The sequence below is a fragment of the Nostoc sp. CmiVER01 genome, from assembly GCF_034531135.2.
GTDB lineage: Bacteria > Cyanobacteriota > Cyanobacteriia > Cyanobacteriales > Nostocaceae > Nostoc.
On record NZ_JAVRBU020000017.1, the window covers coordinates 173,015 to 224,825 of the forward strand.

Sequence of the window (51,811 nt, forward strand, 5' to 3'; positions counted from 1 at the left end):
CACTTGGATGGAGGTTTAACCCGAATCGGAGTTAAAAAATATATGCCAGTAGTTTCATTGGCTCAAATGATGGAGTCAGGGGTTCACTTTGGGCATCAGACCCGGCGTTGGAACCCAAAAATGTCTCCTTACATTTATACTTCCCGCAATGGTGTGCATATTATCGACTTGGTGCAAACTGCCCAGTTGATGGATAATGCCTACAACTACATGCGATCGCACGCAGAACAAGGGAAGAAATTTCTTTTTGTCGGCACCAAGCGCCAAGCAGCTGGAATTATTGCCCAAGAAGCTACCCGTTGTGGTTCCCACTATATTAACCAACGCTGGTTGGGTGGAATGCTGACCAATTGGGCAACCATCAAAACACGGGTAGACCGTCTAAAAGATTTAGAACGCCGTGAAGAAACTGGGGCACTAGATTTATTACCGAAAAAAGAAGCATCAATGCTACGTCGGGAAATGACGAAGCTCCAAAAATATTTGGGCGGCATTAAAACAATGCGGAAAGTACCCGATATCGTGGTGATTGTAGACCAACGTCGGGAATATAACGCAGTTCAAGAATGCCAAAAGCTGAATATTCCCATTGTGTCTATGCTGGATACAAACTGTGACCCAGATGTAGTAGATATCCCCATTCCGGCAAACGACGATGCTATCAGGTCAATTAAGCTGATAGTCGGAAAATTGGCGGATGCCATTTATGAAGGTCGTCACGGTCAGCTTGAGGCTGAAGATGATTACGAAGATTACGACGGCAGTGAGTATGACGATGACTACGAAGAAACCGAATATACTGACGCCGTAATTCCCGACGAAGAAACAGAAGAATAAGTAAAGCAGGGGTGAAGGAAGTATCCGAAGGAGGGTGGTAGCTGGCACAGTAGCAGTAAGCCGCCCTAGCCTGCGGCAAATCGTAGGTTAAGGTAAAGGCGAAAAAACTCATACCTTATAACTTCATTATTTTTTCTACCCCACCCCTGAGTAAGATAGAAATACTCAACACCCGTGAGCGATTACAACTCGAGGTCAAGTTAGGAATTGAGGCAACATGGCGGAAATATCTGCAAAACTCGTCCAAGAGCTACGCCAAAAAACTGGTGCCGGCATGATGGACTGCAAAAAGGCGCTGATAGAGACTAATGGCAACGTAGAAGAAGCCATAGACTGGCTACGGAAAAAAGGCATCTCTAAGGCAGGGGGAAAAAGCGATCGCGTTGCGGCAGAAGGGCTAGTAGACACTTACATTCAGCCCGGTGGTCGAGTGGGTGTACTCATAGAAGTGAACTGCCAAACCGACTTTGTTGCTCGTAACGAGGCTTTTAAAGCTTTAGTTAAGAATCTAGCAAAGCAAGCAGCGACTGCTGATAGTGTTGAGTCTTTGTTGGCTCAACCCTATATTGAGAATGAAAGTGGGACTGTAGAAGAATTCATCAAGCAAACCATTGCCACGCTCGGTGAAAATATCCAAGTGCGTCGCTTTGTCAATTTTGCCTTAGCAGAAGGCACGCAAGGTGTAGTAGACAGCTACATTCATACTGGCGGTCGAGTTGGTGTATTGGTAGAACTGGGTTCTCAAAGTGAGTCGGTGGCTACCAATCAAGAGTTCCAAAACTTGGCACGGAACACTGCAATGCAAGTTGCGGCTTGTCCAAATGTCGAGTATGTCAGCGTAGACCAAATCCCCGCCGAAGTTGCCCAAAAGGAAAAAGATATTGAAATGGGCAAGGATGATTTGGCGAACAAGCCAGATAACATCAAAGAAAAAATTGTTCAGGGACGGATTGAAAAACGCCTGAAAGAATTGACCTTGCTCGATCAACCTTACATTCGCGATCAAAGTATTTCCGTGGAAGACTTGGTGAAGCAAGTGAAGGCGCAATTAGGCGGAGAGATTCAAGTGACCCGCTTTGTCCGCTATATACTGGGCGAAGGCATTGAAAAGCAAGAAATTAGCTTTGCTGATGAAGTCGCCGCACAAATGGGTACTAAGTAATACTTAGTCATTGGTCATTAGTCATTAGTCTTTAGCAAAGACAAAGGACAAATGACTCTTTATTAAACAGGTCAAGCAAATAGCCTGACCTGTATTTTATTAGTAGAGACGCGAAATATCGCATTTAATTTAAAATATAAAATCCTCTGGAAAGTTATCCTAAAATAAATTTGTACATTTGTACTATGTAATAGTTCACATGGGCAAGAACAAAAAGATATGGCAAGAGCAATCGAGCGAATTGAACGGGATATTGCAGGAATAAAAGAAGCGATTCGAGCGATCGCAGTAGAATTACAAAACGCTTATGCTAGTTATTTAAACACCTTGGCGCTAGCTGTACGAAAACAGTTGATTCTGGCAAGTTACCACCTTTGTACTCAGGGGTATCCTGAAAACTTTCTGAATTTATCATTGAATCAGCGTCAGCAATTGCAACAAGCTATCCGCAACTTGGGGCAAGTGGCAGGGGATAAATTGCTTGCTTGTATTCAAAGTCAGGAAGTTGGGGAAGATGATGGGGATGAGGGAGATGAGAAAGTAACATCCTTTTTATCTTCTGGAATTCTGGATACATCTAATTCTCAGTCTTTCACTGCCGACACTTCTAATCCTATAGAACTAGTAAAATGGCAACAGAACTTAGAAGAGGTTACGCAAGAGATACTGAAAAAACTTTCGCATGATGCTAATGTTTTAATACAAAAATCTGGGGTATTACCTAAAAAATTACCAGAACCGATTTTAGCAGCAGCTGCTGCGGCTGCATCAGAAGCATCTGCCGAGGTAATGCCAGGGCCACCCAACTTATTAAACTTAGTAATTGAAATTGAAAATGAGCAGCAGTCAGAAGATTCTGGACTGACGCAAGTTATGGCTATTAACCTGCGAGTAGGAGAAATTGAATTTGCTGATGTGGCACTCTCATCTGAGCGCAGACAAATCCGCAGTATTTTAGTTCAGCTAAACAAGTTAGGACGAGAGTATCAAAAGAAACATCGAGAAAGAGCGATCGCTGAAGCTGAAGCTGCATGGCGTGCTAGTTGGTTTGAGGATTAGTCATTTGTCTTTTGTCCAGAGTCAAATGACTAATGACTAATGACTAATGACTAATGACTAATCACCAATGACTAATGAAAAACCAGATTGGATACGATTGCACAAAGCCTTAGCAATAGAAGCTGAACGCGGCTTTACAGACTTGATGGGCAGAGAATACCGCTTCAGTGAATTTCTTAGCTTGACTTTGGGCAAATTCCCAACAGGCTTGCCCCAAACTGAACGCCGCCGTTGGCAAGGACTAGCGGTGCAATTTGCTAGTTATCCACATCTAGCACTGGAAGAAAGACAACATTTAGTAGCAGAGACTCGTAGGTATCTCTCTCAATTACAGAAAGAAGAGCAGGGGAGCAAGGAATCAGGGGAGCAGGAAAGAATTAATAAATTCAAAATCCAAGTTGCGCTTCCAGCGCACCAAAGGCGCGACCCAAAATCCAAAATCGTTTCTGAGGTGAGTCGGAGGCTTGCACCGAACATTGAGCAAAAACTCAGCGATTTACCAGAAATAGGCTTCAAAAAAGCTGATAATTTAGCACGGCTTGGTTTACACACCGTCCGCGACTTGCTTTTCTACTATCCTCGTGACCATATTGATTATGCGCGTCAGGTGAATATCCGCGAGTTACAAGCGGGTGAGACGGTGACAATAGTGGCTACAGTAAAGCGTTGCAACTGCTTTACTAGCCCTAAAAATCAGAAATTATCAATTTTAGAACTGGTAGTAAAAGATAATAGTGGTCAAATCAAAATTGGTCGTTTTTACGCAGGTACACGTTTTAGCAGTCGCGCTTGGCAAGAAAGTTTAAAACGCCGTTATCCAGTAGGTAGCATTTTGGCGGCGTGTGGGTTGGTAAAAGAAAGTAAATACGGTTTAACACTGGATAATCCAGAACTAGAGGTTTTGGCAAATCCAGGAGATTCGATTGAGTCGTTGAATATTGGGCGAGTAGTACCAATTTATGGACTGACTGAAGGAGTGGTAGCGAATACAGTGCGACAGGCGGTAATAGCTGCTTTACCTGCTGCGGCTAACCTGAAAGACCCTTTGCCAAGTGGTTTGCGACAAAAGTATGGTTTGATGGAATTGAAAGATGCGATCGCTAACATTCATTTTCCTAGTGATAGCGCCGCTCTGCAAGTTGCCCGTCGCCGCCTAGTTTTTGATGAATTTTTCTATCTACAACTCGGCTTACTACAACGTCAACAGCAAGCAAGGGCGATTCAAACTAGCGCCATCCTTGTCCCACGCGGTCAACTTGTAGAGAAGTTCCACGAAATATTGCCTTTTCAACTCACTGGCGCACAGCAACGAGTCCTCAACGACATTCTCAACGATTTACAAAAACCTGTGCCAATGAATCGTTTGGTGCAAGGTGATGTCGGTTCCGGTAAAACGGTTGTCGCCGTATTAGCCATCCTTGCAGCAATTCAATCTGGGTATCAAGCGGCGCTGATGGCTCCCACAGAAGTTTTAGCAGAACAACATTATCGCAAGTTAGTTAGCTGGTTTAACCTCTTGCATTTACCAGTAGAATTATTGACAGGTTCTACTAAAACTGCTAAACGAAGACTAATACATTCTCAGTTAGGAACTGGTGAATTACCTCTGTTAGTGGGAACCCATGCCTTGATTCAAGACCCCGTAAACTTCCATCAACTAGGGTTAGTGGTGATTGATGAGCAACATCGCTTTGGGGTAGAACAACGGGCGCGTTTGCAGCAAAAAGGTAAGCAACCCCATGTGTTAACTATGACAGCTACGCCGATTCCTCGAACGTTGGCACTGACGATACACGGGGATTTGGATGTGAGCCAAATTGATGAGTTACCGCCAGGACGACAAAAGATTCAGACAACAGTGCTATCGGGTCAGCAACGCAACCATGCTTACGACCTCATGCGCCGAGAAATTGCCCAAGGTAGACAAGTTTATGTGGTTTTGCCCTTGGTAGAAGAATCAGAAAAACTGGATCTGCGATCGGCTGTAGATGAGCATCAAAAGTTACAAGAAAGCGTTTTTCCTGACTTTCAAGTAGGGCTGCTACACGGTCGCATGAGTTCAGCCGATAAGGATGAAGCAATTACCAAATTTCGTGATAACCAAACACAAATTTTGGTTTCTACTACCGTTGTTGAAGTTGGTGTAGACGTACCTAATGCCACAGTAATGCTCATTGAAAATGCGGAGCGATTTGGCTTATCGCAACTTCACCAATTGCGGGGGCGTGTTGGTCGTGGTGCAGCTCAGTCTTACTGTTTGTTGATGAGCAGTTCCAGAAGCCCTGATGCTCAACAACGGTTAAAGGTGTTGGAACAATCTCAGGATGGCTTTTTCATCTCTGAAATGGATATGCGTTTTCGTGGGCCTGGGCAAGTACTGGGAACTCGTCAATCAGGAGTGCCAGATTTTACATTGGCAAGTTTGGTTGAAGATGAAGAAGTTTTACTTTTAGCGCGACAAGCAGCAGAGAAAATAATAGAGATGGATGTTACTTTAGAGCGTTGGTATTTGATGAAAGAAGAGTTGAAGTATCGGTATGAGCGATTGATGGGTGGGGCAATTTTGACATAATATATAATAATTCTGAAGTAGAGGACTAACCCGCCTTAACCATCCTCTAACCCGCATAACTCTTTGATTCCCTGTAGCGATCGCTTTGGGGAATTGTGATTTAGTGAGGTTATCTCAGTAGAAAATCGCGTTATTCGTATCAGGTTTGTAGTGCTAGCGATAAAATAATTTAACTATCACGCCGCCCTAAAAACAATATTTATCGGTGTTTGAGGATATTGAATCAAAGGAGAAAGTAAAATTGTAGAAGTTCAACACAAGAAAAATGACTGATACACCCGAATATTTCCCTAACCGGATAGATCGTATTGAACAAATAATCTTGGGGTTGGCACAAAGACAAACTAGTACACAAGAACAATTAGATAATTTAACCATTAGACAAGCTAACACACAGGCACAACTGGATGAACTAAGCCAAGAAATGAGAGAGCTAACCAGTAACGTTGACCGTGTTTTGGGTCTTAGTGCGATTTTGGATGATGTGTTACTTGAATTACGTGATAGCCATGAACAACATCAACGTAATTTTGAAGAACATCAGCGCACCACAAACGCTGCATTACAAAGTCTTGAGTCAATATTGTTGCAGTTGATCAGAAATAATTCTTGAGATGCGATGGTAAGAGTTAACGACCGCAGGTAGCGTGTAAGAGTACCTACGGTCAAACTTAAGTTATTTAGTATCCTCTTTATCCTTAGATGTTTGCAGCAAATAACGTACACCCATAGGCGATACGCTTACAGCTACAGGAATAAAATCAGGGTGTAAAATCGCCCAGTAAGAGAGTTATAGCGGCTAGGACAGCAATAATATTCTTCAAAATATTCATAAAAATCTCTATAAACTTATTAGTACTTTGTCAAATCACTACAAGTATTTAGTAGGCACTATTTATAATTTCAGATTTTTATCTCTAATAAGGGCTGTACAGTCCAAAAGTAGACCAATAGCTCCCTGTCCCAAGAAATAGTTTCCCTAAATTGTGCGATCGCTTTTGAGTGAGCTATTAGACTGTACCTAATATTACTGTTAATAACTTATATAAAAATATACGACAAACCATGTAGCGCCCTTACAACCGATTCATCTGTTGCAAAGTTTTTTGGAAATGGTATTAGACCTAGCTCTGCACTCCTCACTATTCAATCACGATACTTGTTGCATTTCGGCATAAGCTTGATAAACACCTTTCACGTTGTACCAGTTGAGAAAAATTCGGGCAATTTCTAAAGCTAATTGCGGTTTACCTAAATTAATTAGCCATTGCAATAATGGAGCCATTGTGCGTTCATTAACTGCGCCATTGAGTGACAAAATTCCCCAAAGTAAGCGATGCAACCAAGTCATTTGAATCATCATTCGCACTTCCCATGTGGGATGCTTTTGATAAAACAAAACTCCCATACGTCCGCGTTGAATTTCTTGGTCAATCAATCGAGGAATTTGTTCTAATTTAAATGCTGGATGCCAGTGATATCCTACGGCTTCGGGACATTTAATTAGTGTCAAACCTAGTTTTTTCAGCCGTACACCTAATTCTAAATCTTCCCAGCCATAGAGTTGAAAGCTAGTGTCAAAAAGTCCGGCTTTCTCTAGCCAATATTTAGAAATTGCTACATTTCCCGTAGCAAAAAAAGCTGCTGAAAAATCTGTGACTTTGTAGGGTTCAGCAGTTGGGTTATTGAAATTACAAGTATTAATAACTGCACCGTAAGTGAAAAAGCGATCGCTCCCTAATTTCTCCTTTCCCTGCACTAGCGCCTTTGCATGAGCTTGCAAGAAATTTTCCAACACCACTAAATCGCTATCAATAAAGATAATTGTATCTCCCAGTGCCTGTTCTACACCCAGATTCCTCGCCGCAGCCGGGCCAGCATGATCTTGCTCAAACCAGCGCACATGGGGAAACTCCTCTTCGTGTGCTGTTAACCACTCCAATGTGCCATCAGTAGAACCATCATCCACTAAGACAATCTCGTAATCAGTAACCGAACTTAACTGGCTCAACTCCTGTACCTCCAAGGCGCGGAGGCACTTTTCTAAAATCGGTTGGCGATTATAAGTCGGTATCACAACGCTGAAAAACACAGTCTCACCCACAACACAATTTATCTATCTCCAGGATAGGACAGATGCGACGCTGTCACTGTTCCTTACATAATTCTGGTTACGGAATATAGTAAATCTGCCCATGATGCAATATTTGCTGAATACCTAAAATTAGGTATATAAATTTACCACATTTTAAACCTAAAATTATCCCTTTCTCTATGTATGTTAAAGATTATTTAACAGATATAAAGGTATTTATGCTTAATTGATATTATTTTTTTCCAGATTATTTTTCAGTAAATAATAACAGTTTATAAATTCTAATTAATCAGGATATAACCTGTTGTTAATTTTTATTGATTATATTTTAGGACAAGCTTATAAAAATTCATGTATTTAGGTAACTTAAACTGTAAAAAGGTTTTTTAAGTAATGGTTTCACTTCAATGGTGTGGATGTGCGGATGATTCTGTAAAAGTAATTAACAATTACCAAAAAGCAAAAATTTTGTGGATAACAGTAGGTTTACTTACTATTTTTTTTGTTGCTGAGTGGAGTGTAGGTTTATGGAGTCAAAGTTTATCCTTACAAGCAGATGCAGGACATATTCTATCGGATATTACAGCCTTAGCAATATCGCTATTTGCTAGTTTTTTAGCACAGCAACCAGCTAAGGAAAAAGCAACATTTGGACATCAGCGAATCGAAGTTTTAGCAGCATTTTTGAATGGATTAGGTTTACTTGCGATCGCTACTTTTATCATATTGGAAGCTATTCAACGCTGGCAACATCCAGCAGCAATTTTAGGCTTACCAATGTTAGCAATCGCAGTATTAGGTTTAATTGTCAATTTACTCAATATTAATTTGCTTCATCCTCACAGTCACGACGACTTAAACTTACGGGGAGCTTTACTTCATGTCATTGCCGATACTGTTAGTTCTGTTGGCGTAATTATAGCTGCTTTAGTAGTTCATCTTTGGGATTGGTGGTGGGCAGATGTTGCTATTAGTATAGTCGTTGCAATCTTTACGGGTTTGAGTGCTTTACCTTTAGTGCAAGAAAGTTTAAAGATTTTTTTGGAGTATGCACCGGAATCAATAGATCCTGTTGATGTGGAAATATCTCTCAAATCTTTTCCTGGTGTTGTTGAAGTAGAAAAACTCCATATTTGGGCAATTAGCTTAGATAAAGTAATACTTTGCGCCAATCTGACAGTTGAATGTGCAACTATTCAGGAACGCGATCGCTTACTTACTAAGTTGGAAACTCACATCCGAAAAACTTTTAATATTGCTGAGATAACTTTACAGCTAGCTAGCTCTCAAAAACCTTCAGCGTTACCAATTCATCCTTTATTTAACCAAGATTTAGTTTTCATGTTATCTGCAAGTAAAACTAATTTAAACCAAAATCATAGCTAAATTCATAGTTGTTCTAATTGCTACTATAAATTTCAAATAAATTGTGCTAATTTACTCTACCTATATTTAGTTTTTAAAGATTGTTTAAACATAATGCTTATTGGCATTTTTCTAACTGTCAAAGCATAACAATCACTGATTGTAACTCGGTTATTCATTAAGAGGTTTCCCAATCATGGCTCTCATTCAAAAATCCAAAATGATTTCATTACTGAAACAGTATAAACGCGCCTTAGCTTGGTTTATATCCGGTCTGGTTATGGCAGCTTTGTTGTTCTTGGGAACATCAAATCAACAACCAGCAACCGCCTTTGAGCAAAGTCAAGCCACAGCCTATACTCAGCCAAATGTGACTGCTACAGACTTAGACTTTGGTGCTACTCATCTAGAACCAAATTTTTATCAGTATTAACAGCTAAAACTTACTCAATTAACTTTAAGGCACACTGCAATGATTTCATTTTTGCAAAAGTACAAGCGATTTCTAGCCCTTACGATGGTTGGCTTGCTTTGTACCGTTCTATTGGTAGTTGGTAATTCTGTTTTTCAGCCCACTATGGCGGCTGGTAATGGAGTTAACGTCATTATCATGATTGGCGATGGTATGGGTTGGAATATGGCACGGGCCGCAGCCGTTGCCAAAGGCGCTCCTTTTTACACCAGTGGTAAAGGCTCAGGTCTGAGCTTCCAAAAGCTCAGTGGATATGGATTGGTGACTACTTACGGCACAACTATTCAGGGAAATACACCAGCCAATCCAACAGACCAGCCCCATCTAACAAGTAACTCTGCTCTGGATGGGTCTAATACAGTCACTGCTGCAAGTCCTCTTCGCTCCAACTTCTCATTCAAGCCTACTCCTTTTAACCCTGGCAATCGATCTGATGGCAATAGCCTAGAGGATGGTAATCTGGCGGGTTATGACATCAGCAAGGGCGGCCCTGTTCCTTGGGTTCCTTTGACCCCTGCTAATTCTGGTAGTTATGACAAAGATTACATCAAGTACAGTTATCCCGACTCTGCTAACACAGCTACAACTCTGTATACGGGAGTAAAGAGCTTCAACAACGCGATGGGGGTTGACATTTACGAGAAGAAGTTGAAAACCATCCTAGAAATTGCCAAAGAAAAAGGTAAGTCTACAGGCTTGGTAACTTCCGTACCTGTTAGTCATGCAACGCCTGGTGCTGCGGCTTCTTTCGTAAATCGTCGTAGTAAGTACGATAGTGTTTACGACCCCAGCAAAACCAACCAAGACAGCATTTTGCAACAGACATTGCTAAACTTTAAACCCAATATTTTGTTGGGTGGCGGTCATCCCAAAGATTTTGAAAATAAAGAAAGTACAAGTACAGCAGAAGGCGTCTTTAAGTACACGTACATTACCGAAGACACCTACCAGCATCTGAAGAATAATCCTACGTCCAATCGTTACGGCTATACCTTTTTGGAACGTGGCCCTAATGCAGCTAAGACACTGCTAAACACGGCTGCTAAAATCGACCCCAACAAGGGAGGCAGATTATTTGGTCTGTATGGTGCGCGTGGACAAAATGGCAACATTCCTGTTAGTTCCTCTAAGGGAGACTATAGTTTGACAGGTTTGGACAACTTCTCTCTGTATACCTCTGTTGTCAAGCCTGGAACGCCGGATACCTGTCCATCAGGTCAGATAATAACTGGTACTGCTGGGGATTGTGTTCCTGTTATTGATGCAGCTGGTAATCCCATCGCTCCTAATGCTCCTGCACCCGATACTGTTCGTCCTCTGGCTCCTGGTGAAACTGATGCCAGCTTTATCGCTAGAGAAATTAATGAAAATCCAACTTTAGCTGATTTGACCAAAGCAGCTTTAACCGTTTTAGGTAAAGACAAAGATGGCTTCTGGTTGATGGTTGAGGGAGGCGATATCGACTGGGCTGCTCATGACAACAACATGGATAACCTCATCGGAACCATGAATGATTTTGATAAAGCAGTCCAGCAAGTTATTAGTTGGGTAGAGAATCATGGTGGTTGGAGCAAGAACTTGCTATTGGTTACTGCTGACCATGACCATTACCTGACTCTGAATAATGACTTTGCTTCTAAATTGACTCCCAATCCTAACCCAAATCAGGCTAAAGGCTTGAAGTATAACGCCAAGGACATCACCTTCGTTAAGCATAATCCTACTGATGCTGGTCACTTCTGGGGGTCTGATCCAAATTACAAATATCTCTGGGGTAGCCATAGCCGTCGCGTTGTACCTGTTTACTACCAGGGTGCTTACGCATCAACTCTGACGCGATCGCTAGGACAAGGCTTCCAGATTACAGATAGCTCTGGTACTTACAATGTGCCTGGTGTTCGGGGCGTGGTTGACCAAAGTCATATCTTCCAAGCCATGAAAACTGCGATCGTAAGTCCGTAAATTGAATACGCTGCTTCAGTAAGATATTAACTGAAAAGCTTTCTTTTGCAGAGACGTGTATTACCACGTCTCTGTCTCAAAAAACTATTGCGGTATTATTGCACCTGTTCTTTTATCAAGGGAAAAAATGACTGATTCTATCTTCAAGAAGTTAGCAGCTGCAACAGTAGGAACTGCTTTGATTTTTTCGTTAGGGGAAACTATCCCTGCTCAAGCAGCCGTAACTTATAATTTTTTTAACGATGATAAAACTCTCACAGGCACTTTTTCATTCGACCAAGCAGCAGCAGGCGATCAAGAAGTAACGATCGCAGAAGGTTTAAAGATTTCTGCTAGCTATGGTGGTCAGTCATACACTGAAGCGGATGATCCTTTAGCGTCAGTTTTTACCGACAAAACGGGAAAAATTTTTAATAAAGCGGGAGTAGGGTTGTATTTTACACCTAGCGCTTTTAATGTCTACCGCGAAAATTTTATCAATCTGAACGATTCAACTAGCACGGGTGTTCAGACCGTCACTTATACCAGTGTTCCAGAGCCAAGTTTAATGCTTGGATTGTCTGTATTTGGGTTGAGTTTGTTCTTGAGTAAAAAGATAGCATCTTCTAAAACATCAAGCACAAAAGCTTAAATCAAATTATCAAGAATAATGGGGTAGGATTATCTACCCCGGAAATTTTTAAAATTTAGGACTTACGCACACTCTACGAATTCTCGGCGCTCTTGGCGTCTTGGCGGTTCGAGAAATTAAGCTTTTTAGCAATTTTTGTGTAAGTCCTAAAATTATAAAATCTCAAAGCTCAGATTCCCAATTTTTCTAAAAAGTTAGGGAATTTTGTTATTTACACAATAATTTAGAATTGCTACATCGTTTTATTAGCATCAGATAGAGTTAACGGTAATGTCTGGGTTTGCAGTTAATTAACCTATCAGTTCTTGCATGAATAAAATATACATCGATTGTTTAGATATAATAATGACTCATTGTTTGTTTTCCTAACTGGAGAAATTAATGGGTCGCGCCAAAAAGGTTGTCCTGGCATATTCTGGTGGAGTAGATACCTCCGTTTGTATCCCTTACCTCAAACAGGAGTGGGGTGTAGAAGAGGTGATTACCTTAGCAGCAGATTTAGGTCAGGGAGATGAATTAGAGCCAGTTCGAGAAAAAGCTCTGAAATCGGGTGCAAGTGAATCCCTCGTGGCGGATGTCAAAGACAGCTTCGTTAAAGATTACGCCTTTGGAGCGATTCAAGCCAACGCCCTTTATGAAAGCCGTTATCCTCTCGGAACTGCCCTTGCTCGTCCACTGATTGCCAAGGTATTAGTAGAAACGGCTGAAAAATATGGTGCTGATGCGATCGCTCACGGTTGCACTGGCAAAGGTAACGATCAGGTTCGCTTTGATGTCTCAGTTACTGCCTTAAACCCCAACCTAAAAATCCTCGCACCAGCCAGAGAATGGGGCATGAGCCGTGAGGAAACCATCGCTTATGGTGAAAAGTTTGGTATCCCCTCACCAGTCAAAAAATCCTCTCCCTACAGCATTGATAAAAATTTGCTCGGTCGTAGTATTGAAGCTGGTTTACTCGAAGATCCGTCATTTGAGCCACCAGAAGAAATTTATGAAATGACCAAAGCGATCGTGGATACTCCCAACGAGCCAGAGTACATCGAAATTGGCTTCCACAGTGGTATTCCGACAACCCTCAACGCTATAGCCAAAAAGCCAGTTGAACTAATTGAAGAACTCAATCAGGCGGTAGGAAATCACGGTATCGGACGGATCGACATGATCGAAAACCGTCTGGTAGGGATTAAATCGCGGGAAATCTACGAATCACCCGCAATGTTAGTGCTAATTCAGGCGCATAGAGATTTAGAAAGCTTAACTTTGACGGCAGATGTCACCCATTACAAGCGTGGGATTGAAGAAACTTACAGCCAAATTGTTTACAACGGTTTGTGGTACAGTCCACTCAAAGTTGCCCTAGATGCCTTTATTAAAAAGACACAAGAGCAAGTCTCTGGAACTGTTCGAGTGAAGCTGTTTAAAGGCAACTCTACGATAGTTGGGCGTTCGAGTGATAATTCTCTCTATACTCCCGATTTAGCAACCTACGGAGCCGAAGACCAATTTGATCATAAAGCTGCTGAAGGCTTTATCTACGTTTGGGGGCTACCTACTCGCATTTGGTCACAGAAAATTAAAGGTTAAAAGTAGAGACGCGATTAATCGCGTCTCTACAGGAATTAGGAGCGATTAATCGCGTCTGTACAGAAATTAGGAGTAGGGGCGCGATTAATTGCGTCTGTTAAAAAATCAAAATCCAAAAGTAAAAATTAAAAAAATAACTTTTTACTTTACTCCTAATTCCTAACTCCTAACTCTCACTTTTCACTACTCGCTTCTTTAACTTGGCGAGCCTCTAACCACAGAGGCACAATAATTAAGGCAGCGAGAATCAGTAAGGCTGCGATCGCAAATTGACCTACCCAAGCAACCAATTGCTCTAAGGAAACAATTCTGCCAGCAAAAAAAGCTAATGTCACCATCAAACTAGCCCAAGCAACTGCTCCTAAAAAGTTGTATAAAAAGAATTTCCCAAAGGGCATTTCAGCTATCCCAGCTAGTGGTGCAGCAAAAACTCGTAACAATGCCAAAAAACGTCCAAAAAATACTGCTTTAGCAGAATTTTGACTAAATTGCTCTTTAATGGTTAGCAGCCGCACTTCAGAAATCCGAAGTATGCTAGCAACTTTTACCAGAAAAGGCCAACCGCTAGCTCTACCAATCCAGTAGCCACAAGTGCCGCCAATTACAGCACCCATAATTGCATTACCGAGAACCAGCCAGAAATTTAGTTCATCGCTGCCAGCTAGAAACCCGCCTACTAAAGTCACGGTTTCGCCAGGAAGGGGAATGCCTAAATTTTCTAGCAAAATTCCCAAAAAAACTGCCCAATACCCGTAAGTGTGGGCGACTCCTTGGATATTTTCTAGTGAAATCAGCTCTAAAGACATCCCGCACCACCGTCTTTACAAATTTTTACTTTTATTATATCTTTGCTTGTTTATGCGCGGGGTGTCAATTAAAACCCCAGATAGACCCATTGAGCCATTAGTTTAATTCTGAATAATCCATAACTTAAAATCTATAGCAACTATTAATTTTTTGCTATTAACTATGCATTTTTTAGAGGGTGATACCACAATTTCATAATTTATTACAAACAAATTAAAATATTTATAAAAAATTTATAAATATCCAGTGAAATGATAAAAATCTTGTAAAAGATACGGTTGATACCGAAATTGTTAGGCGTTTATGCCTATATTGATAAAAGTTATCACAAATTATACGGCATGAATACTGAAATAATCTTTCTCAACTGCACGACTGTTATTTGCCCAAATACCACGGTAAAACAGTAATTTTGCTGGTGAAAGAGAAAAGGTATTAATGTCTTTTTTCAATTTTTTTCAAGTGTTCCAACTACCCTGTTAAATTCATGATTCTCACACAAGAACTTCAAGTTATTTTGTTTAAACCCCAAGCAAGCATAGATTTGGAAGGCGGTAAGACTTTGAGTGAACAAATGGCTAGAGTAGTACCCCAAGCTCATCAACTCTGGGTTATCGACTTAGCAGAAGTTAATTTCATGGACAGTTCTGGATTAGTGCCTTTAGTAAAAGGGTTGAAAGCTGCACGTCAGAGTGGTTGTCGCTTGGTTCTGTGCAACGTGCAAGCTCCTGTACGGTTAATTTTGGAACTTACCCAACTAGATTCAGTGTTTGAAATTTTTCCCACTTACGAAGACATTTTTACCACCGTTAAAGATAAAAGTCTGGTGCTAGCAGCCTAAGTAATAAATCTACCTATAGATGGATGATGGAGTCAAGCAATATTTGCATTTTTTTATATTCTTAAAGAGAACAGTCTGGTGCTAGCAGACTAATTTTCTTTTTTTCTAGAGAAGAATGTTGAGCGAAACTCATGGCTTTGACGTAGGTAATATTAATAAGCAGATGAATAAACCTGCTTGTTGGAAGCCATCTATTAAATTGATGGATAGGCAAGTTTGTAGTGAGTTAACGTGGTCATCTCTTAAAAAGAGAGCATAGGGCCTTCTCTGCGAGAGGCTTTCGCAAACGCGAAGCGTCTTGTAGAGAAGTGGTTTCCCCCATAAGCGACTAACTTTCCCGTTAAGTTAAGAAAGGTTATCTTATCAGCTTTTGTGTTATTTATAACTCCATAGTTCTTATTTATTGTAAATCAAAGGGTTTAAGAACCCTACATTTACATATAGCATCCGCTTCAGTCAGGGTTTAAATCTCCGTCTGAAATGTCTTTAATTTTGAATTTTGAATTGTTAATGCCTTGGTGTACTAATTGGATATATCCAAGATAGTTTTTCCTGGCAATTTTTTACCTGTTCGCTTCCAGTATGATGATAAATTTAGGCGTTTTGGGGAGTTGAAATGTTGGTTTCTTCGGATACTGGACGGGGAAAATTTGGCAAATCAATGCCACTGTGACTAGCATTGCGAGTTTTGAGTGCTAAACGGTAACTCACACTTTGCAATTCTGCTTGTAGTTGGCGGTTTTCCCGTTGTAGCATTGCTACCTTTTCTCTCACTGGCGTCATTCGTTCTTCAAACTTCCGCCGATAAATTTGAGGTAACTCTTGCACTACCTGCTCCAACATCCGAGTGCGATCGGTGAGTTCTTGAACTGACTGTCGCAATTGGTAAATTTCGGAGTCACGAGTTGTAATTTGCTCTTGGTAGAACGCCACCTGCTGCTCTACAGCTTGGAGTTGTTCTTGCAAAGCCTGTAATTGGGTCGTATCGCGCTCAAGATCCGGCTGCTGGGGCATAAAACTAGTGTTACCCTTTACCAGCCGGAAGAGTTCTTGAGATAGTTGTTGTACTAAGGAATCACGAAGTTGCAACTCTTGGCGTAGTTGCGATACTTCCGTAGAGAGAACTTGAATATTGGGTGTATCAGATTGGCTCACAGTAGCTTACAGCTCCCATTCAGAATCTTGTCCACTCTTAGGTATAACTGCGGGAGTACTACCTTTGGCAAGTATTTGTTAATGTAGCATTCCCAAGCAAGCATGAAAAAAGAAAAAACAAAATTTTATTGAATGGGATTGGGCATTGGGCATGGGGCATGGAGGATTAATTATTTCTTCCTCGTATCCCTATCCCCTATTCCCTATTCCCTATCCTTTACACTGTTGCAGGCGCAGCTACTTTAGTGGGTCTTTCTTTTTCCTCTTTAGGAGGTTTTTCCTCTTCGGCTTCCTGCTTGACTGTCAAATAGCGAATCACTTCTTCACTTAAACGCATGGCGCGTTCAAAGGGGGCGATCGCAGTTGCAGGTGCAGTGTAATTTAACTGGATGTAGATGCCATCGCGGTGTTTTTTGATTTCATAAGCAAGACGACGCTTACCACGATTTTGAATTTGGATATCCTCGGCGCCTTGGTCGCGAAGCAAGTTCTGATATTTAGTCACTGCTTGCTCTACCTGTTCGTCTCCCAGGTCAGGGCGGAGAATGTACATTGTTTCGTAACTAGTAGTCATATTTTTCAGTCTCCTTATGGACAGAAAGGGCTGCTGGTGCTAATTTATACCTATTCTAATTCAAAATGTCGGTATTAATCAACATCTGAAGCAACAAGGAACTATAATCTTACCAGTTTTAAATTTGAATCATTAGCCAAATCGCCGAAATTTAAATTTTTTGGATGTCCTTAATGAAAAATAGGTCGCTTCCCGACCCCCAGATTTCTTTAGCTTATTCCAAAATAATCTCTCACTTAACCGCAACGTATTGGGACATATCTTATAGCGAGCGATCGCTTTCAGGCTCAAAGCTCAATCGGTTCGCCAAAAAGCTAACTGATGATTGCTACCCGCTCACAGCAACAAAAAAGCAGATAAAAGGATATTCATTAAGGTTATGGCGCAACGCTATGTGCGAATTCAAAATCAAGAAGGACAGGTTTACTATGGGTTACTACAAGTATCCCTGAATGTGCAGGTGCTAGATGCTCCGCCTTGGTTACAAGGACAACCCACTGATTTAACTTTGACACCAGAAAATTACGAAATTTTGGCTCCCTGCGCTCCCTCAAAAATTGTGGCAGTGGGTAAAAATTATGCAGATCATGCAGCAGAAATGGGAACTCCAGTCCCTTCTGAGCCACTAATTTTTCTCAAGCCACCCACGTCGATTATTCCATCTGAGAAAGAAATTAAGTATCCTCGCCAGTCACAAAGAGTTGACTACGAAGGAGAGTTAGCATTAGTAATTGGCGATTACGCCTTTGAATGTACACCAGAGGTAGCCCAAACGAAAATTTGGGGCTATACCATCGCCAATGACGTAACAGCGCGAGATTTACAAAAACGGGATGGTCAATGGACGCGAGCCAAAGGTTTTGATACTTTCTGTCCCTTGGGGCCTTGGATCGTGCGGGAATTAAATCCAGGAGCGAGATTGCAGACTTTTGTGAATGACAACGCCAATCCAGTCCAATCTGTCTGTATCGATCAGATGGTGTTTTCTCCCGATGTTCTAGTTTCTTATATCAGTCAGGTTATGACGCTACTACCTGGTGATTTGGTGCTTACAGGTACGCCGGAGGGTGTAAGTCCATTGCATCCAGGCGATCGCGTCCGCGTCGAAATTGAAGGTATTGGTCGCCTGGAAAACACCGTAGCGCCCCGTTAATTTCTAACGCACCTGCATATATACTGCATCAGAAATCGCCGGAATTTCTGCATAACGTCCCAGTAGAGACTGGACGGCAGAATATGCAACTGCTGCTACAACGCCTAGAAAGATGGTGTTAGCTACTGTTTCTATTGCAAAGCTAGTACCAGGAACCTCTGCTAAAACTCGCACCAGTATAGAACACAAAAATATAACTATGTCCAAAAGAATCGCCTGCATTGTGTTGAAACGAATGAAGTGATTGATTTTTTCGTTTCTCACCACTAATAGAAACAAGGCAAAGAACACAATTATTTGTCCAATTTGTCCTAAACTACCGTAAATTATTAAAACTGGTTGCAGTGGTAAAAGCAGAACTTGTAGTGCTGGAAACTGTTTAAATAAAAACCTGCCAAAGACTAAACCATCAACTAGGGGCAGCAAATAAGGCAAGCAAGCAAAAATTCGATCTGAAACTGTTGTAGACCCGCGCCAAGACATTATGCGTTCTCCTATGGTTAAATTTTAATAGTTACTTGAGTTTAGGATAACGCAGTTGCTTCGTCTTGCTGGCAAATTCATATTATTCTATATGGGCAATGCGAAAACCCATGACACACTCATACTGGTCTGGCTGCTGTTGAGTGAGTTTGCCAATTGCTTGACCACAACGCAGTTGACCCCCACGCCAACGGGGTTGACCGCTCCTGTCAGCGAGTAAACAAGACTGGCAAACTTGCTCAGGGGCAAGGATTTGCTCGTCCATTAAAATGACTAGCATCGAATCCCTCCTGTAAATCCTCATTGTCACCCACATTCTACTCAGGTGAGGATGCGCTTTGTAGAGGTTCAAAGAAACGCTGCTTTGTAGGTTAGGCGCGTGCTGCGCGGTTAAGTGTTGTGATTTGCGATCGCCCTTTGCGCTCACGGTAGGCGATCGCAGAGGACACTTAAAAGCCACATCCTAACTCTTTGTTGCAAAATGTGGGGAATCACAATTTAATAAAAATTGTCAAGTGAATCTTACTTTTATTGTATGTTGCGTCTATGGTAAATGGACATTTTGGTAAAAAATCATACAAAAAAAGTTGGCACTAAGTTGAAAATATACAGCCAACGATTTTATTGCATCTCTGTTAACTTAGCACTGGAGAGTGTCAAAATTAATATTGAGGAAACAACAAAAGCTTTACGCACAAACAATATGGCAATCCATTGAAATTCCCTTGATGCGACTAGTTAAAGTGCCAGAAGGCAAGTAAGTAAAACTGAGTTAACTAGATAGCGATTTAAGAGATGCATTTACAAAATACTGGGGTAAACTTGCAAGCAAGTTAATACACAATATAATTGAGCGGCTCGTCGGTCTGGGCATCACTCACAATGGAACATTGGCAATTTCTGATACAGAAACAAGGCGATCGCTCGTGGCATATCCTAGAATCGCCAAATTTGGAAATTTTGGAAGGGGAGTATAGAGTTTTGGCTCGTTCTAACCTTCCTAATACAGATGTTGAAGTGCGGGTAACTCATTCTTCAACCCAGGAAGTTCTACCAAAGCGGCGAATTTTCAAGCGATCGCGTCGCACTAATTCAGAAGGCTTAATGGCGCTAATTCCCTTTACCTACTTTGAACCAGGAGTTTGGGAGTTACGCTGTATGGGCGACTTGATGTCGGAACTCCTCGGTAAATCTTGGCAATACAGTATCCAACTTCAAGTATTGTGCCAAGGAGTAAAGGGGGAGCAGAGGAGGCAGAGGAGCCAGGGAGAGCAAGGGGAAAATGTAGAATTAAATTCATCCAATCACCCAGATGCTGTTTCTGAAAACTGGGAATTCACTTTTCCAACACAACCCGCAATTGCGCTAGATAAAGCGATCACTACAGAATCGGCAATTACTACAGACGACAACCCCGTTAGTATTGTTGTACCAGATAAAGAGAACTTAGAATACACTCCCCCAGAAGAACCCGAAATTAACTTAGATCAAGCGATCGCAGTCTTTGTAGAACTGCTAACTGCTACAGATGACAAGCCCGTTAGTATTGTTGTCCCAGATGAAGAGAACTTAGAATATACCCCCCCAGAAGAACCCGAAATTAATTTAGATCAAGCGATCGCTATAGACGAAAACCCCGTTAATATTGTTGTGCCAGATGAAGAGAACTTAGGATACATTGACCCAGAAGAACCCGAAATTAACTTAGATCAAGCGATCGCTACAGAACAGACGGTTACTACAGACAGCAACCCTAATACTACTGTTCTGCTAGATGAAACGAAAAAAGATATTGATGAGTCTGTGAATTCTGTGTGGCTCAAAGGTGAGACGGCAGAGCAGATTTTACAAAATTTAATAGATTTAGCTTTACCCAATTCTGAAGCCTTGCTCGATGATGAAAAGGTTACAGATTCTCCAGCAACACAGCCACCGCCTCCATTACTGCTAACTTTAGCTCAGGATACTTACATTACTCGTTGGGGACAACCTCTTACAATCAATGGGCGCGTAGAACTCAAAGAAAAGATAAATCTAGATCAGGCTGAAACATTATTCTCAAAAAGCTTGCAGGCGCTTGAACTAGAAATTGAACTGCGATCGCCCAAAAACTCAAAAATTTTGACTCAGGTACGGCAACCCTTACCAGATCAGGAGTTGCCCTTCACCATCAATACATCAATTGATATTCCTGCTGACTTTGAATCGAAGTTAATTTTGGCAGATATCACTTTGTATGGTCGATTCTCCGATGTTGGTGAAGTCATCAGGTTAGCCAGCCAGTCCTTCACTATTACAGCAGATGTAACAGAATTACTGGCAATCACAGCCGCAGCAACACCTAGTACATCTTTAAATGACCCCATAGCACCATCGGACTCGTCTGCTGCTGTCATGGAGCCAGAGGCCGCTGTGAGGATAGATTTAAAACTATTCAATCTGGTCAAGATTCCAAAAATAGACCAGTCTCAGATATTCAATCCATCCCCAAATACAACTTTACCACCGCAAATTAACTTACAAGTTCTGCGAGAAGCCATCCAGCGAACATCTAACTTAAACAATTCAGGCACTTCGCCTCAATTGCCGAAACTGCCCCCTATTCAAACCCATGCCAACACTCCCACAGATTTCGTTGCAGAACCCTCTACAGAAGAGGAACTTCTGAAAAAGGATACTACTATGGTTGCCATTAACTTGGAGCAGTTGATTATCAAGCAACGTCGAATGCCAATACTCGATACTACTTTGCCGTACTTGAAACGGCTACAAACTTTGCCAGATGATACAGAAGAAGTAAAAAATGTTCCAGCAGATGAAGACTTACCGCAGTTGGATACAACTGTAGCTGAGGAAAATACACCGGAATTAGTAGTAGATAATGCCCAATTTCAAGAAGAATCTGTTGCTGAAACAGAAGCCCAGCCAAATGAACAATTTCAAGAAGAGTCTGTTGCTGAGGTAGAAGAAGCCCAGCCAAATGCACAATTCATTACAACAGGCAACCTTTACTCATCTCCCCTGCTCAGAAAGTGGATGCACAGCCAAGGACACTCTTTGCCTGAATCCATCGATGAACTGGAACCTGAAGATCGCGATCGCTATGTTCTAACCCAGCAGACCCAGCTTTCTCTTAATGCTGAAACTCCCAATGTTGATGTCAACTTGCCGTTAAACGTGGATGCTGACACAGAGACATCGGAAGAAGTTCAAGAGTCGGTTTATGAACTTGCGAGCTTGGGGGAGGACGCAGACACAGTAAAGGAAGCTGATATAAAAACAGGGGAAGATACGCTAGTAGAAGTATCCGAACCAACAGTCTCAATGGTGGTAACACAACTACCGCCTCCCCCTCCTCCAATAAAAATGAATATAGCGTCAGCTTGGTTGGCGCAAGAAATCGTTGTCGATGATACATATAGTGAACATAATGAACTGGAAGCCAATGGGACGAAGAATGAATTTTTTGAAGAAGAGAAGCAACCATTATTAGGTTTATCCTCTTCCTCACCCATAACTGCGGCAGCCATTGAGCCTTTGCCAATTCCAGAACTGCATGTACCAGATGGCGAACTAATCGCTGGCAAATTTATCATAGTGCGCGTAGTCCTGCCTGAAGTACGTCCCCAAGTTGTTGTCAAGTTATGGCTTGAAGATTATCAAACTCGCTGGTTACTAGAGGGGCCCCATTTACTGACAAATTTGCTACCTAACGCCTTGGGAGGATTGGAAGTGATAACGCAATTAAATATTCCCTTTGGGTGTTTGGAAATTCGCTTAGAAGCGATCGCACTCAATCTGACAACTCAACAGGAGAGTCACAAAGTCACAATAGTGCGAACTGTAATTCCTCCAGACTTGCCAAACTTGCAGCTAGATGAACTCCTAGATATGTAACTCAGGGAATTGAGAATTGGGCATTGGGCGTTACGAGTGCTGAGTTAGGAGTTTTGTTTATCTCCTTGTCCCCTTGTCTCCCTCATCTCCCAATATCCCCTGTGTTAAAAATATGAAAGAATTTCAAAAATTTGGCAGAATTTGCAGTAAGCTCATTTTGAATTGTAGTGTGATTTCATAGGAACTTTTACTATGGCAGCTTCTTTTTTGCCTTCTATCTTGGCTAGTACTTCGTACTTGTCTTCTATCTTCGTTCCCATAATTGGTTGGGTTTTGCCAAGTGTAGTCTTCGCGTCTCTGCTTTTATACATTGAAAGCGACGATATCAGTGATATTAACTGATACTGTTGTAGTCATTAATCATTTGTTTTGTACAAATGACTAGTGACCAAAATTAATACCGCCTATCTCATGGAGACAGGCGGTTTTTTAACGTTGATTTCTCAACAAATGCTAGAAAATTCTAACTTATAGTGTTCGGTTCAAACTAACTGATGTTAAATCGAAGAACCGAGTCCGGCGTAGGCACCATAAAAGAAAATGCCCAAGACTGTAATTATACCTAAACCTGCGATCGTAGCGACGACCCACAGGGGAATTCTCCCACTTCCAGACACAGCTTCTCTCCTCCCTTAACAACTAATCAACACAGGTTAAATAAACAAAGATTAACAACAGGACTTCTACTTAGTTGAAGAAGTAACTGGAAAACAGAATCCCCAGAACGAAAACTAGTAGTAGTCCCAGGTATAGCGAAGTCCGGTTTAGTTCAACCGGTTGATTATTGGGATTGGGCGATCTTTCTACCATGATTGCTCCTAACGTTGAATAAATTGCATTGCGGCGATCGCGCCTAAAAAGAATACAGTTGGTACACCTAAGGTGTGTACTGCCAGCCATCTAACGGTAAAAATTGGATAGGTAACTGGTTGATTGATGTTGTTTCCGCTAGTCATGTCAAACTACTTTCCAATAAATTCTTCAACTTGTTTTTTAGCTTCAAAACGGTTTTTCACAATGGGCACTTCCTGCCGTGCTGGTGTGAAATACTCGTTGGGGCGGGGTGTACCAAAGGCATCATAAGCCAGCCCGGTGCTGACAAATAGCCAACCAGCAATAAATAATGCCGGAATGGTGATGCTGTGAATTACCCAGTAACGAACGCTAGTAATAATGTCCGAAAACGGACGCTCTCCAGTGGTACCTGACATTTAGATCCCTATCCTATACATAGAGTGTTATTGAGTTTATTATCCTACAAAGTTAAGAAAGAGTTACAAGTTGCAAAGTTCTTCTCAGAAATTGTACGTTGGGCCTGGGGCATGGGGAAGAGGCAGAGGGGCAGGGAGAAGGGTGCAGAGGAGAGAGGAATTTTCCCTCCTTTCCCACTAAGCAGCTTCTGGGGAAGTTGTTTCAGGATTTGGCAGATATTTGAGCAAAACGCCGCGATCGCCAATTATAAATCCCCGTTCTGGCTCTAAGAACACAATTTTATACAAATTAGCAGCAACTTCTTCTACTGCACGGTCTTTTTCCCACGTTTTGCCACCATCGGGACTCCGTAGCAAATTACCGCTACCGCCACCTATCCAAATTTCATCGGGTGTGCGATATGCCAAATCCAGTAAACCCCAACTGGTGGATAACTCTGGATACTTTGCCTCTTGCCATGCTTCAGGTTTAGTTGGGTCACTAAATTGAATTTGACCTCCCCTAGCTAGTAACCACAATTGCCCATTATCAGCAAAACCCATGTTTTCTACCCGCCGAGAACTATTGCGATTATGGGGTACCCAAGCATCTTGTCCAGGTTCCCAAGTTGAGTAGAAACTACCTTTGGCGGAAACGGCAACATATTTGCCATCAGGAGAACGTTCTAAGTTACGCACCACACCGACTGCTGATTCAACTTGGGCTTTCCAGTTTTTGCCGCCGTCTGTGGTTTTATATATGGCTCCAACATCGGTAGCCATTTCAGCTGTATTGTCTGCTAGTGCCTTAACTGCGATCGGGCTACCTGGTAGCTTTTCACTCAGGGGAATACGCGACCAAGAAGCACCTTCATCAGTAGTGTGCAGCAACAGTCCAGGCTCTCCGGCAATCCAGCCTTCTTTTCCTGCAAAACTTACTGAGTCAAAACGATACTTCTGCTCATCCAGTTGCAGTGTTATTGGTTTCCAGGTATCACCACCGTCATTGGTTTCCAATAGGGTGGCATTGCTACCTACTAAGTAGCCATGCTCAGGGTTATTAGTAAAAGCAATATCCAGGAGATTCGAGTCTGTTGGCACAGAAATGACTTTCCAAGGGTTGTAACTAACAGAAGGAACTCTGCTACAACCTATACACATGAGGACTACTATCAACAAGGTAGCTATTCGTTGCCAACCTTTCACAATTGAATGCATTAGTATTTCTTAACTTGTTTCTAAATTTCTGTAGCTGTTCTCTAAAAGGTTTACTGATACTTTTTTGCTAACATTTGCTAACAAATACATAAGTTGAGCAGATAAATCTCAACTAAGGTGTATCAATCGATGCATAGAATCAAGTTCTATGCACTCTTACTTGTTTGCTTCTAGCGTGATTCTTGCTTTGAGAAGCAACATATTTGCGATTACTTGCTGTAACACCTCAGAGGCAACTTATCAGTATAGAGGTTGCTTGACGTTACAGATTCTCACCTGAATCTCTGATATTTTATCAGAGAATACACTGCTAATCAATGTAAATAAAAGTGAGCATTTTTAGCTTAATTAAAGGCTCTAGGGAACAAGTAAAACAGTATAGTTGTGTGACTATAATCACACAACCAATAATGAAAATCTCTTCCCTACTCACTATTCTTTGTTTCTGAGATAACGGCTGTTATTGTAAGCCGTAGAGACTGATAAAAAACAAGAAGCCAAGAGCCAAAGCACCAAAAATTAGAATATTCTTTTGGGTTGGCGTTAGGTTGTTGACACCCAAACCGTAACCGAGATTTTCTTTGAAGCCGGATGCAGTACCCGCAGGGCCGATATTGGCAAAAGCGGTTTTTTTAGCAGCACAAACTGGACAGCGCCAATTTATGGGCAGTTCTGCAAAGGATGTCCCTGAAGGAATATCATCCTTGTCGTCTCCCTTCTCAGGTTCGTAAACATAACCGCAGGCGCGACACTCGTAGCGGTCTAACACCGTAGTCTCAACAGCTGGTTCGCTCATGGCTAGGGCCTCGCAGAGGAGAAATCTGAAATATACGTTACAAATTATGACATAATTGTTTGGCTTTTCTATCACTATCAAAAGCTAATTAAATACTTGAAGTGTATCTGTTTCCCAGATTTCAGAAAAACCAAACAGATATAATGTAAAAGAAAGTTACGCAATTCAAGGGATTGGGCATTGGGCATTGGGTATTGGGCATTGGGTATCGAGCATTGGTTAAAAATCAATAGTTATTCTCCCCCTGCTTCCCCTGCTCCCTATCTCCCTACTCCCCACTCCCCACTCCCTACTTTAAATACTCCATAAGCGGTAGATACTCATTGTGTTTGTCCTCAGCGGTTACGAGTACCTTCTAGGCTTCTTCATAGTCTGTAGCCTAGTTCCTGCCTTAGCGCTCTCAGCTTCCAAGCTCCTACGACCCAGTGGTTACAGTCCAGAACGGCACACCACTTATGAATCTGGTATGGAACCCATCGGGGGAGCCTGGATTCAGTTCAACATTCGCTACTACATGTTTGCTCTGGTCTTCGTCGTCTTTGATGTGGAGACTGTTTTCTTGTATCCTTGGGCAGTGGCTTTCCACCGTTTAGGGCTATTAGCTTTTATTGAAGCGCTAGTCTTTATTGCAATTCTTGTAGTCGCTTTAGTTTACGCATGGCGTAAAGGAGCTTTGGAATGGTCTTGAATTCTAACTTAACAACTCAGGGTAAAGAACGAATCATCAACCCCATTGAGCGTACCAATGTCACTCAAGACCTTTCAGAAAACGTCATTTTGACTACGGTTGATGATCTCTACGACTGGGCGCGGCTTTCTAGTTTGTGGCCGTTGTTATTTGGTACTGCTTGCTGCTTTATTGAATTTGCAGCTTTAATTGGTTCCCGATTTGACTTTGACCGTTTTGGGCTGATTCCCCGTTCTAGCCCCCGCCAAGCCGATTTAATTATTACGGCAGGGACTATTACGATGAAGATGGCTCCCCAACTGGTGCGTCTTTATGAACAAATGCCAGAGCCGAAGTATGTAATTGCGATGGGTGCTTGCACAATTACTGGCGGTATGTTCAGCGTTGATTCGCCCACAGCAGTGCGCGGAGTCGATAAACTAATTCCTGTAGATGTGTATTTGCCTGGTTGTCCTCCCCGTCCCGAAGCAATTATTGACGCAATCATTAAGCTACGGAAGAAAATCTCTAATGAATCGATGCAAGAGCGGGATAAAATTAAGCAAACTCACCGCTACTACAGCACGACTCATAACCTGAAGCCAGTAGAGGAAATCTTAACTGGTAAGTATTTGCAGTCAGCAACTCGCTCTGCACCACCGAAGGAATTGACGGAAGCGATTGGTATGCCAATACCACCTGCACTGCTGACAGAAAAGGCGCAAAAGGAGGAACAAACCCGTGGCTGAAGAAGAATCTAAACCAGTACCAGCAGCGAAAGAAGAGGCATTGGTACAAGCGGGTAAAATTTCCCAGTGGTTGACGGAAAATGGCTTTGACCATGAGTTTTTAGCACCGGATAAGAATGGTGTAGAGATAATTAAGGTGGCGGCAGATTTCTTGCTTCCTACAGCTACAGCCCTTTATGCTTATGGGTTTAATTATCTCCAGTTTCAAGGCGGTGTTGACCTTGGGCCAGGACAGGAATTGGTAAGTGTATATCACTTGATTAAAGTCGGTGATAATAGCGATCGCCCCGAAGAAGTTCGAGTTAAAGTGTTCTTACCACGGGAAAATCCAAGAGTGCCTTCTGTGTACTGGATTTGGAAGACCGCAGATTGGCAAGAGCGCGAGTCTTACGATATGTACGGCATTATCTACGAAGGACACCCAAATCTCAAGCGGATTTTGATGCCGGAAGATTGGGTAGGTTGGCCTTTGCGGAAGGATTACATCTCGCCTGATTTTTACGAGTTGCAGGACGCTTATTAGATATTGCTGGATAGAGACGCGATGAATCGCGTCTGTACAATGTAGTGCTGGGTTTCGGCAGTGATTAACCCCTTTCCGGTGGCGGAGAGGGGTTATGTTTTTGGTGTTTCATGTCAAGTTGGTTGATAAAACTTGCTGGAATTCATTAACTGTATTTACAGTTTTAATTGCCTGTTGAATTGTTTTTAGTTTCTGCAAATCTGTAATTTGAGAGATTATCGGCATCAATTCTAAACCTTGATTGCCAAACTTAATTTCTAATGCTAATTCAATCCCTGAATATAATTCTTCCTTTCTTCCTCGCAGTTCTCCGCGTGCTTCTCCTCGTTCTTCCCCTTTGCTAAAAATTTCTTGATACCAAGGCGACTGCTCTAAAAGTGCCATATCCCACCTCAGAATTTGTTGAACTATTGCACTATCTAATACAAAGCTAGCAAAAAATATTACCCCCCTTAATCCCCCCTTATAAAGGGGAGAAACCGGAAAATCTAGTTCCCTCCCCTTTATAAGGGGAGGGTTAGGGTAGGGTAAATATTAGAGAAAGCGATCGCACCCAATCTGAGATAATTTGAGACTATGCGATCGCTAAAATGCTCAGTAAGATTTCCTAGTAATCGGAATCGCTATCTCTACCGTTGTATTTGTATTTGTGGGACAATTTAATCTAAATATTTAAAATAATATGTCAGAAATACCCCAAAACGACGGCATTTGGATTGTGACGGATGAAGTGCCGCAAATATCGATTCCTGATGGTGCTAAAGGCGGGAGTAATAATACACGAAGTTGGGGAGAGGAAACTATCAGGGATAATACTGGTAGCAAAGGGGTAGGAGATGCCGTTAAGGTTAGCGCTCAAACATTAGAGCAAAATATGACTCACTTTCTCAAACTCGTGGGAAGTTTGTTTAGTCAAGCTGAACAACAAGCAAAAGTCAACTCCCGGATGCAGCTAGATGAAATTGAACTGTCGGTAGAAATTAGTGCAGATGGGGAAGTTAAATTAATTGGCAGTGGTGTCAAAGCTGGGAGTAAAGGAGCGATTAAGCTGAAGTTCAAGCGCCAAGAACCAGGGTGAGATGGCAAAAAATTGGGCGATCGCGATCGGAATTAACCAGTATGATTATCTGCAACCGCTAAACTATGCCAAGCGGGATGCACTGTTAATGCAAGAGTTTCTGGGTAATGAAGTCGGATTTGAAAAGATATTTTTCTTCTCCGATGACTCTCCTCCTGTTGATGGAAAATCAACTCGCCCAACTCGCACTAACTTGCTGCGAGTCTTGCGCCAGTTATTTGACAATCCCTTTATGGGAGCAGGGGATAATTTCTGGTTTTTCTTCAGTGGTCATGGGATAAGATACGCTGACCGTGATTATCTCATGCCTTGTGATGGCGATCCAGAGGATATTGAAAACACGGCAATACCAATTAACTTTGTGAGTGAACGTTTGCGTCGCTGCGGTGCTGATAATATTGTCTTGATTCTGGATGCTTGTCGCAATGAAGGCAAAAAAACAGGTGAAGGAATTGGGCGACAAACCGCAGAAGAAGCACGTCAACAAGGAGTTATCAGCATTTTTTCTTGTATTCCCCAGCAATATTCTTATGAAATTGAAGCTTTACAACAAGGTGCTTTTACTACTGCATTACTAGAAGGGTTAGGAATTCAAGGTCAATGCGCTACTGTTGAACGATTGGAGCAATATCTTAAGTTTCGCGTGCCTGAACTGGTTCGCCAGTATAAGAATACAAGGCAAACGCCTTATGTGATTGCCGAACCTGTGAATAAATCACACCTAATACTTGTGCCACGATACGCAACCCTAGCGGATATCGCCACGTTGAAAAATGATGCTTACCAAGTAGAAGTAAACAGGAATTTAGATTTAGCAGAGCAATTATGGATTCGGGTATTAGCTGCGGCTTCAGGGCAAGATATGGATGCGGTGAGAGGTTTACAAAGAATTGAGCGCTTGCGAAATAGTTCTGCAATTCCTGATTTACCTGAGCAAACAATTCCACAAGCATCTAAGTCAGTCACAAATACACCTATAAGTAAACCTCTTCAAACACCTCCCAAGGAAACCTCACCAATTACTAATATTCCGACTTCTGGTACGGGACAATTTGCAACATCTACAATTCCAACACCTCCAGCGCCATTAAAAAAACCAATATTATCTAACTGGTCACGGCGAAGGGTGATAACTGTTGGGTTTGCGGGTGCTGGGTTGGGTTTGGCAATTGTAATACCTCGCATTTGGCGGTCTGGAACAACTACACCAAAAGCTACAGGTGAACCAACAGATGCACCAGGAACTACACCAGCAGCTTCACCAGAAATAACAAGACCTCCTAATAACCCGAACCCGTCTGGCGTTTCCTCCAATTTAAAAACCTTTCGATTTGAAACGGTGACTGTCAATGCACAGGGAAGTATCACCAACCGCCGTAATGAGGAAGCAAAATATTTTGAAGAAGACTTAGGGAATGGTGTCACCTTGGAAATGATGCAGATACCAGGGGGAACCTTTATGATGGGTTCACCCGAAGAAGAAGCAGGGAGATATCCAAATGAAAGTCCACAGCATCAGGTAAAAGTGCCTGGGTTCTTCATGGGTAAATATGAAATCACCCAGGCACAGTATCAAGCAATTATGGGGAAAAAACCTTCTAATTTCATAGGTGAGAAACGACCTGTAGAACAAGTAAATTGGGATGAGGCGGTAGAGTTTTGTAAAAAATTGAGTCAGAAGAAGACAGAACACACCTACAGGCTACCCAGTGAAGCCGAATGGGAATATGCTTGTCGTGCTGGAACCAAGACCCCATTTTATTTTGGCGAAACAATTACCACAGATTTAGTTAACTACCACGGTAACTATCCTTACGGCTCTGCACCAAAGGGCGAATATCGTGAACAAACAATAGATGTAGGAAAATTTCCGCCTAATTCTTTTGGTTTATACGATATGCATGGTAATGTATGGGAATGGTGTCTAGATGTATATAATGACAATTACCAAGGTGCGCCGAAAGATGGTAGTGCGTGGCTTACTGGTAAAGATAATAACATTAGGCTGCTGCGTGGCGGGGGTTGTTACAAGCACGCCAGGTATTGCCGTTCTGCCGAGCGCGATAGGTTCGCACGCGCGATTCGTTACAGCAGTATTGGTTTTCGGGTGGTGGCGGTGGCTGTGGCGTGAGTACTCCCCAAAGTCAGAGTCGGTAAGTGGGAATTTATCGAGCGTACATCAGGGATTCCAGACCTGAACCAGCGAGGAAGGCGACAACCTCCGAATATAAAACCGAGTCGGATAGCTTGGTAGGTTGCAAAACCGAACAGTTGTTCGACTCAATTAATTTTGCGACATTTAAAAGAAACTTCTAAAATTTAGCTCATTTTTAATTGTTCTAATTTTTGTCTAATCAAAATTTCAACTTCTTCAATCTCAGCATTCGATTTTGGGATGTCAAAAGTCTCTGGAGATGCTTCAAATGTAAAGCGGTCAACAAAAGCACGAAACGCTACTTTGTTGTCGGGGTGAGCAATGACGAAGGCTCTTAACTTGGTTTTGCTCATGCTGCTAAAGTTTGGCTCAATCACAAGAACCTCCAAAGACCATTGTTATAGATTTTTATCTCTATGTTATCTCCTGCCAAAATGAAACACTTACCTGTTTGTTCATCGAGGCGGATAATGTAAATAGGAGTGAATGTATTGGTCAAAGATTGACTTAGTATTACACACCTGATGCCTTGTTCAGCAGTTGGCAAGATTTGTATACCTCATAACCCCATAGCTTGGAATCAGAATAGCAGGTAAAAAGAAAATATCAAACCATCTATAGCAATCCTAAATGAGTTGTGAAAATCGAGAGACTCAGATCCCCGACTTCTCAAAGAAGTCGGGGATCTTATTGTTCACGACTGATTTAGGACTGTTTGCTTTACTACTGGGCGTGGTTTCTTGCGGTCTGACCTGCGCGTTCCACCAGCCATTCCATATTCATCACTATTTTTGCCATAGCGAGATGCAACATTCAATAGCATTTGCTCAGAATAAGTATTCAACTCACGTTCTGCTTCTAATAATGCATTGTGTGTCTTCTCTACTATTATTTGTGCTTGATTATAAGCGGCTAACTTTTCTCGTAGCTCAATTACTTTAGTGTTGTAAGTAACAATTGAAAACCCATTACTAAAGTCTAATTTAGGGTTAATTGTCTGCATTCCTTCAATCCGTCGTTCAGCTTTAGTCAGTGAGATGGAGTTTCGTTTCCGTTGCATATAGTTTTCCTATTTGGATTTATTTATAAATAACCCTGACTTTATACACTGAGTTATTTATATATCATCAAGATACGCAACAAGCAGATGCACCAGCCACAGTGAAGTTACAGAATTATAAAAGCATTGGATGGCATTAGCCAACTAGATAGATACAGGTATATTTGCTGAAATTCGTTGAGAAAAGCAAGTTTTGATGTCACAAAAGCAAGTTTTGATGTCACAAAAGCAGGTTTTGATGTCGCAAAAGCAGGTTTTGATGTCGCAAAAGCAAGTTTATTAGTGCTTAATTAGTATTCTGTCAATAAATAATAGATCCCTTGTAGAGACGGCGATTTATCGCGTCTCCTAACCGTACATGAGATTTGAGCATTGGATAAAAGGTGTAACCCTGTAAATTTAGTAACCTAAGTTACTCACCACAAACTTAGATTTTGGAAATGATATTTTATATTTTATACCGCAATATAAATATAGGATATTAGCAGCATTTTAAATTACTAAGCATTTTACTGGAGACATAGCAATGCTTAACTATCCGTGAAAGCTTATCTGGTCACGATTTAGCTGTCTACCCTCAATCCTCAGCTAGGATTACACTCTGTTGTTTATCATGTAGCCCAATTTACAATAGTGTCAAACAGTACAACTAAGTATTACCTGAAATCTAACACTTAGTAAAGCAGTGTTTTCTTCTGTTCTTTAAGAGACGCTATGCGAATATTCCTTTGCGGTTACTGAGAAAGTTTAAGAGTAAAGGATCTCCTGTCTCCTAGCAAAATCTTTGATTTGGTGCGATGCAATATGGTGGGCATTCAGACCCCTACCATATTGCATCTCTTCAGCAAAACTACCTTCTTCAGCATCTACTATTATGAAAAAACGCATCATCCGTCTTTTCAGTGCATTTGTTTTAGCAATTGTCTTGACATTCGCGCCAATATCTGATTCCTACGCAAAATCACAACTTGATCCCTGTGCTTTCCAGCTAATTAACCTTGACAAATATGGTGGTGAAGAATTTGCTAATCCAGAGTCCGTTTCCTCTCAAAATGGAAGCTTAAAAGTAGATTTAAAAGTTCAGTACACTGACAAAGAAACAACAGAAATTGCTGGATGTAAAGTTAAACTTCGTTCTTATAACGGCAAGCTAGTAGGGCCGACACTGCGTGTTAAGCCAAATGACCTCATCAGTATTAACCTGATTAACACCCTACCACCAGAGCCGAAACAAGAAATAAATATGAATAAGCCTCACGGCTTCAACACGACTAACATACACACCCACGGACTTCATGTTTTATCGACAGGTAATTCTGATAATGTGCTGAAGGAAATGCCGCCAAAAGAAACGGATACAGACCCAGACCCTAATTACAATATTGGTGTTAAATTACCTGCCAATCATCCATCAGGTACATTTTGGTATCATCCCCACAAACATGGTTCAACTGCTTTACAAGTGTCTAGTGGAATGGTGGGAGCGATAATTGTTGAAGGTGGTGGACTGGACGAAATACCTGCAATTAAGAACGCCGAAGATAAGATATTTGTATTTCAGCAAATAACTTATGATACCAAAGGCGAAATAGATGAAAGTTACAACGGTTTTGGAATGGACTTGAATCAATCTGCGTGGTCTTTATCAGGTCGTCAAACTACCATCAATGGTCAAATTTATCCAACAATCAGAATAAAGCCTGGAGAAATGCAACGTTGGCGATTTATCCATGCTGGTGTTCGTGATGCCTTGAATCTGTCACTCAGACCTGTATCCATATCTAAAAGAATTAGAACCCAAGTTAAACTTCATGAAATTGCTATAGATGGAATTGCGCTAGGCACAATTGATTCTTGGTCAACCCTCGAACTTGAACCTGGCTATCGTAGCGATGTGCTAGTTCAATTTCCTAGTCCTAGAAATCCGTTAGTTCAAGAGTACGAACTTGTAGACGTTGCTACACCGCCGGAAAAATCACTACTAGGCGTTCCGGAAGATGAAGAAGTACTAGCTAAGGTGATAGTAGAAGGTAATCCTGTAAAACTAAATGATGATACTAACCCAGAATTGCCAGGAAGCAAGAAATTCTTAGCGGATTTATTAAAGGCAAAACAAAAAGATGCACCACCAGACATTACTAGAATAGATGGACGCCAAGAAGTCCTGTTTGATATTCAATTACCTAATCAATTTTCTGATGAAAAAGCCCCTAAGTTTATGGTCAATGGTACACCATTTGATATCAATGACCCCAACCCCATCACTTTGCAACTTAAAAAAGCTGATGAGTGGGTTCTCAAGTCAGCGTTCGTTAATCACCCTTTCCATATTCACGTTAATCCCTTCCAGTACACTCGAAAAGATCCTAATGGAAACGACGAGGTAATTTGGCGGGATACACTCTTAGTGAGACAGGGTAAAGATGAAATCATTAAGAGCCGTTATGATTCATTTCTTGGTAAATTCGTCCTCCATTGCCATATCTTAGACCACGAAGACCAAGGAATGATGAAACTCGTTCAAATAATTCAATAACGCTTAATTAATTCTCATCTAGTTCGCCTCAGAATAAATTCTGAGGCTAATAGCTAAAGTCGTCTTTATACTAATACAGTTCAGTTAAGCACTTCTTTCTTCTCTCTGCGTCCTTGGCGTCCTTGGCGGTAGCCTGCGGCAAGCCGAAGCGTCTACGTTAAAAAAATTGAGTTTGACAAAGAGTTTTAGCCTTAACTGAACCGTATTGGTCTTTATACGACTAAAAAGGCTTTTATTCCACTAAGCGTGGACTTGAGCTATAGCAGTCCAAATCAGTTGTGAACAATAAGATCCCCGATTTCTTTGAGAAGTTGGGGATCTTAATCTTTCGATTTTCGCGGTTTATGTATAGAACGAAATTAGTAACAACAGCTACCATTGCATCGGCTAGAGGGGGATAAGACAAACTACACTAAAAATTTATTTTTCTAACTTAAAATTTTATTTTATTTATATGTTAAGTAGCTTTCACTATTTTATCTGTATAATCTATCATTCAGTTTAAATTATTGAATGTATAATCTATGATTCAGTCTTATTGATTATTGACCTCTGATACTTATTGAGCGGTTGAAGTTTGGGTATTATGACATCTATTTTTAAGACATAACATACCACTCACCTAGTAGTTATTCATTAACGGAATTTTAAAACTTATGTAGGCAGACTCTATCCTAGACATTGCCTGAACTTGTGCTTCAAAAATCATGAGCCATTATATGAATAGTTAGCACGTTTACGGCACTATCTATGTCAGAAGACTTATTAAACTCCTTTCAAGAAGCATACAGTAATCTCGAACTGTTTCCGTTGATGGAACAGAACGAAATGGAAAGATTTCGAGTCGAATATGGTGATGATTTGATTGCAGACCTGAATCAATTAGTGGAAGATAGTCCTAATGGAGATGGCAAAATTGTCTTTACAGGACATCGGGGATGTGGTAAGTCTACTTTATTAGCTGAATTTAGCCGGCAAATTCAAGATAAATATTTTGTTGTTCTATTTTCTATTGCTGACAAAATTGAAATGTCGGCGGTTAATCATATTAATATACTGTTTGCGATCGCAGTTAATTTAATGACAGAGGCAGAAGCACGCAAAGTTGATATTCCGCAATCGACTAAAGAAGCTCTTTATAAGTGGTTTGCTACCCGCACTCGGACTGAAGAATCAAATTTGCAGGTAGAAGCTAGTGTGGGTTTTGACCTATTAAAGTTGATTAGTTCTAAATTAAAAGCTGATGCTAGCGTTCGGGATGAAATTAAGCAAGAATTTGAACGCAAGTTATCAGATTTAGTTGCTAGAATTAATGAAATAGCTGCTTTAATTCAAGCTGCGACTAAACAAAATGTTTTAGTAATTATTGATGATTTAGATAAATTGGATTTAGGCAGAGTTAATGAGATTTATCGAGATAACATTAAAGCTCTTTGTCAACCTAACTTTCAAATCATCTACACTATCCCGATCGCAGTCCTTCGAGAAACATTTATCAGCACAATAATTGCCACTGAAACCAACGATCAAGTTGTGGCAATGCCTGTGTTAAAAATTTTTGATAAAGGTAAAAATCGCTTCCCCAATGCTCAACCTCGCCCGGAAGCAACAAATATTCTCGGTGAAGTTTTACAAAAGCGAATTTCCAGTGACTTAATCACGGCAGAAACTGCTGAAAAAATTGTAATTTACAGTGGTGGCGTATTGCGAGAGTTAATTCGGATTTCTAAAGAATGTTGCCGTATATGTTTGCGAATGATCCGGCGAAATCCCACAGCCGAAGTTATTATTGATGATAAAATTCTCCTGCAAGCAATCAATAAAATTCGCAATGACTTTTCTATACGTTTAGGAAAAGTTGATACAGATATTTTGCAGAGTGTTTATGAACAATTTATGCCCAATGACCCCAAACAAGCAGAGTTTTTGGATTTGCTACATGGGCTGTATGTTCTAGAATATCGCACTGATGAAACTTGGTACGATGTTCATCCAATTATTATCGAAAGCTTGAGAAGACAGGGAGCGATTAATGTTAAATGAAGAATTGTTTGATGAAGGAGAAAATCAAGATGCGTATGATGATTTAATTGTTTCTATTGAAGCTCAAAAGCGGGGATTAAATTTACTGATTGCAGTTTGCGATGATGCTAGCTTTCGTGATGAGATTATTGCCCAGTATGAAGCCGAACTAGAACCTACTTTCCGTGCATATCGAGAAACTTTAGCACGCCAGGAACCGAGCCTAAAAGCTGCGCTTAATCAACTGCTACAACAAGAAGAATATCTCCGTCAGCAGAACCCGGCGATAATTACTGTGACGGGCGCTGAACAACTTTATTTTCTGAGATTGGGAAAAGAGCAATCGGAACAGGAGAAATTTTTTGGTTACTTACAGTGGACAAGGGAAGGATTGCGCGAGTTTCCGTTTGCGATCGTGCTTTGGGTAACTAATCAAATTTTAGTTAATCTGATTAAAAAAGCTCCTGATTTTTGGAGTTGGCGCAATGGTGTATTTCGGTTTGAATCTAAAAAGACGAATGCTATTCCTGGTAAAGAATTAGAACATATACGTTTTGTTTTTAGAGATACGGAATTAGCCAGCACAGATACTAATGAAGATAACTCCTTTTTCTTGCCCATCCAAGATTTACAAGGATTAATTGAGAAAGTAGAACAAGAACAGGGAACTAAAGACCGCAGTTTGGCTACTTTATACTCAAGATTAGGTGATATTTACCGCAGCAGATTAGAGCGGGGTGAGTCTCAGAATTATCAAGAAGAACAAGAACTAGCAATAAAGTATTGGCGTAAGGCGATTGAGCTACAAAATGAATCGGGTTTGCAGATAGATTTAGCTACTAGCCTCGACAATTTAGCAGGAATCTATCGTGCAACAGGACACTACAGCGAAGCCGAACCATTATATCAACAAGCTTTGGAATTGAGGAAACGCCTGTTAGGAGACAATCATCCTTCTTTTGCTACTAGTCTGAATAATTTGGCAGGACTCTACAAATCTACTGGACAATATACTAAAGCAGAACTTTTATATCAAGAAGCTTTGGAACTGAGGAAACACCTGTTAGGAGAAAACCATGCCGATGTTGTCGCCAGTCTTAATAATTTGGCATTACTATATGATGAACAAGGACGTTATGAAGAAGCAGAGCCTCTGTATCTGCAATCATTAGAACTCGAAAAACGTTTGGTTGGCGAAAATCATCTTTCTTTCACTTTTATACTGAATAATTTAGCGCTACTTTATTATCATCAAGGACGTTACAGTGAAGCTGAACCGTTGTCGTTACAAGCAATAGAACTAGATAAGCGATTTTTGGGAGAAGACAATCCTGATGTTGCAACAGATTTGCACAATTTAGGATTGATATACCGTGCTCAAGGACGCTACGATCAAGCCGAATCTTTGTTTTTGGAATCGTTGGAACTTAAGGAACGTTTATTACAAAAGGCGCATCCGCTTTTAGCAGATACGATTTATGCTCTTGGTTATATGTACAGAGAACAAGGGCGTTACAATGAAGCGGAACCCTTATGTATCAAAGCCTTAGAACTTGATAAGCTTTTGTTGGGAGAAAATCATCCTAATGTTGCTGAAAGTCTCAATAATCTGGCAGAAATTTATCGTGAAACGGGGCGTTATTGTGAAGCAGAACCGCTTTATTTGCAAGCTTTAGATATTTGTGAGCGAGTCTGGGGTGTTAATCATATTCGTAGTGTGGCTGTGCGGGAGAATTTAGAAAAACTTGCGGTGGAAATGGGGAGAAGTTAATAATTCCATTGATTGATTGAGAATAACGAACTGGTTTTTAAGCACATAGCTCATCGCCTCAAGATTGAAGATTGCTGCAACAATTGACTGATAGCTCATGTTTTTTGATGAGTCCGAGTTTTGATAGACTGCCAAAATACCTGGATGAACTGGTTCAGCTTGATGAAGTCGCCCTTTAATATAAAGTTGTCGTCGCCAAGGGTGAGGACGTGTGACTAAATATTTCCAATCTTCTGTTTGGCTAGCAGTTTGTAAAGATTGAATCAGGGCACTAATCAGGGCAAAGCGATCGCTTACAGACAATTTGAAAGCTTGTTCTTTGAGTTCTTGTAATGACATAAAGGCTTTTCCTAACAGTGCTTATGCTCATTCTAGACACAAACCTGCTTGCGGCAACTTGGGCATTTTTAAGAGACGTTGCAATGCAACGTCTCTACATCTGGGTTATTGCATGAGAATTTGACGGATTAAAATGCTCATAACCTCATATGGGTTATCAGTTGGTTGCAGTGAACTCCAGTCACCAACACTGGCGTAGCCAATTACCTGTAAATAGTGGATTGTGCTGGTAACGGCTTTGGGAGAACCAATGAGTAGATGCTTTATCCGTTCTCTCTTGGGAAATGAACTCTCAGACGATTGATTGCTGATGGGTGGACTGGAATCGCCCCCACGCAGATATTCTTCTAATTTTGACTTTTGACTTTTGACTTTTGACTCCCCCGCAGGGGCCGGCTGGGCGGAATTTTTCAATTGTGCCATTATTGTATTCATACTCCGATTTTGGGGTTTAGATAAGGGCGATCGCACACTTCTTTCCGGGATGAGGCGATCGCCTTTATCGATTTTGGGGTTTAGATAAGAGCGATCGCTGTTTTCTTTGTGGGATTGGGCGATCGCCTTTATCATATTTAGATATCAAAGTATAATTTTATACTTGTCAACTACTATTTGGAGAATTATTAATAAAAACTCTCAAATTTTAACGGCAATAAATGATGCATAGAAAATTGATTATTCCTCTTTTGTTAAAGAAAATAAATTTCTTAATTGTTTAGTTTTTATTTGAGTAGCGATCGGCTTTTACCCAAGCCAGATTTACACTATATTTACACTATATAAATAATTGCGTTATCAGAAATCGGATCGTTAGCTGTTGGAGTTTAAGAACAAATGCGATGTCTGACGACAAGCGGCTGGATATTTGAAAAGTGTCGTAAAACTCGCCGCAGCAATGCAGAACAATGGGAGTGCGATCGCACTGCATAGAACAAAAATCTAATTTTGGGTTAAGCTAAACGCTAAAATATCATACAAAATGAGATATTTTCATTTTGAGGCTCTAACCTAGAGATAGCAAAATGGCTAAAGATGTTTTCCATCAACAGGTAAAAAAAGCATTAATAAAAGATGGGTGGATAATTACTCACGATCCTTTTACAATTCGTATTAGTAAAGCAATTAAACTATAAATAAATTTAGCGGCTGAAAATACCATTGCCGCAGAACGAAGTTAGATCCCCGACTTCTTAAAGAAGTCGGGGATCTGATTGGATTAGGGATCTGATTGGATTGAAAGGGCATACTAAAGCAAAATCTCATATTCTTGCCTATGCCGCGACGACAAACCCCTCTGCAAACTGGCAACTTTTACCATGTTTATAATCGGGGGAACAATCGCCAAAAGATTTTCTTTGAGCGTGAGAACTATATTTATTTTCTCCGGTTGATAAGGGAACATTTGATAACTAATGCAGTAGATATTGTTGCTTACTGTTTAATGCCTAATCATTATCACCTTTTGATCTATCTAAGAGATGAAACTCTGTCTGATGCAATGAAATCCCTCTCTCTTTCCTACACAAAGGCAATTAATAAGCGTTTCAATCGTTCTGGGGTGCTATTTCAGGGAAGGTTTCAAAGTATTCATATTTTACAAACTGACTATCTTCTCAACCTCTCACGTTATATTCATTTAAATCCGGTGAAAGCAGAACTGGTGCAGCAACCTGAAGAATGGGAGTTTTCCAGCTATTTGGAATATGCAGGATTACGAGGAGGAACACTAGCCAAAACAGAGTATATCAAGATGCAAACTGAGTCAGAATTAGCTTATCAGCAATTTTTAACGGATCATAACCTACCTGATAGTCCTGGTTTCAAAAGACTGCTACTGGATGATTAGCCTAACTAAAGATCCCCGACTTCTTTAAGAAATCGGGGATCTGAATAAGTGGAAAGTGCGTAGGCGTAGCCCGTCGTAGACATCGCTCTACTAGCGAACTGCGACGAAACCAGCTTGCTCAATTGCCCTTTGTCCCTCATCAGTTAATAAAAGCTTGGCATAAGCATCTCCAATCTGCTGTTCTTGACCTTTATTCTGCTTAATAATCACAAACAAGTTAGCGATTAAGGGATAGCTGCCATCTTTTATAGCCTGAGTATTTAGCTGATTGCGCTGACGTAGACATTGCTCAGGTGACACCAGAGGTTCGCGGTAGGGAGCAATTAGCTGACTAGAAGTGCTACCCAATGGCAAAGCCTTCACACTACATTGAGGTAATACTGAACGGGCAGAAGCGTAATAAACACTACCAGGAGTTTTACTCAGTTGGCGCACTGCCTCTGTAGTAGAGTAGACATACTGCACATTAGAGCCAAATGCTTGCCCCTTCAAGTTGCTGTTGCTAGGGAATATGACTGTATCCGCGTCTTCTGGTCTTTGAGACAAAGGTGTGATGGCTAGGTTTGGCCCACCTACTTGATTCCAGTTAGTAATTTTGCCTAAATAAATTTGCTGCAATTGGTCAACAGTTAAACCAGGCACATTGAGTGATGGGTTGACTACTACTGCTACTCCATCCATACCTACTTGACGTTGCTCAAGGGTAAAGCCTCGCTCTTTTGCCATAGCTTGTTCTTCATCTGTTAGGGGACGGGAAGACTGAGCAAAGTCTATTTTCCCATCAAGCAACATCCGAATGCCGGAGCTAGAACCAGGGCTACCACTAACAGGGTTTACATAGCGTAATTGTAATTCCGGGCGATCACTCTGAATCTGAGAATCTACCAATTGCCGTATAGATGCCCAAGCTGTACTACCTCCATAGTTAAATGAAGCGTTGGGGACATCAGTAACTGTCTGAAAAGTTGATGCACTATTAGAGAGGCTGTTTACATTTTGATTAGAGGAATTAACGCTGTTGCGAGACAATAAATTCGGCTTGAGTAACCACCATAGCAGTCCGCCAATAACCATAAGTGTCAGCACTTTTCCAATAATCAAACCTCTAAGAAAGAGGCCAATTTCACCGTTAATTAAAGCTTTTCTTTGATTTGTATTGTCCATATCTTTAAATAATTTTGTTTATTATATTTATCCTACAGGAATCTATAAATATTTAGGTTAAGAATAAATCTAGAATAAGTTGTTAATAACCAGTTTTATGATTAATGGTAGATGATTAATCCTTTCTAATGTAGTAAAGTTCAATTTCCTTTTTGGTTGCAATGGTAGAATTGCTTTTATAGACTCCTCTGTTAGCTGCTGATTTAGCTATTAGGTCATTGACGTTAATAATTACTGAACCGTGGCTCAAGCAATTTTTCTCTAAAATTATTTAATTGAGTTGGTTGATTTGGAGGTGATGTACCTGTATTAATAAATGTATAGATTAAAACTATTACTATCAAACTAGTGATAGTACCAAGCCCTATTCCCAATAGCAAAATAAAATTTTTATAACTTAGAAAATAACTGTCATTAGTATCTTGGTTTATGGCAGTAGATTGTAAGGACTCTGACAACGCCAGATCGGAATTAAGCGCTTGCAAAGCTTCTGTGGCAGATTGGTAACGCTGGTTATAGCGATCGCAAACCATCGTATCTAAAATATTTGCCAGAGCATCGCTTACCTGTGCCTTATCGCGCCAGAGAACTGCTCCACTATTAGGATCTTCTTGTAGTTGTTCAGGCATTAAACCTGTCAAAGCTTGAATACCAATCATCCCTACTGCATAAATATCGCTGCAAAGTCTTGGTTTTCCCTTAGCCTGTTCGCTTGGCATATATCCAGGAGTTCCAACAGAAATTGTTAAGCCTGCTCCTAAAGCACCAATTTTTTTAATACTTCCAAAGTCAATTAGCACAATCTTCTGATCTGAGTGCCGCCGCATTAAATTTTGGGGCTTAATATCCCGATGAATAATGTTATTTTGGTGGACGAAGGACAGAACTTCTAGGATATCTTTTAATAAATTTAAGACTGTATTTTCGCTAAGGGGCTGACCTGGTACAATTTCTTGAGTCAATGCATGACCGTCAATAAATTCTTGAACTAAATAGAAATCCCCATCTTCATTAAAATGGGCAAATAGTCTAGGAATTTGGTCGTGGTCGTTACCTAGTTGGTATAAAACTTCCGCTTCCCGATCAAATAGGCTTTTAGCGATGGGTAGAACAGCAGGATTGGTATCTTTTGGGTGAAAATGTTTAACTACACAATTGGGTCGTCCTGGTAAATCTAGGTCTAAAGCTAAGTAGGTATCACCAGAACCACCACTTCCTAAGTGTTTGACAATCTCAAAGCGATTCCGAAGTGTTTTTCTAGCCAGAGAGTATTGATGGTTTTTACGTCTACCACCTGATAACAAGTAAGTATTACCAGATCCTCCGCTTTGAAACAGTTTGACTGTTTCAAAGCGACTTCTGAGTTTTTTTCTAACTAGAGGGTTCTGGCTCATGTGGCGTATACTACTCGTTAATTTACTGACCATTCAGAGCTTGGGTGAGGTTATGAATGCCTGCCGCTACATTTGTTAGTATTTGGGGCTGTCAGCTTCTCAGACTACCTATACTTTTGAGCAATTTTATGATTAGCCGCTTGATTGGTTCATTTCATACCTTTATGCGTATCTTAATATAAAAATTTGTTTTTGTAATAGTTACTATAGATTTTATCACTTAAGTAAATTTAACACTAGCCCACAGTAGTTATAACTGTCGGCAAACGACGACATTCAGGAGTCAGGAGATTTATTTGAAATCTTGGGAGTGATTGCTGACAAAAGCTGTAACAGTGGCATTTAAAGGCACAAGTATCTTTACAGCGTCCACTAAAATTCTGTTACCAGATTTTAGGCATTACTAAGGGCGATCGCGTTGTAATATCAACCAACATAAGGTCGACGAAACTAAAAAAGAGTAAGAGCAACAGGTAAGCTTTTGGGGTAAATATCGAATGATGAGTTTTTACGTAAATAGGTATAACTTGTCAATCTTTTAGGTTGATTCAATAGTTTCTACAAAACATCCAACTTTTCCGACCTTTCCCACCTTTTATTCACGGCTCTACGACTTGCAATAACTCAGTTGCATTTAGCAAAACTCATGCTATTAAAAGCCTACGCTGATTTTAATATATTTTTTGTAGTTCTTGCTAGGTCAAGGATAAAACTGTTTTATAAAAAATAAACAATGTTTTAGATAACTTCTCAGATATCTAGTCTTATAGAAACAGTCCTAATTTAGGTTTTGTTACCAGTCGATAGATGAAATAATGTGATTTTAGGGTAGTTAGCTGCAAAGATAGCATTCTATTAATGAAAAAAGCCCCCTAGTGGGGGCCTATTAAGTTGTCCGCGTGGAATGAACAACTAATAATTAATACTCACAGTAAATACAGTAATCCGAACAGAATAATCCAAATTACGTCAACGAAGTGCCAATAGATTTCAGCTGCTTCAATACCAAAGTGCTTTTCATTACTATAGTGACCCGGAACGCGCGATCGCCATAACACGGCAACAATTGCCAAAACGCCGATAGTAACGTGCAATCCGTGGAAACCTGTCAAAACGTAAAATGCACTAGCAAATAAATTGGTAGTTAAACCAAATTCTAAATGGGTATATTCATATACTTGACCCACTAAGAAGATAGCACCCATTGCAGCCGTAATTGCTAACCAAATCTGGGCACCCCGCGCATCATTCTTTTTAATAGCAGTGTCGGCATTATGCATGACAAAACTACTAGAAATTAGATTGATGGTGTTGACTCCAGGTAACAGTAGTTCTAATTCTGGAGTACCTGCTGGCGGCCATGCGGGTAAGGTAGCGCGGAAAGCCAAATAGGCTCCGAACAACCCCATAAAAATCATCCCTTCAGCAATCAGAAAGACAATTAGCCCAAACATCCGATGGTCTGGATGTTCTTCGTGATGGCCGACGGAGGCTTCCGCCGCGTGGTGATGATTTAGTTCGGTTTTAGCTGGGTCAATAGTTTGACTTTGCATGAATTTTTATAAGTGGGGAGTGGGGAGTGGGGAGTGGGGAGTGGGAGTTAGGAGTTGGGAGTTAGAAATTTTGAACTAACAACTTTATTAAACTCATAACTTATCACTCCTAACTCATTACTTTATTTGCGGTCTTCGGGATTAGCAGCAACGGCTGGATCGGGTTTTGCTCTCAATACTGAGTTTGGGCCACCAGACAAGACTGGGTCGGGATCAGATAAAGGTACACCTTCGTCAGCTTTTTCCAAGCCGTAATCGTAGGGGCCTGTAGCTAGTACTGGAGTTTGATCAAAATTCTCGATCGCAGGTGGTGATGTCGTCATCCACTCTAAGGTCAGTGCCTGCCAAGGATTATTACCAGCTTTCTCGCCGTATAACCAACTCCAAATCGCATTGATGATGAAGGGGAATGTCGAAACTGCTAGTATGTAAGCGCCATAAGTGCAGATTTCGTTGAGAAAGGTAAATTTGGGGTCATACTGGGCGATGCGGCGGTTCATGCCCATTAATCCCAGCTTGTGCATTGGTAAGAAGGTCATGTTTAGACCTACAATTGTTAAGGCAAAGTGAACCTTACCCCAAAACTCGTTCACCATTCGTCCCGTCATTTTCGGGAACCAGTGGTAAATCGCCGCATAAATGCCGAGAACGCTACCACCAAACAGAACGTAGTGCAAGTGTGCCACTACAAAATAGGTATCGTGAACGTGAATGTCAAAAGGCACTGCTGCCAACATTACGCCACTGATCCCGCCAATCACAAAGGTGCCAACAAAACCCATTGCGAACAGCATGGCAGTGTTAAGCCGGATTTTTCCACCCCACATGGTTCCTAACCAGCTAAAAATTTTAATTCCTGTGGGTACGGCAATGATCATAGTGGTGATCATGAAGAACATCCGCAACCAACCGGGAATACCACTGGTAAACATGTGGTGCGCCCAGACAATTAGCCCTAAAAAGCTGATAGCCAGAGATGAGTAGGCGATCGCTTTATAGCCAAAAATCGGCTTGCGGGAATGCACGGGGATAATTTCTGAAATTGCGCCAAAAAAGGGCAAAATCATGATGTAAACTGCTGGGTGGGAGTAAAACCAGAACATGTGTTGGTACACAACTGGGTCGCCACCGCCAGTCGGGTTAAAAAATGTCGTTCCTGCTAATAAGTCAAAAGCCAGCAGAATTAAACCAGCTGCTAGCACTGGTGTAGATACCAAAGTCAATGCTGAGGTAGCAAACATCGCCCAGCAGAATAAGGGCATTTGGTGAACTCCCATACCAGGGATACGCATCTTGAGCAAGGTAACGAGAAAATTGATTGCCCCTAAAATCGATGACGTACCTAGTAGGAGGACGCTCATAATCCAAATTCCCTCACCTACTTGACCTGTTACCAAGCTCAGGGGAGGGTAGGAAGTCCAACCCGCATCCGGCGCATCGCCTACCACTAAACTAGCGATCAACAATACACCCGCAGGGGGAATCATCCAAAAGGCAACAGCATTCAAGCGTGGGAATGCCATATCCTTTGCCCCAATCATCAAGGGAATCAGGAAGTTAGCAAAACCCGCACCTGCTGGCACAATCCACAAGAAAATCATGATCGTGGCGTGCAGCGTAAATAAGCTGTTGTAAACTTCAGGGGTGACGAAATCGACTTCCGGGGTTCGCAGTTCTGTACGAACCAAGTCAGCCATCACCCCACCAATACAGTAAAAAATGAACGTAGTGACTAGGTATTGAATCCCAATCACCTTATGGTCGGTGTTGAAACTAAAGTAGTCTTGCCATTTTCTGCTCCCTAGCTCCTCATCAAGAGCAGGGGCGTTGGCAGTTTCTTGCACTTGAGCTTGGGTCATAGTCATTAGTCATTGGTCATTAGTCATTAGTCGTTAGTCATTGGATTTTGACTAAATAACATATTGACTAATGGTGAACTTGATGGAGGATTTCTGGTTTAATTCCCATGTCCTTGGTGTAAGGAGCGAGAAATTCATTTGGGGATAAATCCGCAGGGTTAACAGCAACGGCTTGATTTAGCGTTTCTTTGCTGGCAACTAGCTGCTCTTGCATCCATTTGTCAAAGGCTTCTTCCGGCTCAACGACTACTGATGCTCTCATCGCACCATGATATGGGCCACAAAGTTCAGCACAGATTAGGGCATAGTCTCCTGCTTTTTTGGGAGTGAAGCGAATCTCGCTTTGCCTACCGGGGATCGCATCTTGTTTTAGACGGAACTCTGGCACCCAAAAGGCATGGATGACATCGTTGGCTGTCATATTTATTTCCACTTCTCGCCCGATGGGGACGTGCATTTCACCTGTAGTTATACCAGTTTCAGGATAGGTGAAAAGCCAAGCATATTGTAGACCTGTGACGTTGACTTGTAATCCTGCTGGTTTGCCTGCTTTATCAGGAGTTCCCCCAATTGTCGGAGCAACACTACCAACACCAGGAGCATTCCGCTTTTGGGGAATTTGGTCAGCATTACGAACTGCTGCGGTAGCTGGGTCTTGCATTGCCTCATCAGATTTTTCTTGATTGAGGTTGGGTTCGGTGCTAGGAGGAGTATCACTTAAAGTTGCCGCCATCGCACTTCCAGGCATTGCCATTGACTCCTGATTCATCATCGGCGCTTCATGAATAGCATGGGGATCAAAGCCACCGATTTCGTTGTAGACATCAAAGCTGTAAACAGAAATACCGATAACGATAATTGCTGGGATCGCCGTCCAGAGAATTTCTAGAGGTACATTGCCCTCAACTGGTGGGCCGTCTTGATTGTCACCTGCACGCCGACGGTATCTAAATGCAGAGTAAATTAAAATACCTTCTACGAGCAGGAATATACCTGTAGAAATGATCATCATCGCGTTGAACAGACCATCAACCAATACGGCTTCATCCGTGGCTGCTGCTGGCAACAGACCGTGATTTTGACCGTACCAAAGGCTGACTAGCGTTAGCACGATGCCAATGAGTAATGTCCAGATTGAACTTGGAATCTTCACGGCTTACTTAATTGAATTTACTACGTTATCTTAAAGCTGCTCACTTACTAAGGTAGTCTAGGCTGTTAGACATGGGGGAGAATGGTCTGAAATTTTTATTAATTTTTTTGGCTATTTCACTAATTTTGAGTATGAGTTTACTATCATACAACGCCAAAAATAGACGGGAATCAGTAAAAAAATTTAAGGAAAAATTTAGAATGTTTAAATTAATTGTGATTAATCAATTTTTCACATCTTGAAAAATACCTAAAGCTTCAGGCAAAACCTTTCTGGAGTGATTCAAAGTATAAGTGAGTGCTAATCTATAAACCCTTAGCCTATACGCTAGGGTGGAGATGGGACACTAAAAGAAAATTGAAAATTTTAAGAGAGCCACCAAGAACGGGCAGAAGGTATCATTCATGAGCGAATTTGTCCTACAACAAAATGAAGCGGCGCTTCAGCAGCAAAAACCCAAGGAAATGATTCGTCGTTTGGTGTGGAAAATATGCATAGCCACCTTAATTTTGATGGCAATAGGCAGCGCCACCCGTGTGATGAATGCTGGACTTGCTTGCCCAGACTGGCCCTTATGCTATGGCGAACTGGTGCCAGCCAAGCAAATGAATCTCCAAGTGTTTTTGGAGTGGTTTCACAGATTGGATGCAGCTTTAATTGGTGTAAGCGCGATCGCACTTTTCGGTTTGTCCTGGTGGCATCGTCGTTTCTTACCCAGATGGCTGCCTTGGGCATCTACATTCGCCCTATTTTTAATTGTCTTCCAAGGCATCTTAGGGGGACTCACCGTTACCGAACTGTTGCGGTTTGATATCGTTACCGCCCATTTAGGAACGGCACTGTTGTTTTTTTGCACCCTGCTGATTATCGGCACAGCACTTACTCCCTATCAGGGCACTGGAACCGTTGGTAAGTTGCCTTGGGTTGGTTTAACTGCTGCTGTTCTGGTTTACCTGCAAAGTCTGCTAGGTGCTTTGGTAGGCTCTCGCTGGGCGCTGCACCAATGCCTCGGCGGTTCTCAACTTTGTACGGTAATGTACAGCCATATTGCTGGTTTGGTGCCGCCAACAGTGGCAACATTGGCAATGGTATTTATCTGTTGGCGGACACCAGCACTACATCCAGCCTTGCGGCGACTGGCAAATTTGGCTGGTGCATTACTAACCTTACAAATCTTGTTGGGATTCGCCACTTTCAAATTACATCTCCAAGTCGAGCCTCTCACCGTCTCTCACCAAGCTATAGGAGCTACTTTGCTGGGTACTTTGGTGGTTTTCACAGTTCTTGCCCTGCGTGACTCTGTGAGTGCTGAGTCACGAGTACTGTTAGCGGAAGCGGGGTGTTTAGCCCGTGCTGAGTAGGGAGTGGAGGAGATGAGGGAGCAGGAAAAGAAATCCTGACTCTTGTACAGACGTGATTAATCGCGTCTCTACTCTTAAATCAGCCCTGATGATGCGTCTCGTGTTTTCATTTGCCTGAAAGAGCCAGCTAGAGCGGGGGCTGCATATACAGCAGATTTCAAGGAAGTGTTGTACACAAGCTTGCGTCTCAAAGCCAGGTATAAAACCTGTTTTACTTCTGAATCCTGACTTCTGAATTCTGCTGTAAGTTGTTGAAAAATAAGGAACCAGAGCCAAAATGATTGAGACTAATGTCTCTCGCCACCACGGAACATTTTTACAGGTAATTCAAAGTTACTACCAGCTAACCAAGCCTCGGATTATTCCGTTGCTTTTGATTACTACGGCTGGGAGTATGTGGATTGCTGCTAAGGGTGAAGTAGACCCATTGCTGTTGCTAGTAACTCTCACTGGTGGCACATTGGCTGCTGCAAGCGCCCAGACGATTAACTGTGTCTATGACCGGGATATTGATTATGATATGGAGCGGACGCGCCATCGTCCGATGCCATCCGGTAAGGTACAGCCGCGCGATGCTCTAATTTTTGCGATCGCACTAGCAACGATTTCCTTTACACTCTTGGCAGTATTTGCCAACCTGTTAGCCGCGCTGCTAGCTTTCTCTGGTATCGTCTTTTATATTTTGGTTTATACCCACTGGCTAAAACGCCACACCCCTCAGAATATCGTTGTTGGTGGTGCGGCTGGGGCGATTCCGGCTTTAGTGGGTTGGGCTGCTGTCACGGGGACATTAAGCTGGTCAGCATGGCTGATTTTTGCCATCGTCTTTTTATGGACACCACCCCATTTCTGGGCGCTAGCTCTGATGATTAAAGATGACTACGCAAAAGTTGGGATACCAATGTTACCTGTGATTGAAGGTACTACAGCAACTGTGAAGCAGATTTGGTACTATACGCTGGTAACAGTATTTGCAACCGTGTTATTGGTTTATCCTTTGGGCGCGAGTGGAATTCTTTATGCTGCGATCGCCCTAATTCTGGGAGGATTATTTATCCACAAATCTTGGCGTTTGTTGCACAACCCAGAGGATCGTGCTGTAGCTAAAGAGTTGTTTCTCTTTTCGATCTCCTACATGATGCTGTTGTGTCTGGGGATGGTAGTTGATAGTCTTCCCGTTACCCATAATTTAATTAGTGCGGTGAGTAATCATCTGCATTTTATTGGATAGGGGATGGAAAATTTAGCGATCGCGTTTGGTAAAGGGGCGCGATCGCATTTTTGGAAGTTCACTCTCGTCATCGTAGCCCATTTAACTTTTTAGTTAATTTGATGGCTAGTTTAGCTGCTTATACCTACTTGCTTAAAAAACCTCGATTGACATTTACCCAAAAGATTTACCTGTACTACCTTTTGCCATTTTTTAGTTCCGTCTAACTCACGTTAAATTAAGTATGGAGCATGGGGAATAAGAATGAGTCTTTGATACTCGTGAACAAGTCTTTACTCCACTTTCCTGCTCCCTCATCCCCACTCCCCACATAATGAAAACTTGGCAAGTTGATTTTTATCGTCGTCCATTACCAGATGCATCTGGACAAATTTTATGGGAGTTGTTGATTTGTGATGCAACTCGTAGCTTTGAATATGAAGCTAGCTGTCTCCAGTCAGCAGCAAATTCTAATTGGGTTGCTGCTCAACTTGAGCTAGCCGCAGGTGAAAAATTGCCAGATGTGATTCAGGTATTTCGTCCTCAGTCTCTAAGTTTAATTGAGGTGGCGGGACGCAATTTAAGTATAAATGTCGAACCTACCCGCCATACTTTGGCGTTGAAGCAGTGGTTACAAGAAAAGCAGTATCCCTCAACCCTCGATAAACCACCTCCAGCACCATTACCAGAAAATCTCTGGGGAGAACAATGGCGTTTTGCAAGTTTAGCTGCTAGTGATGTGGAAACGAGTTTTAGCGATCGCCCCATTCCCATTTTGCACATCCCAGAACATCAAAAACCCATCAATTTGGGTTTAGCGTCAACAGTACCTGTCCCTGGTGTAGTAATTTATGGTGGACGGCAATCGATGCGCCTAGCGCGGTGGTTGCAGCAAGCCCGTCCCGTAGGCTTGAATTACATATCTGGCGCACCAGACGGCTTAATATTAGAAGCTGGCTTAGTGGACAGATGGATTGTTGCTACTTTTGAAGATCCAGAAGTTACAACAGCAGCCCAAACATTTGAACAACGAAAAAAGCAAAGCCGAGGATTGCATTTTTTATTAGTTCAACCCGATGATTCCGGGATGACTTATAGCGGCTTTTGGTTATTGCGGGCAGAAGATTAATATTAATTGCCAAAAATATTTGTCCGTTCCCAAACGCAATGCTAACAAAGCTGTAATTAATTCTTTAGAGAGTGCTATATACAAAAACCAAACGACCAAAAAGACTATTTCGTTAAGTACCTTTCCCTTGCTCCTGTTGTTGCCGTTATTTTTGTATCAGTTGCCTTCTCTACCTGGGCGATTTTTAATTATTTTTTACCTGATCTTCTTTTTCATCCTATACCATGACATGAGCGATGATGATTTAAAACCGTTTTCATCACTATTTCATTATTAGTAAAATTTTTGTTGACACTAAAAAGCGCTCTCCCATTGGGAGAGCGCTTTTTAATTTAGCTAGAGCTTAGAATTAACCGTTGATAGCAGGAGCGCTCATTGCCACAGGAGCA

Annotated in this window: 51 protein-coding genes and 1 pseudogene; 29 read left to right on the forward strand and 23 right to left on the reverse strand. The window is 41.5% G+C overall.

Annotated features, from left to right (window positions below; all coding sequences use genetic code 11):
• Window positions 1-42: 42 nt before the first annotated feature.
• The 5 genes from rpsB to RMZ43_RS27585 all read left to right on the forward strand — a co-directional run bounded on the left by rpsB (window position 43) and on the right by RMZ43_RS27585 (window position 6,243).
• Window positions 43-837: a 30S ribosomal protein S2 gene (gene rpsB, locus RMZ43_RS27565; protein ID WP_322648671.1), complete on the forward strand. Its 795-nt coding sequence runs from the start codon at window positions 43-45 to the stop codon at window positions 835-837.
• A gap of 217 nt (window positions 838-1,054) precedes the next feature.
• Window positions 1,055-1,999 (forward strand): translation elongation factor Ts, encoded by a 945-nt coding sequence (gene tsf / locus RMZ43_RS27570; RefSeq protein WP_322648670.1) that lies wholly within the window; start codon window positions 1,055-1,057, stop codon window positions 1,997-1,999.
• Between the two features lie 219 nt (window positions 2,000-2,218).
• A complete protein-coding gene (locus RMZ43_RS27575; RefSeq protein WP_322654268.1) occupies window positions 2,219-3,058 on the forward strand; it encodes a hypothetical protein in 840 nt (279 codons plus the stop codon).
• Window positions 3,059-3,125: 67 nt separating this feature from the next.
• On the forward strand, window positions 3,126-5,630 hold the full coding sequence (gene recG, locus RMZ43_RS27580; RefSeq protein WP_322654267.1) for an ATP-dependent DNA helicase RecG: 2,505 nt from the start codon (window positions 3,126-3,128) through the stop codon (window positions 5,628-5,630).
• A gap of 265 nt (window positions 5,631-5,895) precedes the next feature.
• Window positions 5,896-6,243 (forward strand): hypothetical protein, encoded by a 348-nt coding sequence (locus RMZ43_RS27585; RefSeq protein WP_322648667.1) that lies wholly within the window; start codon window positions 5,896-5,898, stop codon window positions 6,241-6,243.
• Window positions 6,244-6,780: 537 nt separating this feature from the next.
• Here the strand turns inward: RMZ43_RS27585 and RMZ43_RS27590 are convergent.
• Window positions 6,781-7,722, reverse strand: coding sequence for a glycosyltransferase family 2 protein (locus RMZ43_RS27590; RefSeq protein WP_428850931.1), 942 nt, complete (start codon window positions 7,720-7,722; stop codon window positions 6,781-6,783).
• A 396-nt stretch (window positions 7,723-8,118) separates the two neighbouring features.
• Between RMZ43_RS27590 and RMZ43_RS27595 the strand changes: the two genes are divergently transcribed.
• The 5 genes from RMZ43_RS27595 (at window position 8,119) to RMZ43_RS27615 (ending at window position 13,739) form a co-directional block, all read left to right on the forward strand.
• Window positions 8,119-9,111, forward strand: coding sequence for a cation diffusion facilitator family transporter (locus tag RMZ43_RS27595; protein ID WP_322654266.1), 993 nt, complete (start codon window positions 8,119-8,121; stop codon window positions 9,109-9,111).
• A 175-nt stretch (window positions 9,112-9,286) separates the two neighbouring features.
• Window positions 9,287-9,523: a hypothetical protein gene (locus tag RMZ43_RS27600; RefSeq protein ID WP_322654265.1), complete on the forward strand. Its 237-nt coding sequence runs from the start codon at window positions 9,287-9,289 to the stop codon at window positions 9,521-9,523.
• 39 nt (window positions 9,524-9,562) lie between these two features.
• Entirely contained in the window at window positions 9,563-11,524 is a 1,962-nt protein-coding gene (locus RMZ43_RS27605) for an alkaline phosphatase (RefSeq protein WP_322654264.1), read from the forward strand.
• A 127-nt stretch (window positions 11,525-11,651) separates the two neighbouring features.
• Window positions 11,652-12,155, forward strand: a complete 504-nt coding sequence (locus tag RMZ43_RS27610; RefSeq protein ID WP_322654263.1) for a PEP-CTERM sorting domain-containing protein — start codon at window positions 11,652-11,654, stop codon at window positions 12,153-12,155.
• Window positions 12,156-12,536: 381 nt separating this feature from the next.
• Window positions 12,537-13,739 carry an argininosuccinate synthase gene (locus RMZ43_RS27615; protein WP_322654262.1) on the forward strand — a complete coding sequence of 401 codons (1,203 nt, stop codon included), beginning with the start codon at window positions 12,537-12,539 and terminating at the stop codon, window positions 13,737-13,739.
• A 173-nt stretch (window positions 13,740-13,912) separates the two neighbouring features.
• On the opposite strand, the gene RMZ43_RS27620 is transcribed toward RMZ43_RS27615, so the two are convergent.
• Window positions 13,913-14,545, reverse strand: coding sequence for a DedA family protein (locus tag RMZ43_RS27620; RefSeq protein ID WP_322648660.1), 633 nt, complete (start codon window positions 14,543-14,545; stop codon window positions 13,913-13,915).
• Window positions 14,546-15,033: 488 nt separating this feature from the next.
• Between RMZ43_RS27620 and RMZ43_RS27625 the strand changes: the two genes are divergently transcribed.
• Window positions 15,034-15,387, forward strand: a complete 354-nt coding sequence (locus tag RMZ43_RS27625) for an STAS domain-containing protein (RefSeq protein ID WP_322654261.1) — start codon at window positions 15,034-15,036, stop codon at window positions 15,385-15,387.
• A gap of 594 nt (window positions 15,388-15,981) precedes the next feature.
• Here RMZ43_RS27625 and RMZ43_RS27630 read toward each other — a convergent pair.
• Together RMZ43_RS27630 and rpsF are read right to left on the reverse strand one after the other, a co-directional pair.
• Window positions 15,982-16,542 carry an Npun_F5560 family protein gene (locus RMZ43_RS27630; protein ID WP_322648658.1) on the reverse strand — a complete coding sequence of 187 codons (561 nt, stop codon included), beginning with the start codon at window positions 16,540-16,542 and terminating at the stop codon, window positions 15,982-15,984.
• Between the two features lie 217 nt (window positions 16,543-16,759).
• Window positions 16,760-17,116, reverse strand: a complete 357-nt coding sequence (gene rpsF, locus RMZ43_RS27635; RefSeq protein ID WP_322654260.1) for a 30S ribosomal protein S6 — start codon at window positions 17,114-17,116, stop codon at window positions 16,760-16,762.
• 379 nt (window positions 17,117-17,495) lie between these two features.
• On the opposite strand from rpsF, the gene RMZ43_RS27640 reads away from it, so the two are divergent.
• Entirely contained in the window at window positions 17,496-18,269 is a 774-nt protein-coding gene (locus RMZ43_RS27640) for a fumarylacetoacetate hydrolase family protein (RefSeq protein ID WP_322654259.1), read from the forward strand.
• Window positions 18,270-18,272: 3 nt separating this feature from the next.
• On the opposite strand, the gene RMZ43_RS27645 is transcribed toward RMZ43_RS27640, so the two are convergent.
• The gene (locus RMZ43_RS27645; RefSeq protein WP_322648655.1) at window positions 18,273-18,752 is read right to left on the reverse strand and encodes a Tic20 family protein; all 480 of its coding nucleotides are present in this window, start codon (window positions 18,750-18,752) and stop codon (window positions 18,273-18,275) included.
• Between the two features lie 82 nt (window positions 18,753-18,834).
• A complete protein-coding gene (locus RMZ43_RS27650; RefSeq protein ID WP_322648808.1) occupies window positions 18,835-19,032 on the reverse strand; it encodes a hypothetical protein in 198 nt (65 codons plus the stop codon).
• 602 nt (window positions 19,033-19,634) lie between these two features.
• Between RMZ43_RS27650 and RMZ43_RS27655 the strand changes: the two genes are divergently transcribed.
• Window positions 19,635-22,649, forward strand: coding sequence for a hypothetical protein (locus RMZ43_RS27655; RefSeq protein ID WP_322654258.1), 3,015 nt, complete (start codon window positions 19,635-19,637; stop codon window positions 22,647-22,649).
• Window positions 22,650-22,841: 192 nt separating this feature from the next.
• A complete protein-coding gene (gene psaI / locus RMZ43_RS27660; protein WP_322648653.1) occupies window positions 22,842-22,991 on the forward strand; it encodes a photosystem I reaction center subunit VIII in 150 nt (49 codons plus the stop codon).
• A 155-nt stretch (window positions 22,992-23,146) separates the two neighbouring features.
• On the opposite strand, the gene RMZ43_RS27665 is transcribed toward psaI, so the two are convergent.
• From RMZ43_RS27665 to RMZ43_RS27690, 6 genes are all read right to left on the reverse strand, one after another.
• A complete protein-coding gene (locus tag RMZ43_RS27665; protein WP_012411803.1) occupies window positions 23,147-23,266 on the reverse strand; it encodes a photosystem II reaction center protein J in 120 nt (39 codons plus the stop codon).
• Between the two features lie 70 nt (window positions 23,267-23,336).
• Window positions 23,337-23,459: a photosystem II reaction center protein L gene (locus RMZ43_RS27670; RefSeq protein ID WP_012411802.1), complete on the reverse strand. Its 123-nt coding sequence runs from the start codon at window positions 23,457-23,459 to the stop codon at window positions 23,337-23,339.
• 8 nt (window positions 23,460-23,467) lie between these two features.
• Window positions 23,468-23,605 carry a cytochrome b559 subunit beta gene (gene psbF / locus RMZ43_RS27675; protein WP_015115279.1) on the reverse strand — a complete coding sequence of 46 codons (138 nt, stop codon included), beginning with the start codon at window positions 23,603-23,605 and terminating at the stop codon, window positions 23,468-23,470.
• 6 nt (window positions 23,606-23,611) lie between these two features.
• Window positions 23,612-23,860 carry a cytochrome b559 subunit alpha gene (gene psbE, locus RMZ43_RS27680; protein ID WP_094348030.1) on the reverse strand — a complete coding sequence of 83 codons (249 nt, stop codon included), beginning with the start codon at window positions 23,858-23,860 and terminating at the stop codon, window positions 23,612-23,614.
• Window positions 23,861-24,037: 177 nt separating this feature from the next.
• Entirely contained in the window at window positions 24,038-25,057 is a 1,020-nt protein-coding gene (locus RMZ43_RS27685) for a photosynthesis system II assembly factor Ycf48 (protein ID WP_322648652.1), read from the reverse strand.
• Between the two features lie 460 nt (window positions 25,058-25,517).
• On the reverse strand, window positions 25,518-25,853 hold the full coding sequence (locus RMZ43_RS27690) for a rubredoxin (RefSeq protein ID WP_322648651.1): 336 nt from the start codon (window positions 25,851-25,853) through the stop codon (window positions 25,518-25,520).
• Between the two features lie 325 nt (window positions 25,854-26,178).
• Between RMZ43_RS27690 and ndhC the strand changes: the two genes are divergently transcribed.
• From ndhC to RMZ43_RS27705, 3 genes are read left to right on the forward strand one after another with little or no spacing between them, the layout of a single operon-like run.
• Window positions 26,179-26,541, forward strand: coding sequence for a photosynthetic/respiratory NAD(P)H-quinone oxidoreductase subunit C (ndhC, locus tag RMZ43_RS27695; protein WP_100899269.1), 363 nt, complete (start codon window positions 26,179-26,181; stop codon window positions 26,539-26,541).
• Entirely contained in the window at window positions 26,532-27,269 is a 738-nt protein-coding gene (ndhK, locus tag RMZ43_RS27700) for a photosynthetic/respiratory NAD(P)H-quinone oxidoreductase subunit K (RefSeq protein WP_322648650.1), read from the forward strand. Before ndhC ends, ndhK begins: the two co-directional genes overlap by 10 nt.
• Window positions 27,262-27,792, forward strand: coding sequence for an NAD(P)H-quinone oxidoreductase subunit J (locus RMZ43_RS27705; protein ID WP_322648649.1), 531 nt, complete (start codon window positions 27,262-27,264; stop codon window positions 27,790-27,792). Before ndhK ends, RMZ43_RS27705 begins: the two co-directional genes overlap by 8 nt.
• 108 nt (window positions 27,793-27,900) lie before the next feature.
• Here RMZ43_RS27705 and RMZ43_RS27710 read toward each other — a convergent pair whose 3' ends face one another.
• Entirely contained in the window at window positions 27,901-28,176 is a 276-nt protein-coding gene (locus RMZ43_RS27710) for a hypothetical protein (RefSeq protein WP_322654257.1), read from the reverse strand.
• A gap of 298 nt (window positions 28,177-28,474) precedes the next feature.
• Between RMZ43_RS27710 and RMZ43_RS27715 the strand changes: the two genes are divergently transcribed.
• Together RMZ43_RS27715 and RMZ43_RS27720 are read left to right on the forward strand one after the other, a co-directional pair.
• Window positions 28,475-28,870: a Pepco domain-containing protein gene (locus RMZ43_RS27715; RefSeq protein WP_322648648.1), complete on the forward strand. Its 396-nt coding sequence runs from the start codon at window positions 28,475-28,477 to the stop codon at window positions 28,868-28,870.
• 1 nt (window position 28,871) lies between these two features.
• Complete coding sequence (locus RMZ43_RS27720; protein WP_322648647.1) at window positions 28,872-31,001, forward strand: SUMF1/EgtB/PvdO family nonheme iron enzyme; 2,130 nt, start codon at window positions 28,872-28,874, stop codon at window positions 30,999-31,001.
• A 188-nt stretch (window positions 31,002-31,189) separates the two neighbouring features.
• Here RMZ43_RS27720 and RMZ43_RS27725 read toward each other — a convergent pair whose 3' ends face one another.
• The 3 genes from RMZ43_RS27725 to RMZ43_RS27735 form a co-directional block, all read right to left on the reverse strand.
• Window positions 31,190-31,402 (reverse strand): DUF6887 family protein, encoded by a 213-nt coding sequence (locus tag RMZ43_RS27725; RefSeq protein ID WP_322654256.1) that lies wholly within the window; start codon window positions 31,400-31,402, stop codon window positions 31,190-31,192.
• Window positions 31,399-31,572 carry a DUF6888 family protein gene (locus RMZ43_RS27730; protein WP_416212075.1) on the reverse strand — a complete coding sequence of 58 codons (174 nt, stop codon included), beginning with the start codon at window positions 31,570-31,572 and terminating at the stop codon, window positions 31,399-31,401. The genes RMZ43_RS27725 and RMZ43_RS27730 overlap by 4 nt, the downstream gene beginning before the upstream one ends.
• A 147-nt stretch (window positions 31,573-31,719) precedes the next feature.
• Window positions 31,720-32,085 (reverse strand): hypothetical protein, encoded by a 366-nt coding sequence (locus RMZ43_RS27735; protein WP_322648645.1) that lies wholly within the window; start codon window positions 32,083-32,085, stop codon window positions 31,720-31,722.
• 874 nt (window positions 32,086-32,959) lie between these two features.
• On the opposite strand from RMZ43_RS27735, the gene RMZ43_RS27740 reads away from it, so the two are divergent.
• The 3 genes from RMZ43_RS27740 to RMZ43_RS27750 all read left to right on the forward strand — a co-directional run bounded on the left by RMZ43_RS27740 (window position 32,960) and on the right by RMZ43_RS27750 (window position 38,414).
• Window positions 32,960-34,621, forward strand: a complete 1,662-nt coding sequence (locus RMZ43_RS27740) for a multicopper oxidase family protein (protein ID WP_322654255.1) — start codon at window positions 32,960-32,962, stop codon at window positions 34,619-34,621.
• Window positions 34,622-35,371: 750 nt separating this feature from the next.
• Window positions 35,372-36,664 carry an ATP-binding protein gene (locus RMZ43_RS27745; protein ID WP_322648643.1) on the forward strand — a complete coding sequence of 431 codons (1,293 nt, stop codon included), beginning with the start codon at window positions 35,372-35,374 and terminating at the stop codon, window positions 36,662-36,664.
• A complete protein-coding gene (locus RMZ43_RS27750) occupies window positions 36,654-38,414 on the forward strand; it encodes a tetratricopeptide repeat protein (RefSeq protein ID WP_322654254.1) in 1,761 nt (586 codons plus the stop codon). The genes RMZ43_RS27745 and RMZ43_RS27750 overlap by 11 nt, the downstream gene beginning before the upstream one ends.
• Here RMZ43_RS27750 and RMZ43_RS27755 read toward each other — a convergent pair.
• Both RMZ43_RS27755 and RMZ43_RS27760 read right to left on the reverse strand, forming a co-directional pair.
• A complete protein-coding gene (locus RMZ43_RS27755) occupies window positions 38,379-38,753 on the reverse strand; it encodes a hypothetical protein (RefSeq protein ID WP_322648641.1) in 375 nt (124 codons plus the stop codon). The genes RMZ43_RS27750 and RMZ43_RS27755 overlap by 36 nt on opposite strands.
• Before the next feature lie 105 nt (window positions 38,754-38,858).
• Window positions 38,859-39,176 carry a hypothetical protein gene (locus RMZ43_RS27760; RefSeq protein WP_322654365.1) on the reverse strand — a complete coding sequence of 106 codons (318 nt, stop codon included), beginning with the start codon at window positions 39,174-39,176 and terminating at the stop codon, window positions 38,859-38,861.
• A gap of 599 nt (window positions 39,177-39,775) precedes the next feature.
• Here RMZ43_RS27760 and RMZ43_RS27765 point away from each other — a divergent pair.
• Complete coding sequence (locus tag RMZ43_RS27765; protein ID WP_322648640.1) at window positions 39,776-39,886, forward strand: element excision factor XisH family protein; 111 nt, start codon at window positions 39,776-39,778, stop codon at window positions 39,884-39,886.
• A gap of 140 nt (window positions 39,887-40,026) precedes the next feature.
• On the forward strand, window positions 40,027-40,599 hold the full coding sequence (locus RMZ43_RS27770) for an REP-associated tyrosine transposase (RefSeq protein WP_322648639.1): 573 nt from the start codon (window positions 40,027-40,029) through the stop codon (window positions 40,597-40,599).
• Window positions 40,600-40,689: 90 nt separating this feature from the next.
• Here the strand turns inward: RMZ43_RS27770 and RMZ43_RS27775 are convergent, their stop codons facing one another.
• From RMZ43_RS27775 to RMZ43_RS27795, 5 genes are all read right to left on the reverse strand, one after another.
• A complete protein-coding gene (locus RMZ43_RS27775) occupies window positions 40,690-41,763 on the reverse strand; it encodes a PstS family phosphate ABC transporter substrate-binding protein (protein ID WP_322654253.1) in 1,074 nt (357 codons plus the stop codon).
• A 224-nt stretch (window positions 41,764-41,987) separates the two neighbouring features.
• Window positions 41,988-43,157 carry a serine/threonine-protein kinase gene (locus RMZ43_RS27780; RefSeq protein WP_322654252.1) on the reverse strand — a complete coding sequence of 390 codons (1,170 nt, stop codon included), beginning with the start codon at window positions 43,155-43,157 and terminating at the stop codon, window positions 41,988-41,990.
• 926 nt (window positions 43,158-44,083) lie between these two features.
• The gene (locus RMZ43_RS27785; protein ID WP_100898841.1) at window positions 44,084-44,710 is read right to left on the reverse strand and encodes a cytochrome c oxidase subunit 3; all 627 of its coding nucleotides are present in this window, start codon (window positions 44,708-44,710) and stop codon (window positions 44,084-44,086) included.
• A gap of 122 nt (window positions 44,711-44,832) precedes the next feature.
• Window positions 44,833-46,569 (reverse strand): cytochrome c oxidase subunit I, encoded by a 1,737-nt coding sequence (ctaD, locus tag RMZ43_RS27790; protein ID WP_322654364.1) that lies wholly within the window; start codon window positions 46,567-46,569, stop codon window positions 44,833-44,835.
• A 67-nt stretch (window positions 46,570-46,636) separates the two neighbouring features.
• Window positions 46,637-47,722, reverse strand: coding sequence for a cytochrome c oxidase subunit II (locus tag RMZ43_RS27795; protein WP_322654251.1), 1,086 nt, complete (start codon window positions 47,720-47,722; stop codon window positions 46,637-46,639).
• A 404-nt stretch (window positions 47,723-48,126) separates the two neighbouring features.
• Here RMZ43_RS27795 and RMZ43_RS27800 point away from each other — a divergent pair, with 404 nt between their 5' ends.
• The 5 genes and pseudogenes from RMZ43_RS27800 (at window position 48,127) to RMZ43_RS27820 (ending at window position 51,650) form a co-directional block, all read left to right on the forward strand.
• Window positions 48,127-49,083, forward strand: a complete 957-nt coding sequence (locus tag RMZ43_RS27800) for a COX15/CtaA family protein (protein ID WP_322654250.1) — start codon at window positions 48,127-48,129, stop codon at window positions 49,081-49,083.
• A 277-nt stretch (window positions 49,084-49,360) separates the two neighbouring features.
• Complete coding sequence (locus RMZ43_RS27805; protein ID WP_229553424.1) at window positions 49,361-50,314, forward strand: heme o synthase; 954 nt, start codon at window positions 49,361-49,363, stop codon at window positions 50,312-50,314.
• A gap of 59 nt (window positions 50,315-50,373) precedes the next feature.
• Window positions 50,374-50,510: pseudogene (locus RMZ43_RS27810) on the forward strand (IS982 family transposase); the annotation flags it as partial.
• Window positions 50,511-50,627: 117 nt separating this feature from the next.
• Window positions 50,628-51,422, forward strand: a complete 795-nt coding sequence (locus RMZ43_RS27815) for a Tab2/Atab2 family RNA-binding protein (protein ID WP_322654249.1) — start codon at window positions 50,628-50,630, stop codon at window positions 51,420-51,422.
• 78 nt (window positions 51,423-51,500) lie between these two features.
• The gene (locus tag RMZ43_RS27820) at window positions 51,501-51,650 is read left to right on the forward strand and encodes a PsaJ protein (RefSeq protein ID WP_322654363.1); all 150 of its coding nucleotides are present in this window, start codon (window positions 51,501-51,503) and stop codon (window positions 51,648-51,650) included.
• Window positions 51,651-51,811 lie beyond the last annotated feature (161 nt).

Coding starts and splice junctions, on each gene's coding strand:
- rpsB (WP_322648671.1), top strand. CDS start 43: ATGCCAGTAGTTTCATTGGCTCAAATGATGGAGTCAGGGGTTCACTTT.
- tsf (WP_322648670.1), top strand. CDS start 1,055: ATGGCGGAAATATCTGCAAAACTCGTCCAAGAGCTACGCCAAAAAACT.
- RMZ43_RS27575 (WP_322654268.1), top strand. CDS start 2,219: ATGGCAAGAGCAATCGAGCGAATTGAACGGGATATTGCAGGAATAAAA.
- recG (WP_322654267.1), top strand. CDS start 3,126: ATGACTAATGAAAAACCAGATTGGATACGATTGCACAAAGCCTTAGCA.
- RMZ43_RS27585 (WP_322648667.1), top strand. CDS start 5,896: ATGACTGATACACCCGAATATTTCCCTAACCGGATAGATCGTATTGAA.
- RMZ43_RS27595 (WP_322654266.1), top strand. CDS start 8,119: ATGGTTTCACTTCAATGGTGTGGATGTGCGGATGATTCTGTAAAAGTA.
- RMZ43_RS27600 (WP_322654265.1), top strand. CDS start 9,287: ATGGCTCTCATTCAAAAATCCAAAATGATTTCATTACTGAAACAGTAT.
- RMZ43_RS27605 (WP_322654264.1), top strand. CDS start 9,563: ATGATTTCATTTTTGCAAAAGTACAAGCGATTTCTAGCCCTTACGATG.
- RMZ43_RS27610 (WP_322654263.1), top strand. CDS start 11,652: ATGACTGATTCTATCTTCAAGAAGTTAGCAGCTGCAACAGTAGGAACT.
- RMZ43_RS27615 (WP_322654262.1), top strand. CDS start 12,537: ATGGGTCGCGCCAAAAAGGTTGTCCTGGCATATTCTGGTGGAGTAGAT.
- RMZ43_RS27620 (WP_322648660.1), bottom strand. CDS start 14,545: ATGTCTTTAGAGCTGATTTCACTAGAAAATATCCAAGGAGTCGCCCAC.
- RMZ43_RS27625 (WP_322654261.1), top strand. CDS start 15,034: ATGATTCTCACACAAGAACTTCAAGTTATTTTGTTTAAACCCCAAGCA.
- rpsF (WP_322654260.1), bottom strand. CDS start 17,116: ATGACTACTAGTTACGAAACAATGTACATTCTCCGCCCTGACCTGGGA.
- RMZ43_RS27640 (WP_322654259.1), top strand. CDS start 17,496: ATGGCGCAACGCTATGTGCGAATTCAAAATCAAGAAGGACAGGTTTAC.
- RMZ43_RS27645 (WP_322648655.1), bottom strand. CDS start 18,752: ATGTCTTGGCGCGGGTCTACAACAGTTTCAGATCGAATTTTTGCTTGC.
- RMZ43_RS27650 (WP_322648808.1), bottom strand. CDS start 19,032: ATGCTAGTCATTTTAATGGACGAGCAAATCCTTGCCCCTGAGCAAGTT.
- RMZ43_RS27655 (WP_322654258.1), top strand. CDS start 19,635: ATGGAACATTGGCAATTTCTGATACAGAAACAAGGCGATCGCTCGTGG.
- psaI (WP_322648653.1), top strand. CDS start 22,842: ATGGCAGCTTCTTTTTTGCCTTCTATCTTGGCTAGTACTTCGTACTTG.
- RMZ43_RS27670 (WP_012411802.1), bottom strand. CDS start 23,459: ATGGTAGAAAGATCGCCCAATCCCAATAATCAACCGGTTGAACTAAAC.
- psbF (WP_015115279.1), bottom strand. CDS start 23,605: ATGACTAGCGGAAACAACATCAATCAACCAGTTACCTATCCAATTTTT.
- psbE (WP_094348030.1), bottom strand. CDS start 23,860: ATGTCAGGTACCACTGGAGAGCGTCCGTTTTCGGACATTATTACTAGC.
- RMZ43_RS27685 (WP_322648652.1), bottom strand. CDS start 25,057: ATGCATTCAATTGTGAAAGGTTGGCAACGAATAGCTACCTTGTTGATA.
- RMZ43_RS27690 (WP_322648651.1), bottom strand. CDS start 25,853: ATGAGCGAACCAGCTGTTGAGACTACGGTGTTAGACCGCTACGAGTGT.
- ndhK (WP_322648650.1), top strand. CDS start 26,532: ATGGTCTTGAATTCTAACTTAACAACTCAGGGTAAAGAACGAATCATC.
- RMZ43_RS27710 (WP_322654257.1), bottom strand. CDS start 28,176: ATGGCACTTTTAGAGCAGTCGCCTTGGTATCAAGAAATTTTTAGCAAA.
- RMZ43_RS27715 (WP_322648648.1), top strand. CDS start 28,475: ATGTCAGAAATACCCCAAAACGACGGCATTTGGATTGTGACGGATGAA.
- RMZ43_RS27720 (WP_322648647.1), top strand. CDS start 28,872: ATGGCAAAAAATTGGGCGATCGCGATCGGAATTAACCAGTATGATTAT.
- RMZ43_RS27735 (WP_322648645.1), bottom strand. CDS start 32,085: ATGCAACGGAAACGAAACTCCATCTCACTGACTAAAGCTGAACGACGG.
- RMZ43_RS27740 (WP_322654255.1), top strand. CDS start 32,960: ATGAAAAAACGCATCATCCGTCTTTTCAGTGCATTTGTTTTAGCAATT.
- RMZ43_RS27745 (WP_322648643.1), top strand. CDS start 35,372: ATGTCAGAAGACTTATTAAACTCCTTTCAAGAAGCATACAGTAATCTC.
- RMZ43_RS27750 (WP_322654254.1), top strand. CDS start 36,654: ATGTTAAATGAAGAATTGTTTGATGAAGGAGAAAATCAAGATGCGTAT.
- RMZ43_RS27755 (WP_322648641.1), bottom strand. CDS start 38,753: ATGTCATTACAAGAACTCAAAGAACAAGCTTTCAAATTGTCTGTAAGC.
- RMZ43_RS27760 (WP_322654365.1), bottom strand. CDS start 39,176: ATGGCACAATTGAAAAATTCCGCCCAGCCGGCCCCTGCGGGGGAGTCA.
- RMZ43_RS27765 (WP_322648640.1), top strand. CDS start 39,776: ATGGCTAAAGATGTTTTCCATCAACAGGTAAAAAAAGCATTAATAAAA.
- RMZ43_RS27770 (WP_322648639.1), top strand. CDS start 40,027: ATGCCGCGACGACAAACCCCTCTGCAAACTGGCAACTTTTACCATGTT.
- RMZ43_RS27775 (WP_322654253.1), bottom strand. CDS start 41,763: ATGGACAATACAAATCAAAGAAAAGCTTTAATTAACGGTGAAATTGGC.
- RMZ43_RS27780 (WP_322654252.1), bottom strand. CDS start 43,157: ATGAGCCAGAACCCTCTAGTTAGAAAAAAACTCAGAAGTCGCTTTGAA.
- RMZ43_RS27785 (WP_100898841.1), bottom strand. CDS start 44,710: ATGCAAAGTCAAACTATTGACCCAGCTAAAACCGAACTAAATCATCAC.
- ctaD (WP_322654364.1), bottom strand. CDS start 46,569: ATGACCCAAGCTCAAGTGCAAGAAACTGCCAACGCCCCTGCTCTTGAT.
- RMZ43_RS27800 (WP_322654250.1), top strand. CDS start 48,127: ATGAGCGAATTTGTCCTACAACAAAATGAAGCGGCGCTTCAGCAGCAA.
- RMZ43_RS27805 (WP_229553424.1), top strand. CDS start 49,361: ATGATTGAGACTAATGTCTCTCGCCACCACGGAACATTTTTACAGGTA.
- RMZ43_RS27815 (WP_322654249.1), top strand. CDS start 50,628: ATGAAAACTTGGCAAGTTGATTTTTATCGTCGTCCATTACCAGATGCA.